The sequence below is a fragment of the Sporomusa sp. KB1 genome (assembly GCF_007830295.1).
GTDB lineage: Bacteria > Bacillota > Negativicutes > Sporomusales > Sporomusaceae > Sporomusa.
Window position 1 is genome coordinate 3979185 of the sequence record NZ_VLKC01000002.1, and the last position, 54353, is coordinate 4033537.

Sequence of the window (54353 nt, forward strand, 5' to 3'; positions counted from 1 at the left end):
GGTGCTTTTTCCCGGCCCAGCAGGTACATGAAATTGACGTCTCGCCGGCAGGATTGTTCCAGTTTGCGGCTGGAATAAATGCCATTCATGTATCCATATACGAGAATTTTAAACAGACGTTTCGGTGACTTCTCGATTCTCCCCAGGCGGGAGTACGCGGCATACAATCTTCTGTAATCCATCCTTTCCATGACCGCGTTGAGTAATCGCACCGAATCATCTGCCGGGATCATTTCGCCGATGTCCATGGGGATAACCAGTTGATATACATTCCCGTTTGTTGTATAATCTGGTTGTAATTTCTTTGTTTTCACAAACTTGATTTTACAACAAAAGACGGCTCCCGGCTACATACCGGGGCCGTCTTTTGTTTTTTTAGGCCTGCTTTAGTGCAACAGCCCCTTTTTTTATTTCCGATTATTACCGTTTACTATTTGCGAACATTTGCTCTATACTAAATAAAAACAAATGTTCTATTGGAGGCTACCTGCTATAAACCATACTATCCTGCACGTTGACCTCAACCACTTTTATGCAAGCGTAGAATGCCTCTATAACCCTGTAATTCGCGATAAACCGGTAATAGTCTGCGGTAATGCTGCAGCCCGGCACGGAATAGTGTCACTAAAAATTATCGTCTTGCTTTATAATTGATAAATTGCTCATATTACACTCATTCGGTTTTCTTTCCCTAATCGCTACAACCTTAATTTCAATGCCTTCACGATCTCCAATGATCTTAGCCAACGTTTCGAAAAATTTTTGCACATTTAAACAATTGCATGTTTTTTTGTCTGGCATTTTAATTTTGGATCACCTCATTCAAACAAGGTCATTTAGTTAAGCCCCTGGCGTGTGCCGGGGGTCATTTTTAGGAAAATTAGTCCATCCGGATATATAGGAGGCAGACCAATGATGATTTAGAAAGCTGCCCACGATTATTTTTTTTGATTGGCAATTAAATCTACAATGCCGGTTTCTTTTACAATTTTCGTAAGCTTAGCATTGTCAGCTATCCACTGATCACCGAATTCATCTGGGCCCATGTAATGGACTGACATTCCCAGTTCCTCCATATTCTTTTTGAAGTCAGGGTCATTAATCATTTCCCTTAGCCCGGCTGCCAGCCTGGCCTTTTCCGCTGGCGGCATACCCTTGGGAGCTGCAATTCCGTTCCAAAAATTGAAAGCAACATCGATTCCCTGTTCTTTGAAGGTTGGCACATTCTCAAAGTCTGAGAGAGTTAATCTATTCTCCTCTGCAACCCCTAGTATTCTGATAGTACCGCTTTTTACATGTTCTTTTAGAACAGCCGGATTATATGCGATCATAAGCTGAATATGTTCACCCAGTAGAGCCGCAATGGATTCGGATTCACCCCTGAAAGGCACTTGTACGATATTAATACCAGCTTCTTTAGCAAATAATTCTCCCGTAATATGCACAGGTGTGCCTAACCCCGAGTGACCAAATTTGATTTCGCCGGGATGCTGCTTAGCATAACTTACTAATTTACTCAGATTTTTCCATGGTCTATCTGCAAGAGTAGCCACTATCGCAGGTGAAGATACAACATTAACTAACGGTTCCAATGCTGTAGGATAATGATATCTTGTCTGCCCATAAAGTGGCTGTAATATGATGCCAGGACCAATCATTCCAATTGTATAGCCATCAGGTTTTGCACCGGCAATTTCATTCATGGCAATGGTGGTTGCACCACCAGGCATATTGACTACCACCAACGGCTGACCCAAATGCTTCTGGGCTGACTTTTCCAGCGCCCTTGCTACCATATCTGTGCTACCACCGGCGGCATACGGCACAATTATCGTAATCGGTTTTGTCGGATATTTTTCAGAAACCGTACTCTCTTTTGCTCCCATGCTACAACCTCCTAGCGTGATTGTCATGCCTAATAGGCTGGTAATTCCAATAAGTAAAACCCGTTTAAAATTCATTATCCGGAATTCCATCTCCTCTCATAATGACATCATGAAATGATGCTTTTTCTTTGGGGTTCGCTCAGTTGGCATCACTCCTTATCGATTGTTGATTTATTGTAAAATTGTGTAATATTATAATTAATACCACAAAATAACATTAAATTCCTGCTTTTGACAAAAAATAAATTAACAGCCGGGATCTATCGGCTGTTTATACTAGACTTACTGTCATTTTTACTTCATTAGGCGTAATTTATGGTACTCTGACTGCTGATGCTTAAACAGTTTTTTATTTATCCTCACTTTTACACCAGTCAGCCAATCTTAGCCGTATCCGTCGGGTACGGCTTTTTGTTTTTGAATGCCTTGATTAGCTGGTTTTGAAATATTACAATAGTATTAAGCCATTATTAGTAGTATAGAATGAGTAAAATTCTTGGTACTTCCGAAACCGATGATAGAAAGGAGCGATTCCATGAAAAAATGGAGGATTTTATTTATTACATTGTTAGGTGCTTTTTGTTTTTGTAGTAGTGCATTTGCATCATCATTTCCCCAGAAGTTCGATGATAGGCCGCTTGAACTTATCCCGGGCAAGATTATAGGATATTTTTTGTGGCAGGATAAAGAAGGCGTGCATTTGCGAATGACAACTGATGGAAGCGCGCATAATTTCAACGGAACTATAAGTACTGATGGTAATTTTGAGGATGTTTTTGGTAAGTACAACAAAGACAATAATGATTGCTTTCAGATTAATAAGAAGGGCAAAGAGATAACCTACAAATTTACGACTTCAGGAGATGAGAGAGCGATTGACTTTCACATATCTAAAGGAAAGTATGTGAATTTTAGGCTATCGATGGATGAGAACAATGTAAATCCTAAATACATAATTATTGGTAAAGACGGATGGAATCCTATCAGTAACGAAGTTGTTTTACGGTATAAAAAGTACAGTGATCACGAGGAGCCGAATGTAGTTATTCTTGAGCAAGATATTTGGTGGCCTGATAGGTATTACAATCATAGGCATTGGCGCGAACCGAGATTCCGTTAAAAAAATAGATGATCATACCTGTATAAGATTTTAAAGGGGCACAAAATGATGTTAGAATTACTAGATCTAATAAAGGACTATCTTATGTGGGCTGCGATTATTTCTGTTGCTGTAATTATTGCTAAATTTATCTATATAATTTAGGACCTTGGCGTGTGCCGGGGGTGCCAAGCGGCGGTAAACGACCAAACGTCGGACGTAAAAGAGGCTCGGCTACCTCAGACCGGACAGCGCAATTCACAAAGCGTATAATCCCGGCAGAAAAGACACTGCTAGAGGAATATTTAAATAAATTAAGGGGTAGTAAAAATGACTAATAAGGAAAAGCAAGATTACCGGGAACAATTAAAATCTATCTGTAAAGATATGCACGAATCTTGCATGATCGATAGTTGTTACCCAGATGAATCAGTCAAACAAGCATTAAGAAATTTACAGCAAGCAATTTTATTGTTAAAAGATTAGTCAGCCTAACCGCTGGGCTTATCTTTAGGAATAAAATTAAAGCCCTCGGCGCTGGTGATATGCTACCCCTAGATAGGACAGTGAAAAAATACATTGTCTTGTCTGGGGGTATTTCTATGTCACATAAAAGCAAAATCCATGCGGAATTGAAGCTACAAGCCTGTAGGGATGTTATTGATGGAAAATGCAGTATCAGGGGAGCAGCCCAGTCCTTACAGGTAGACACCAAAACGCTTCGAGAATGGGTATCTAGCTATCGCAAGGAAGGAATTGACGGACTCATTCCACGAAATCATTGCAAGGTCTATCCGCCAAAGGTAAAACTGGCTGCTGTTCAAGATTATCTCAGCGGCTCTATGACAATGTCGCAGATTTGCGAAAAATACGGAATCCGAAAAGAAGCTCAATTGCATAATTGGGTAAAGAAGTATAATAGTCATGAGAAGTTTCAACTTCGGACAGGAGGAAGCCGTATCATGACTAAGACGAGAAAGACTACGCAGAAAGAACGACTGGAGATTGCCCAGTATTGCATAGCACACGATAACAATTATGGAGAAGCCGCGATTGCCTTCAAAGTATCTTACCAGCAGGTTTTCCAGTGGATGAAAAAATATCGTGAAATGGGAAAAGACGGCCTGGAAGACCGCCGCGGGCACCGAGCGGGTACGTTACCCAGTCGTACCCCGGAGGAAGAGCTTAGGGACCGTGTCGCTCAACTGGAGCGCAAAAACTATTGGCTACAGATGGAAAATGATGCGCTAAAAAAACTGGACGAATTGGAAAGGAGGGATGCCTTGGCTTTACACGCCAAGAAAGAGAATACGAAGCGATAAAACAACTTTCAGAGGCGAATCTAGCACATTATCCAGTTTGGGGACTTTGCCAGATTTTCCATGTAACTCGTTCGGCTTATTACCATTGGCTGGAAGGGGGCAAAAGCCCAAGCGAGCAGGAAAACGAGCGGCTGGCCCGGAGGTCATGGAAATTCACCGGGAACATCCTGACAAGGGATACCGCAGGATTCGTGATGATCTCAACCGCCAATACCATGAGCATGTGAATGACAAACGTGTTCTTCGGATTGATCGTAAGCTGCATATCCAGTCGAGCATTAAGCACCGTCAGAACTGCTGCACGCGCCGGGCATCTGATCCAACTTACACGGCTGAGAACATTCTGAACCGGAAATTCCATGCCGATGCACCAAACGAAAAGTGGTTGACCGATGTGACGGAATTCAAGTATTATGTAGGTCCAGTGATCCACAAGCTCTACCTGAGTGCCATCCTGGATTTATATGATCGCCGGATTGTGTCGTATGTACTAAGCGACCACAACGATAATCGGTTGGTCTTTGATACTTTTGATGAAGCTGTGAAAACCGATCCCGAAGCGCATCCCCTATTTCACAGTGACCGTGGGTTCCAGGTGCGACAAGAAGTCGCATGATATATTGCTACAATGCTACCCTATCCATTCAGGGTAACCCTATTGTGACTAGCGTAAATGGTAACGTTTGGGTTAGAAAGCTCACAAGACAATGCAGAAATCCGAGTAGCCTAAAACTGGGATAACTGCTAGGGTAAGAAAGCTATGGTAACATAAAGTGAATCACCGTAGGAATCGTTACGCTGGAGGAAGCGAAATAGGCTGAGACGCTTCGACCAAAATGGTAAGGAGTCAAGCAAAGGCCAACTGTTAAACCAATGCGAATGGATGAAGAACTCCCGGTTTAAAGGTGGCTCCTAAGGCTTTCACAATTATATATCATGCGGAACTTGGTAAACCCTATATGCTCTCATGCAAATGAGGTATCAAACCGCAAGGAGATGAAACAGCATAGAGGGCAGAAGAAAAGGATAAAAAGCGAACGCTACTTTTTGTAATGAAAGAAGATGAGGGTTCAAACTTTGCCCTAACTCGAAAGAGTGCTGACTTATTCTGTGGTATTTCTTGGCAGGGAAGGACGGTAAACCTATGAACTTTAGTAACTCAACGACGGATAACACCGAGAGGCTAAAGAACACAAGAAAACTAACCCACCAATGGGAAACTATTGACTGGGTACTAGCTGAAAACTATGTTAATAGGCTACAAACCCGAATCGCTAAGGCAACAGTGACAGGTAACAAGAACAAAGCTAAAAGGCTACAATACTTACTAACCCATTCGTTTTATGCCAAAGCCTATGCAGTAAAGAAAGTAACATCGAACAAGGGTAAGAGTACTTCTGGCGTTGACAGAAAGCTCTGGTCGACCTCTGCAGCCAAAATGAAAGCTGTGCTAGCACTTACAGACAAGCACTATAGAGCTAAGTCACTCAGACGAGTTTTCATCGAAAAGAAAGGGAAAAACAAGTTGCGCCCACTGGGCATTCCAACCATGTATGATAGAGCTATGCAGACACTATACGCACTATCATTGGAACCAATAGCTGAAATCTCGGCAGACCAAATATCATTCGGCTTTCGCAGAGGAAGAAGTGCCAAAGACGCCTGTGAACAGCTGTTTTGTGTACTAGCAAGAAAATGTTCACCAACCTGGATATTAGAAGGCGATATCAAAGGCTGTTTTGGTGCGCCAGAATAAGCCTGGTGCTTTCAGCGGGTGAGATTCCCGTCCCGGAAAGGAGCAAAGCCACTCCACCGGGAATTGAGTCTTGGGTTTGTGATTGGCAACAACACGAGCTAAGCGTAGACAGAGCGACAATCGGGCCGTAACGCAAGTGAAGCGATTGAGCCTCGTGAGACATCCGGGGGCCGACATGGTCGAAAACATGGAAGGCTATAGTAGGTAACCGATAGAGGCGATGGTTATCGGAGACCCCGGCGGGGTCTGAGAGCATGGCACGACTGGAAATGGAAGCATTAAGGAACCTGGGAGATCCACCGCGGTCTTTACTAAGTAGAGTACGCCAACTAAAAGGACCATCCATAAGGCGGCGGATGCCGCGGTGGAAGTCGGACTCGCTGATAGTACTCAGAATGTGGGAAAGCCACATACACGGGGAAGCGGCGGGACAGAGTGATTGCCTGACAGGGATACATTTACTACACACAGAGGCAGGAAAAGAATGTCAACACAACTGAGCAGGATAGCAGTAAAAGCAAAACTAGAACCCAAACTACGCTTTACATCTCTGGCACACCTCATTACACCAGAGTTTCTAAAAGAAACATGGCGGCTAATGAACCGTAAAGGAGCAGGCGGAGTTGATGGAGAGACCACGTCTGAGTTTGGAAACGATTTAGATGGTCGAGTTCTGGATATCTGGGAGCGACTTAAAGCTAACCAGTACAAAGCACCGCCGGTACGGCGTGTAGAAATACCAAAAGGTGAGGGAAAGACCAGACCCTTAGGCATACCAACCGTAGAGGATAGACTGGTGCAAAGAGCGGTTGCCCAGATTCTAGAAGCTGTATTCGAAGCCGATTTCGTGGATCAATCATACGGATTCCGGCCCGGTAGAAATCCGCACCAGGCGTTAAGAGCACTAAGGACGCACATAGTGACAAAGAAAGTACGGCACGTGTTCGAAGCGGATATCCGTGGTTATTTCAACCACATTAATCACGAGTGGCTGATGAAAATGATTAGACAACGGATAGCTGACCCCGCGATTAGTAAGCTGATAGGCAAATGGCTTAAGGCTGGTGTAATGCAAAACGGAGTGGTCGTTCGCAACGAAGAAGGTGCACCCCAGGGGGGACCAATCAGTCCAATTTTGGCAAACATATATTTGCACTTGTCCTTGATCTCTGGTTCGAGAAGAAGTGCAAAAAGTGGTTTCAAGGGGAAGCCTACCTAACTCGTTTTGCCGATGACTTTATGGTTTGTTTCCAATACAAACGAGATGCTGAGAACTTCCAAACGCTACTGATTGAACGTATGCGTAAATTTGGACTGGATTTGGCCCCGGAAAAGACACGTCTAATGATCTTTGGCCGTTATGCCAAAGAACGCAGGGCAGAATATGATGAAAAGCCAGATACCTTTGTCTTCCTTGGCTTTAAACACGTATGCGGACTGGACAATAAAGGTAAGTTCACCTTAGTCCGAATCCCAGCGAAAAAGAGCTGTAGGAAATTTCTGGACCGAGTTCATATCTGGTTAAAGAGGCATATGCACTGGAAGCGTAGGGACCAGCAGAAGCAACTTTGTTTGATGCTTAATGGTTTCTATCAATATTTTGCACTTTACCACTGCAAACCTAAGCTGGACTGGATACATCAGGAAGTAGAACGACAATGGGCCAGAAGTCTACGCCGTAGAAGTCAAAGACACAAGATGTACTGGTGCTATCTCAAAAGTCGACAATGGTTTGAACTGCCTTATGCCAAAACTCTCCACCCAACGGTTTAAATTTCTTTACTGTAATGCGCTCTGGGGAGCCCGGTGCGGAAAAACTGCACGCCGGGTTCTGCTTGGGGCTGGCAGTACAAGGGTAAAACCAAGACTGCCTTCTACCAACCACAACATTAATCATGAATGGCTTCAAGAAAATATACCCATGAACGAAAGAATAATGAAGCAATTCCTAAAATCAGGATTTATTTATAAAGGCAATCTATTTCCTACCGACAGAGGTTCCCCACAAGGAGGAGCCATTTCAAGTCTATATGCAAACATGGCACTCGATGGTATTGAAAAGCTAATTCAAGATAAATACCACCGAAATTCCAAAGGAAAAATAGAAAATCACTATCGAGCCAAAACCAAAGTAAACATCATAAGATATGCCGATGATTTTGTTATCACTGCAGACACAAAAGAAATAGCTGAAGAAGTTAAAAACCTTGTCAGTCAATTTCTTGAAACACGCGGACTAACTTTATCTGAAGAGAAAACGGTAATTACTCATATAGACAATGGTTTCGATTTTCTCGGCTGGACATTCCGGAAATTCAAAGGAAAGCTAATTATTAAACCGTCAAAATCCTCAATAAAAGCACTGGTCAGGAAATGTGCCACTATCATTCTGAAAGAAGGAAAAGCAACAAGCCAATCAGATTTAATCCGCTGATTAAATCAAATACTTAGAGGATGGTCAAACTACCACAGACACGTAGTTGCAAGCCAAGCCTTCTCCTACGTCAATAACACAATATATCTCTTACTGCAACGATGGGCAAAACATCGCCATCCTAACAAGAATCAATGGTGGCGGTTGAACAAATACTGGCATGAAAAGAATGGTAAGCCCTGGCTGTTCATGACAGATGAATCTAGTCTTATAAACCTAAGAAGAATAGATATTATCCGACATCCCAAACTGCAGATTTCTAAAAATCCCTTCATAGACGAAACATATTTTACAAAAAGAAAGCTACAGTTGCAATCACTGTTTGCCGCCAGAAATGGTTAAGAAATGCTTGAGCCGTATGAGCGGGAAACTCTCAAGTCCGGTTGTGCGTCCAGATAAGGCTGGCGTGTTCAGCAGGAGTTAGTCCTGCCGGGGTAAAAGTCAGAACCCCGTAGCTTGGATAGCAGGGTGGCGGGAAACCAAGACTCTGAAGCCTATCGACAACCGTTTCCGAGGGAAACGTGCGAGTGATCGGGCCGTAATGAAGATGAACGTAAATGTGGCCTCGAAAGTGAAGAAATCCGAAGGTCGAGCCCGCAACCGTGAGGGCGAAGGCAGTATGGGTAACCGAATTCTGACTGATACGGTTATACCACTTTGGCGGGGTGGAAGCGACGGCACGATAACAAGGACATGCTAAGAAACTGGAGAAGCCCTCCTCGTCCCGGTGCGAAATCACTGGAGCAAGGTAGGCCTTATAACCGGAAAACCCGGGAAGTGGGCTGAAGGCGAGAGGGTGGCGGATGGGTTCGTACTAGCTAAGAAGCCAGGTAATGCTGGTGGAGCGAAGGGGCCCTGCGGTTTGTAAGATTCTCGACAACAAGGGAGGCAAGGACGAGATGATAAAGGCGTCCATCAGTTTGCAGGACCTGAGGAGAGGAATATACGTCAAGGCGAAGGCTGAACCGTCCTGGCGATTCTGGGGGTTGTACGTCCATATATGCAAAAAGGAAACGTTACGCGAAGCGTACAGATTGGCTAAGAATAATAACGGTGCCCCTGGTATTGATGGAGTAACATTTGAGGCTATTGAAGCGCAAAGCGTAGAGGCTTTTCTTGAGGAAATACAGGACGAACTTATTGGGTGCACCTATCGACCACTACGAGCGAGACGGCAGGAAATACCAAAGGACGGAGGAAAAGTGCGCGTCCTATCAATACCCGCAATCCGTGACCGAGTGGTTCAGGGGGCACTCAAGCTTATATTGGAGCCGATCTTCGAGGCGGATTTCCAACCGGGGTCATATGGATATCGACCGAAACGTACTGCTCATGAAGCGGTGCACAGGGTAGCAACAGCGATTATCCAGAGAAAAACTCGGGTTATAGATTTGGATTTACGCGCCTATTTTGATACTGTGCGGCATCAATTGCTGCTTGACAAAATAGCACGCCGGATTAATGACCAGTACGTTATGCATCTAATAAAATTGATGCTGACGGCAGCGGGTGGTAAGCAAGGAGTACCACAAGGCGGGGTGATTTCGCCGTTGTTCAGTAACATCTATCTCACAGAGGTAGATCGGATGCTAGAACGAGCTAAAGAAGTTACACGCAGTGGGCGATACACCTACGTTGAATATGCAAGATTTGCTGACGATCTGGTGGTGCTGATTGATGCATATCCACGCCATGACTGGTTGCTGAAAGCGGTAAGTAAGCGACTCCGGGAAGAGTTTGCCAAACTACAAGTTGAAGTAAATGAAGAGAAGAGTCGCACTGTAGATCTGGGATGCAAGGAAAGTTTTGGCTTTCTAGGATTTGACTTTCGTCAGCTTCGGAGCATCAAGAACAGTGCATGGCGGGCGCACTATACGCCAAAGCTGAAAAAGCGAACGGCGCTGCTACAGAAACTCAAAGATATATTTCGACGATACCAGTCGCAACCGATAGATCGGGTGGTACAGCTAATAAATCCGATACTGCGGGGATGGGTGAATTATTTTGCTGTTGGACACTCCAGTGAGTGCTTCAGCTTTATCAAAGACTGGGTGGAAAAGAAGGTACGTCGCCACATGGGGCGATCCAGGAACCAGCAGGGCTTCGGTTGGAAAAGGTGGAGTAGGCATTGGCTATACAACGAACTCAAGCTATTTAATGGATATCGAGTTCACCGTAGGTCAGAGACGAAAACGTTACCAACTTGATAGGTCTCATAAACCTTAACGAGAAACAAACCGGAGAGCGTAGTGCGGGAAATCCGCACGCTGCGTTCGACGTGGCGGAGGCTGGAAACGTGACTAAGATAGCCGGACTGAGTTTCATCGTGAAAACGATGAAATTTTTCGCTGGAAACTTATGGGATGCGCGCGCCAGTCTTCGACCCTACCTCAGACGAGGAAAAGGGAGTAATCCCTTTTCTTTAGTCGATTATACCAGCCGCGGATTTCACAACAGACTAATAGAACATAAGACGACACAAAGCATGTCCCGCGTTGCTCATTGCATCGACAACGGCCGATGGAAGGAGTCTGGGGAATTTTGAAGCGTGAGATGTATTACGGTCACAAATTTACCAGTCGCCAAGAACTGATGCATGCAGTTCGCAGCTATATCTACTACTACAACTTTGAATGTCTGCAGCGCCACTTAAATGTGATGACGCCGTACGAATACCATGAACAGTACAAAGCTGCATAAGAAAACAGCTCATCATTACGGATGAGTTGCAAAGAAATTCTTATATTTTTTGATTGTCCTCTTGACGGGGTGCACACCACAATGTGCCGGGGGCTTTCTTATTTAGAGAACCGCTCAACAGGGCTCATAAAAGATAATATAATTGCAGATAATAGGACTTCTGTATCTTTATGGGGAGATTCCAGCAATTAGTATTCAAAAACAATAAGTCATAGCTTAAATGTAGTCGTCACTGGGTTCGTCCTGGTAGGCGATTTTTAATTATTTGTGCTGGTCTTAAATATATTTTAAAAAACTTATTGTATATTTAAACACGTCTCCTCTCAGTAATTTGTCACAGCCTCGGGAAACCGGGGCCTTTTTATTTTAGGCAAAGGAACAAGGGATTTAAGCTACCTTTCGCAATTTAGCTGTGAGTCTTGTGGTGAGGCAATGTATCCACGCTATTACAGATAGTTTGGACCGGTGAGGAAGTATCAAAGGGCTCAGTCATGGAACAGATTTGAATATCAACCATGGGTTCTGATCAAGAGGCTATACATTCTATTTGGCCTGTCAAGAATTTATTCTCATATGATTTACAGGAAAATATTTATTTTCATTGAATTCTTTAATTACCAATAATTATAAATTTCTAGAGGAGATGACTATCAATGGTGAATTACGAAAATATTGCTGAAGTAATTTCATTATATTGGCCAGATGAATATGAAATTTGTGGAAAGGAAAATGTTAAAAATATTATTGAAGATGTTTTGTCTGGAAATGCTGCGCCAGAAAACTTTGCTTCGACAGGGCTTGGACATGACTTCGACATTTCGATAGATTTGACAACTGTTTTAGCTGCAGCACAGCTTATTGTGGCCGTAATCCAATGTGTAAAAGAAAATGGATCTGATAAATCCAGAATCGAAGTTATTATCAAAGAGAGTATGGACAAAAATGGTAAATATCTTAGAACTATTGAATATAAACCTAAAGACAACTTTATCGAAACTCTTATAAAAATGGTAATAAAAAAGTGAATCCTTTTAAAACACGTTATCTTGCTCCTGTTTTTTCAAATTTGCAGTATATTTATGAAAAAACAGTAGAGTATCCCATTATTCTTTTTTTCCTTATTCAATTTTTTTATTCGTTTAGTTGGCAAACAGGTTTGGGTGTAATATTATCTATATATGGATCTGGCCTTTGGGTTTATTATTTGAGATCCCAATATAACCTAAAGCAGTATAATAATTTGTTTTCGCATTTGGCCGAATTCTCCCATTGTTCTTACGAAATGTATAAGTTAGAACAAGTAGTAAAAGATTTTCATGTTGATGAATTAGGTTTAAATATATTCGAAGCAGGTTATGCCAGTGTGATATATAATGGGCAATTGCGTACTTCTAATCTTGGATGGTTATGTGTTATAAAACGTGAAGATCGTGTAGGTAAAAGATTTCATGGCTTACAAACTGCATTTTTATTTATGGATAGTCCATCATATATAATAAGCGGAACATCGCCAAGCGATATGACTCCAACACAAAAATTTTGTTTTTTTCATGAACTTGGCCATTTATCGAGAAATCAAGAAAAAATCAAACAAATGGGAGCAAGAAATAAAATATTAAGTATATTATTTATTTTTTTTGCTATCATATTTACAAGCATTAACATAATAGCAATTATTATTTCAATTATTTTCTGCCTGATTTTCATTGTACTAGGAGAATTAATTAGTTTAAGAAAAGTCGAGATGGAACTTGACGCGGATTCTTTTGCTATATTTATGATGTATAAGCATCCTTGTTTTGCGAATGTAGAGAGGTTAATAAAAAAAAATAGAAATAATCATGAGGAATATAAAAAATACAACGATTGGTTTGATAGATTCAAGGATTGGGCAGCAGATCCAGCAATAATCTCATTAAATAGTAGTCGCAATGCTCTTTATAACTATAATGCAAGTACTGAAATAATTAGAAAACCGCATTTTATGTACAATCTTGTACTGGGAGTTTTAATCTATATTATATCGTTATTCAGTATTGAACCGAGTAATCTGGACATGTTGCTTTTACTGATGATACTTTTAGTAATACCCTTTTTTCTAATTATAAGAAATAAAAAATTAGAAATGAAATTTCTTAAGGCCGCGGAAGATTTGTTATTTCCTGAAAACTGACTGGATTTCCTGGAGCCCGGCAGTGCAATCGAGTTTCTTGCCATAAAGATTGTCTGCTGGGACTTAAGCTTTGAGTATAGGTTAGAGAACTTTTATTTTAATGTTCCGTTATTTGTAAAATTTGTTATAATATATACACATTGTGTTTAAAAGCGGAAGGGATTGAGGTAAAAGTGGTAGCAATTTTAGCAAGCATTGAGCATTTACGCCAAAAAATGCATGAACTTGTGGAGGTTTACGGAATAGGTAGCCATCAGGCTTTGATTGCAAGCCAACAGTTAGATGCTGAATTAAACGCATACTATACACTACAAAGAAATGTTGAAAAAATTGCATCATGACTAATGGTATCTGATTACCGCTCTGTCCTTCGGGGTACGGCTTTTTAGATAATGTCAAAGGGGTTGAATTCGGCATTGAGTACACTGTATTCCGTAATGGGATTTTTACTTTCCAATACAACGACTTAGAGCTCAAAAGTGATTGTGGGTGGTATTCTGGTGACAAAGACAAGAAAAACTTCTTTGCTCAGTTAGAGTATAGTTTCTAATATCCAGGCGGATTTTGTAGTCATTTATAGCTAGCTGGGTACTCCTTCAAACTTTCATAACTTTGCCCACGCATACTATAGACAGCGGTGTACGGAAAATGAATGTAGGGGTATTTTTGTGGCAGCAACATTCAGAAAGTGAAATGACTAACAATTGTTAGCCATTTCACTTTTTCCTTTAAATAGGCAGGATTTGCAGTCAATTATCCAGAATAACTAAAACATCTCAATGTAATCACATAATAAATTGCGTTTGGTAGTTGAATGGCGGTGAAGGTAACTTGTGTTTGCGCAAACATTTGGTTCAACAACATTAGGATTAAATGGGATATTAATAAATGTTGAAGTGGATATTGCCAACGGTATTCCAGCCTTTGATATTGTGGGCTTGCCGGACACTGCTGTACGTGAATCGCGGGAACGCGTACGGGCTGCGATTAAAAATAGTGGTTTCGAATTTCCTGCCCGGCGCATTACCGTAAATTTAGCACCAGCTGATATTAAGAAAGATAGTTCAGGCCTTGATTTGCCTATTGCCGTAGGCATTTTAGCTGCAAGCGGTCAGCTTAAACCAACGAATTGCCGCAGTCAGGTGTTCGCAGGGGAATTGTCTTTAGAAGGCCGTTTGCGAGCGGTAGCAGGTATATTATCGATGGCGGCTAACTGCCAAAATAATAATATCGCCGAAATGATTGTAGCTCCAGAAAACGTGCAAGAAGCGCTATTGGCTGGAAATTTGACAGTTTATGCACCGGAAACACTGACAGCGGTTGTTGAGCATCTTAAGGGTGTAAGGATTCTGCCTGCAGCGCTTCCAAACTTACACGAAAGCCAAAACCTTGATGCTGAACTTGATTTTGCCGATGTACAAGGTCAAATCGTTGCCAAGCGGGCACTGGAGATAGCTGCAGCGGGTTTTCACAATGTCATGATGGTTGGACCGCCAGGTTCAGGGAAAACAATGCTTGCAAGACGGATTCCATCGATACTTCCTGATATGACAGCGCAAGAGGCACTTGAAGTAACAAAAATTTATAGCGTTGCCGGAATGCTTAAGAATAATATTGGGTTAGTCCGCAATCGACCATTTCGCAGTCCACACCATACAGTGTCAACCGCAGGCATGATTGGCGGCGGAAGTGTGCCAAGACCAGGGGAGGTTACCTTAAGCCATAATGGCGTGCTATTTTTAGACGAACTACCTGAGTTTCCCCGAACCGTACTAGAAGTCCTGCGTCAGCCGCTTGAGGATGGCGAAGTAACTATTTCGCGAGTTAATGCTACCTTATCCTATCCCGCTAAGCTCATGCTCATTGCCGCATTAAATCCGTGTCCGTGTGTAGAACAATGGAACTAAACATATAATGAACGGTTACTGATGCCTGAGGATTTCCATCCTGGGGTTTTTCTGTTTCTATGACCACTTTTCTGACCATGGACTTCACGATCTCACGCTTAACCTCATACGGTGGCTCTGTATCACCAAGACGTGTCCTTAAGTCGGCCAGAAGTTGTTCAGCGGTGTCGTGTTGTACTGAAATATTCGCTTCCTGCTCAATGAGCTTACTCAATTCTTTGATTCGCATGTCTAATGCCAGCTTTTCAGAGGCTATCTTACCTAGTTGCTGTTCTAAGTCTTGGGCGTCAATGAGCTTTTTACGGTACAGGTCGATGATACTCTGCTTTTCGGAATTCTTCCCAGCAACTGTGTCTACTACTAGCCGTTTCTCGGACTCAAGAGATTCCTTCTTTGACTTGATTTCCTGCATGCTGCTATCGAGTGTTGCCAGTGCTTCACCTGGAGACATGATAAAATTTATGCAATCTTGCCATACCATCTGTTCTAGCCAATCGGCCGGTACATTCTTTGCTTGACATTTTCCCTGGTATTTTCCACGGTATGTTGTTTTCCCGTTACAAATGTAAAAAGCTTTGCCAGTATTATGAAGTTTTCCGCTGAAATTAAGGCCGCAATGACTGCATTTGACTAAACTGCGTAAGAGATAATGCCTTTTAGCATGTCGAGTCGCTTCCAGCCTGTTGTCGCTTAATACATTCTGAGCCTGGTTCCATGTTTCGACTGAAACAATAGCGGGTACTTCTCGTGTAATGATTTCACGAGCTTTTTTAGAGTGTTTTCCATAGTGGTGGACACCCATGTAGGTAGAGTTGACTATCATGTTCCTGATGCGCCCCGGATTCCACTTTCCCGAAGTATTTTCTTTTCGCTTCCCCTTCTTTAACTGGCGCCCATGAATGACATAGGATGGGGGAATCGCAAGTGCATTCAAGTAGTCAGCAATTTTGATAGTAGACATTTTTTGTTCGGTCATAAGTTGGTATATTAGGCGGATTACTCCTACCTCAGACATATCAAATCCCGGAATAAGATTCTCGTTTATTTCAAGGTAACCTTCCTCATTGACGTAGTAGCCATAGGGCACTATACCGCCAAGCCATTTGCCTTCCCGTGCCCAGCGGTTGGCTCCGAGCCAAAGTCGCTCAAGAGTAGTTGTTCTATCTAAATCCGCGACACCAGCCAAAATGGTAAGCGCAAATCGACCGGCCGGAGAGGAAGTATCAAAGGGCTCCGTCATAGAACGGATTTGAACGCCGTACTGTTCCAAGTCATAAATAGCATTGAGTATTATTCGGGCTGTTCGGCCAAGGCGGTCAAGTTTATACACAAGCACTGTTTTGATTTTACCGGCTTTGGCATCTTCGATAAGGCGGCCACCTTCTGGACGCTCATGAAGGGAGATAGTGCCGCTGATGCCATCATCTTTATATATATCTGTGAGCGGTATTTCGTGAAGGTCGCAATATTTGGTTCCAAACTGAATTTGTGTTTCAATGGTCCCGCGATCTGCCTGGTCGTCGGTGGATACTCTTGCTAAAAGGACTGTGGACATGGGAACACCTCCTAAGTTACAAACAGTGGTTTATTTATTACCCGTACTGGTTTTAAAAAGTTTAAGAGAAGTTTTCTTACCTTTAGGAGAATGACGATCCAGTATTATTTTTGTATGCTCTGGGTTGCCCAGATCATACACAGGCAACCCATCGAGGCGAGGTATGGGGGTATTGTACTGTATGTAGTCCTGTAGCATAGCCTGTATATCAGCTAGTGTCGAATCTGGCAATTGATCTATGATTTTATAAATCTGGCAGCGTGTAATCAATGTAATCTCTCCTCGTTTTTACTCTTTTTAGCTCTTTTGCTTTAAGCAGGTTTCTTTGCCTGTTGCCGTGAGGATGGAGTTTAAAATCTGCAAGGGCTATTTCATGTGAGTGCTTTAAACTTTGCAGTAAGAGCTTAATAGATTCGGTGTCAGATTCTGCTGACCCCAAAATAGATATAAAGCCAGGTTGCCTAAGTCGCACATAACTCCAGAGTTTTTTAATTTCTGGGTCATTTTGAGCCGCTTGCTCAATTTGCTGGCTTAGTGGCGTTTCTACATTTTTAATTAGGTAAGAGTGGTCCATATTAATTAATCCTTTCATAGTACATATGTTCGGCATTGCAATGAAAAAAAATCCCCTAGTCAGGGGGGCTAGATATTTACAATAATCTTCTTGTTTGCGATCTTGCATGGTTCGTCTTCGGATAGTTTATTAGAAATACCTATTTGATATTTATAAAGGCAGGTGTTATTTCTCACTTTTATAATTAAAGCGCTAATATGTTGCCTGCAGTTTCTTGCTTTTTAGTATCTATAATGGGAACTTCATCCCAGATACGTCCATCTAAAAGACGACCAGCCTTTTTCTTATTTATGCCGCCCCATTGTTTAAAAAAGAATGGAACATTGTATTCTAGACATACATCTTTTATGTCTGTAACCCATTGTTTTTCCATAGGACGTGCACTTGGACCACTTTCTCCACCAACAATTACCCAGTCAATTCCCGAGAGGTCAAGATCAGGTAAAGGACCAATAAGCGGTTCGACTGATAAAAATTTAACATTAGCATTGGTTTGGCGTAAATGGTTAATTCTGTACATTACATCCGCATTCTCCACAGTAACGCCCATCCAAATGTTCGATGTCCAATTTAAAATAGGGGATAGTTCTGATAGACGATCAGCACGTTTAGTGAGTACTTGAAATCTATGCCAATGTGCTCGTTTCATTACGTCAAAAACTTTGAGAATATATTCAATAGGTATTTTTTCATGAAACAAATCGCTCATTGAATTAACAAAAATAATTTGTGGAGTCTTTAATTTTAATGGATAATCGAGCATACGCTCATGCAAAGTTAGCTCAAATCCATTCTGATAGTTTCGTTGACCCATAGCTTTTAAGCGTATTGCTAGTCTTTCGGCATAACAATTTAGGCAACCTGCACTGATTTTTGTGCAACCAGTTACCGGATTCCATGTGGATTCAGTCCACTCAATTTTAGATTTTCCAGCCATTGAAATCACCTCCTACTGTAAGTATAGCATAAAGGCACAATAAGAACAAATGTTCTAAAAAATGACTAATGTTTTATCAGCCATGGTTTTTACTCCATTTCTGATTTGTCTTACGGCAGGATTGCATCTGATACGGCCTTCACTTTCCAATTGCCGCAAAGCCTCCTTATAATTTGATATTATGAATGGAGTACCATAATTGTGTTCATCAAATATGTTTTTAACAGTAATTGTTCTGCCGCGATACCTGGTGCATAAATCTGTTTTAAGTTGTTCCAGTGTTAGACCATATCTGAATAATAAAGTTAATTGCGGATTTTGTACAGGAACAAACTCAAAGGTTCCTATACCTTCATCATCTGAACCTCCAGTCGAATGCATAATTTCTTTCATTATTTTATAGCCTAATGGATGTTTAGAAAGAAAAATAAGGTAATGACTAGTGCGTGAACCACGACTGCCTTTCGGTCTGAGAAAACGAAACGGAAGTACATAAGCTCTTTGATTGTTTATTCGTTCGAAAGATTTTGATAGCAAGTCAAGAATGGTCACTTCTCTGTCTGCCGGACGAAGATTCTGAATTGATGATCTTAGAGTTTCGATATTTTGTCCAAAGAGTGCCTCCATATGATGAACGACAAGAGGATTATTTATACCAGCATTTATACGGGAATAGTTTAAAAAGAAAATACAGTCACAGCCTTTGTCCTTCGTTAAAGAAGTAATTAGTTCTTTAGTAATACCTACGTATCCAAATGGATCAATAAAGGAAAATACAGGAATAAGGTTGATACTATTAAATTGCTGTGCTACAGCATTACCGACTGGACTATTTGAAAACTCAATTCTGGGTAAAATCAGTTCAATATGGGGTATTCGATTAATACATTCTTGTAGACGGGATATATTTCCTGAATCAATATCATTGAAGTATACATGTAATTTTCTTGCAATTTCAGGTTTTCTAAGTGCTGCTCTTAATAATTCCATTGGTGTTGACTCAGTGCCATCATCATAGCATCCCGGACCAGAAAACAAATCTACATATCCAATATTGTCGTGTGTTGCACTTACAATTCTAGACCATGCACTAAAATACTTTCTAACAATTTCGGTTTTTACTGCAGAAGCTTCTCGTTGCTGATCAAAAAATTCCATTATGTATAGCCTCTCCTTTAGAGTATTTGATTTACCGCTTACACTCCTTATACGTCCCATACTCTGCATTAATCTCACTGGTACCCAAACCCATCGACTCCGCACCTTGGCCGCCAAGTTTATTGCTGTTAAATCTACAGTATCATCTGTGCCACCAGCCTTGAGTAGCAGCTGATATATTCGCATGTCAGGCGTTGCACTTAAGAAGCGTTGGCGTCCAGACATTTCGTCATCCTGTCAGAAACTGATAAGCAATGAAAGCTAATAACAAGACTCCACTCGCAGCAATTATCGCTTGTTTTTGTGAGAGCGGTTCTGTTTGTTTTATGCCGTCCTTTTCCCTGCGCAATGCCTCTTTAATATCATCAAAAGTAGGCTGCGTGTCTCTGACTGTCTTAATAATCGGCTTACCACAGTTAGGGCATATATTAGCAGTATCAGGGCATTCATATCCGCAATATAGACATTTAATCATAGAACCGACATCCTTTTACAATTGAATTATACCTATACCAGCTGGCCAATTCTGAACTCTGTTAAGTAGGCTAAGCCATTCCGCTGTTGTTAGAATAACTTGACCAGGTTCTAATACAGTAGCCGGTATACGAAAGTTTTCAGCACTACCTAGGCCTGTTCCAGACAAATCGCCACCATAGGCTGAAATCGCTATACGATCAATTTTTTTGATAGGGAGAGTTTGATTTAGGAAAAAGTCCTTACTCACGATAGCTCTCATGAAAGCTAACTCCTTCAATTCTGCTTATTTTACAATACAATATCCCCGTACTGCAAAGAGTACTTCCGGTGGTATGTTTTACTCAATAGCTTCTCGCTTAACAGGAACAGCTGTGACTTTCCATCTTTAGAAATTTGTCTTTCACCTGCATCCTAATCCTCAGTAGCCCTGCCATCGCCATTAACTGGTATCTCATCACCTAAAAACTTTGGTTCCGGTTGGATGAATGTTGCCAAAAAGAAATCCTTGTTTCTTGCGGCTATCTCTCTCACTAAGTAAGAGTTCATTACAATGCCATAATCATGCATATCTGCTTTCAATCCATATGCCTCAATACCTAATTCTCTAGCATCGAAAACGGCTCTTAATAAATGGTACTCCTGGGTTACAATAATAAGCTTCTTAACTTTAAAGATATCCCTGGCCCTGTAAACACTCTGATAAGTATTGAATCCGGCATGATCCATAAAAATATCTTTAGCCGGTATATTTTTATTAACAAGATATTGTTTCATGGCATGTACTTCGTCATAATCTTTCTGCCCATGATCGCCACTAACAATTATTTTATCGGCTTTGCCTTCTTTGTAAAGATCATAGGCAACGCTCAACCGGTCATCAAGCATATATGAAACCGTGCCATCTGGAAAAACATATGCGCCCAAGACAAGAATTGCGTCAGCCTTAGGTATAAACTGCTCATCCATTATATAACGCGCCCCAACTTGTGAGACATACTTGTTAATACCATAGACTGATATTCCTAGTACCACCACAGCTATGAACAATCGAGTAACCATCGTTTTCAATATTTTTCCTCCCAGTCTACTAGCGCCTGCTAAGGGAACAAGTAGGGATAACTTTCAACTACTCCGTTAAAGTTCGATATCCACCATACTACCAGGCGATTCCTGAATCTTGGTAACCAGACTACGCCATTCATCCACAGTGAGGAAGGCTTGTCCAGGATCAACAACATAAGCTGGCACTCGAAAATTAACCGTATTGCCAAAGCTGGCAACAGCAAGAAGACCACCATATGCTGCTAAAGAGATGCGATCAAAGTCAATAATAGGGAGGGCCTGGTCCAAGAAAAAACGCTTATTGACTGAAATTTTCATGTATACGACCTCCTGTGGGGAATTATAAATTCTTGTTGGAGCGATCCCTGTACTATTTACCACCCAATACAATATTCATAGCCCGTGAAGATTTCGGCTGCTGAGCTCCTATGGCACTAACTAAGGAAAAAGAATCTATGAGAAAGAACTCGAACGCGTAAAAACCGAGAGCGCATCCAAGCCGCACCACCCTTTAAGGAAAAATCATAAATTCCGTGTTTATGATTTCATTTCACTTGGATAAATGCGGGTATAGAAGCGATAGAGCGGGGTACCATAGTAGCCCCCACTATTTCTCATTAAGGTGGTTACACTTGTAAGTCTTAGCCCACCATGCCACGCCCCAATACGAAAACAAGATGAATACTCAGTTTTATTTATCCCTTCAATTTTAGTAGTCGATTTAGAAGAATATTCTACCATGATGTAATCATAGTCTCCATATTTTTTACTAGGGTCTATTAAATTGGATTTGATAACTATTTGCGGTTTCCAATCATCGTTCAGCCAAATCCCTTCAATTGTATCTAGCTGCCTCCCCTCAAAATACTTTTGAATAACCTGCTCTTGCGTTAACCCCTGAAACGGGTTGTCCTCCGCATAAGCTGTTCCCGTAAAAATAAGGACTAACATTATAACTAACTTAATGATAAGAATTCTTTTGTTCATTGCTTTCTCTCCTGATATTTAATTTAATTGACTACAACTTTTTATCCACTCTATATAAAATGCGTCAATATAAAGCATAACTCCAAAACCAAAGATAATAGCCCAATTCATAGCCCGTGAAGATTTCGGTTGAGTACGTTCAGCCTGGATGCGCTCGCGGGTTTTTATACGTTCGAGTTCTTCCTCATAGATTTTTTGTTTCTCCCTTCGTGTAAGCGGCACGGGATATCACCTCTATGAAAAGATGCTTTTCACTTTTACCCCCACCCCTCGACAGAGGAACTCCTTTGGATTCAACAATTATTGATAGTTGCTGGAGTATTAGATTGTGGTATCATTTCATCGACAAAATAGGTATTTTCTGTTTCCCAACGCTTTAACTGGCAGTAGGCCCAGGGGGCGTATAGCCCCAAAGTAATAAAGGTTAAAATCATAATCAGAAGCCAGTGGCCCAAAAACTGAAATCCGGAACCGGTGAATACTAACTGGCGATTGTTCACATAAGTATTCTCTGCAATCCATCTTTGTAAGGCGGAATAAGCCCATGGGAAATATAGACCTAAAGTTATTATTGATATGACGGAAGTCCAAATTAGTAACCAGAGATAACCGAACCCAGTGCCACGGAATTCAAAAGTTTTTGACATGGTAATTCCTCCATAAATTTAGATTAAAATAATAGTGCTTACGGCCTACAAACCTTGCACGGCACATAACCCGCATCTATAGCCTCGTCTCGACTCTCAAAATAAACTTTATTGTCCTCATTCATTCGCCCGACATACCGACAATCGGAGTAATGAAACTTATGCGTCCGCGCATTGCCGATGTAGCTACTAGACAACGGGCAGACATCACCAGTGCAGTCAAGTGTAGCTGCACCAACAGCGGCTGTCAGGCCGAGGAGTAAAACAAGGGTAAGGATAAGAGCGGTTATTCGTTTGGTCATTTGATAAACCTCCTTAATTAATTTTTTGATTGGTACTTATTAGAGAGAACTTCATGATTAGGAGCGTAGTGACTGAGTTGCTTCTGCCACTTCCACAATGCGACGGGCCATAATTCGTGCTCGGTCTATGGCATTGATGTCTTTCATGGACGGCTGCTGCGCGCATACCCCATGATGCCCGCAGTCAAAATCTCGATGCCCGTCTCCAACAATGATCATCCCCTGAATTAGCATCAAGTCATGGATCGCCTTCACGGTAGTTTCCTGGCCGCCGAATCGGGCCATGGCAACAGACACTGCTCCACCCACTACGTTTAGTAAAGATCTGCTTCCCCAAAGTGTATTGGTTTTGTCCCAGAAAGCTGCCAGTTGCCCACTAATGGTGCCATAGTAGACTGGACTACCGATAATTAGGCCATCTGTCTGTCTGAGTGTTTCGAGTGCGTCGCCAAGCTTATTGCCTTCAGCACAAGCACCGATGCATGGATATGTACAGTTATTACAGAAAGGCAGGTCTAGATCAGCCAACACCTCAGCCGCATTGATTAATTTTGTTTTTGCTCCCGATTTTTCAGCCTCTGACAAAGCCTCACGGAGTAGGAGGGACGTGTTACCATCCCGGTTAGGGCTGCCGTTTATTGCCGTAATTAACAATGATGTCACCTCCAAATATTTTTCTGTTATGAAAATACAAAATACAGCCTGTCCAATCAGTGCTTGTTTTTGCTGAAATAAGCAAAATTTGAAATGGAATTATTAATATTTCATTATATCGACAATTGTAATGCTAATGTTATATAAAAACATGTCGATTTAACATGCTGCATAATGGGGAATTTTGTAGAAAAAACACAGGCTACTTGGCACAGCGCTGTGTTTTTTGATAAGAATCTACGATTGAATTTTTGATTTAAAAGAAGCATGAATATCCAATAAATTAGCAATATGCTTCGGCGACAAACCGTAAGTGATAACTAAACGGCTTTTCCGGCTTCGTATGCTCTTAATAGGAGATCTTTATTATTTGCTGCGGTGCTGGGATCGCTGCCGCCCGTTAGTAAAATGGTATCAACAACATTTAGGCCAAGCATTTTAAGCACTGCTTCATTGCTTTGAAAGGATGCCTTAAAAGCTTCTGGGGTTGGGTTTCCCTGGGAGTATACCATGATCGTGCTTTTAGTGGGATACCTAAGCTTGAAATTTTCGTCGAACAATCCACAGAGTCTATCCCATAGCAGTTTCATTTGAGCAGTGATCTGCCAAACGTAGACAGGTGAGCCGAAAACCACGACGTCAGCCTCGATAATATGTTCAAAGATATTTTGGAAATCGTCTTGCAAGGTACAGTAACCAGTTTTACGGCAAACAAGGCATCCCTGACAGGGTTTAATTTTCGCATCATATAGGTTAAAAAGAGTTGTTTTCGTACCAGCATCTTGTGCTCCCCGAATGACTTCGTCAACAAGGGTCGCCGTGTTGCCATTTTTTCGTGGACTTCCTACAAAAGCGACTAATTTTTTCATCCTCGTAATTCCCCCTTAAAATTAATAGTTTATAGATTAATAGTTTATAGAGTATAACCTGTTTTAGTAGGTGCTATGTTTCTGTTTTGTTCTTAATATTTAAAGATTTTTTTGATCTGCAATAATTTGTTTAGCTTCCCTAAGATCAATTTTTGCCTTATGTCCATGTTTTTGTAATAAATGCAGCAAATTGCTCCCGTCAAGCAGAGTTATTGGCTTGTCTTTCGAAAAATTATAGGCATCTGGCCCATAATCTGCAGTAGAAACAAGAATGCCTTTAATTGCCCCTTCATTAACAACGGTGCCATACAAATCACGGACAGCAGAAAGTCCGACTGTGTTTGTGTATCTTTTTGCTTGAATAACAATTTTTCCTCCACGAATTGGGTCAGGATCAAAAACCACTGCATCTACGCCGCCATCTTTACTTGCTTGTGTTATTTTTACTTCTCCACCGGAAACACTGAATTCTTTTTCAAACAATTCCCTGATTAAATGTTCAAAATCTTGCCAGTCCATTGCCGCTAGATTGGTTGTATCGTCAAGTGTGTCCGCTACATCATAAGATGAAATAAATCTTGAGTCTTCACGATTTATCCGTAAAATTGGGGCTATTGGAGAGAGGCTATGCAATTTACTACTTCCAATACCTTTTAGTTTTTTGAAACATATTTTAGGGTCGACCAATTCCAAGTTTATACCGGCAAATTCGTCCCTATTAGCTTGTATAGATAAAACGCAAGCCTTTACATCATTGCCGGTAGCTCTATCAACCGAGTTAACCCATCCATTGAATGCAATGGATAGAATATATTTTGATTTGTCGGCTGAATAAATTCCAAAAATTGTTCTAAGGGTTATTTTGTATAAAACTTCGTCATATATTTTTGCAATAGCAGACTCGGAAAGATGAGTTTCTTTAAATTCATCTTTAGATTGAATATACTTTACTTCTTTTAAGGTTGGCAGATGATTTGGAGCAGGAAGGATATAATCAATAACTAGCATCTTTGTAGCGAGATTATATTCATAATCATATTCTTGAGGAAAAGAATCAGGATAATCGGATTCAGATAGCACAATGTCAATTAAATCATTAACGCCTGACTCAAGTCCTTGAACATAGGTGTTTTTACGTTGATCCACATCGGCATTGAATTTGCTTTGGGTATTGTCATAATCCTCTTTTTGTTTATTCCAGGATTCTATTTGCCGATTATATTTAGCTTCGCATTCTATAAGTTCTTTTTGGTATTGATCTTCTTTTTCCTGGTTTCGTTTTTCAATAGATTCTTTTAGATTTTTCCATGTTTCGTGTTCTGTTTCATATAATAATTTTGCGGCATCTTCTTTTTCTTTTCGTCTTTTAGAAAATATTTGATCAATAAATCCTAATCTCGGAGTATATTTCGCATCACTTGGCATTGGTTCAGGATCATAAGATTCTTTTTCTTCCAGTGTAGGCATAACCTTTTTGGGTAAATCTACAGAGAATGAAGAATGATTCTTAAATTTGTCCCAATAAACAGTAGGGGGATTTTCTAAGCATGACAATAGAAGATTGTCCAACTTTTTTAGGCTTTCTTCAGCATCCAAAGTAAGGTCGATAGCATTCTGTTTTTTATCTGCTATTTCTTGCGCAGCTCTACGACGGTCATTATCTAACGCTATACGATCAAGTTTCTTTTGCCACATTTCTTCCCAAGCAGCCATTTGGACAGCAGCTTTTTGCTCCACGACATACTTGTCGGCCCCTTTTATTTCTCTATACTTATTGAGCCCAGCGTGACGAACTTCAATTCTCCAAGTTTGGTTTGCCATAAGTACATCTCCTCCTTGACATCAAAAACAAATTATTTGTAATATTTTACGGCATAAAAATAAGAACACGACTCCCTTTATTGAAAGTGCCGTGTTTTATGCTGCGTAATAAACCATTATAGGTGAAATTTTATATTCTATTTTGCAGTTCTTTTGCCTATCGCTTCTTAGTCAAGGTCAAAGCAGCTTGCATATTAATTTGTAGTAAGTTTTTGACCTGTTCCGGCTCTAATCCGTAACTTGCTGCTACGCTTACCACATCAGACCAGCGTTCGTCTGAATCTTCTTTGATTCGTAGCATGCGAGAATAGTCAGGTAACCCAGGAGCTTGTTTTACTAAATTGGTTAACACACCTACAATATGATGATTATTAGTAAAGACAATGTCTTCATATTCTGGATTAGCCGAACGCAGCGCATAGTGGCCATTGTCTTTTACAAAAAACTTTAGATTTGCTTCCCAGTCGTAGTTCTCAACAGAAGCTACGACTATTTGATTTATCGGTAAATCACCATTGGGCTTTTTAAACATTGCTAAGTCGCCGCTATGAATACCAACATACATCATGCTATCGCCAACAACATAAGCGCCAAAATCGGCTTTGATGTTGTTGGGAATATCTATATATTCTTCGACATTGCCATCTACTAGAATCGGTAGACCAGCACGAACTTTGGAAGCGTAAATTGGTATTGAGTGGGAGGTTCCACCTGTATTGTCAAGGCCAAGAAGATGGTCGCTGGTACAATTAAATTTTTGTGCTAGTTGCGCAATTATAGTAGCGTGTGGCAATCTTCCGCTTTCCCACTGGGAGACTGTGGATTTTTGCATTTTAAACCATTCACCCACATCTTCTTGATATAATCCGTGATTTTCTCGCAATTTACGTAATCGTTGTCCAAATACAATACTTATATTGGAACTATCCATTGAATCAACCTCCGTTGAGTTTACCTTATCACAATTTGTGAACCATAGAAATATAAGTTCACAAATTAAAAACTATTCTCATAAAAAGTATTGACAGTTCACAAACAATAAACTATACTTTAGTTAACGGAACGTGAACCGTAAGGAGGTGAGAGAATTGAGTATTTTAACTAATCTTGAAATTAAATACAATCTAAAACCAATTGAAATGGCAAAAGAGCTTGGTATTTCTAAAAGTTACTATAGTATGTTACGAAGTGGTGATCGTCCTATATCTAAAAATATAGCCATTCAATTGAAAAATCAGTTTGGCGTAAAATTTGATGATTCTTTATGCCCTGCGGTTCACGTAGGGAAAACTGAAAAATCAGACCAACAACCAACGCTGCCGAGAACTGGGTGAGGGGAGGTGAGGAAATGTCCAGTTACGCAAAGAACCTGCAAAAACTGCAGCAAGCAAACCGAATGATAGCGCTGTATGCCAGTTTTATTCCCCGATCAAGGGACAAATATGAGAGCGCCTATTTTTACCGGCTGCGCTGTAAGTGGCTCCGAAAAGCGGATGCCTTGACAGCCAGGCTCAATGCCATGAAACGTAAAAGGCACGGGAGGAGGGGAGCATGAAGCCAACATTTAAACATCGTCACCAAATGAACAATATCCGCTGGCGGGGTGAGCTTGATACCGAACCATTGGAATGGAGTCCTATACAACGTTGGTTGTTAGTAGTGTTGTTTATTATAGCCTTGATGGTGTGAAAGGATGTGAAAGCAAAATGCCAGCAATTAAAATTACAGCAGCATTGCTTGTTTCAATGTTGCAAGATGCACTTAAGCCAGGCGAGGTACTGATGGTATTGAGTGTGGCCAAAGCGATGGTAGAAAAAAGGCCTGCCGATGTAGGCAGGCAAGCGGGGTGAGAGATTCAAAGAGACTCCCGATTTACAAGTTTATTATCTCATTGAAAGGAGGTAAAGTCGATGCTCGCAGATGCCCGAAATGAGGCTGGTTTGAGCCTAGAATGCGTATCTGAAATAACAAATGTTCCAAGAAAGGCCATATCAAAATATGAGGTTGCTCCAGAGGAGGCACCACCTGAAAGAATCCTGAAATTAGCGGAAGCTTACCATAACAAAGATGTACTGGAATGGTACTGCACAGATGTATGCCCGATAGGTAAGGAGCAACACTGCAAAGTTGTAGTGAATGGCCTAACAAGTGCAGCAATGACATTTTTAACCGAGCTGGATGATGTACAGTCAATACAAAAATTGCTTATGCGGGTTACTTGTGATGGCAAAATTGATGCTTCAGAAATTGAAGATACTGAAAAGTTTATGACTGAAATAGAGCATATTGAAAGAGCCATTCACGCTCTTAAATCTAAGGTTGCGCAAGAAATGGACCGTCTAGAAAAAGAGAAGTCGCCTGTGCACCAACACAGACGAGTCAGTTAACCAGGATAAAGAGCTCGGTACGCTGACCGGGCAGAGGGAGAGGAAATATGCCAAGAAAACCGTTTGAAGCAAAGGTGACTAGGGTATTTGAACCAGATATGGAGGCGCAATTGAAGGGGTTAAAAATTGCTGTTGATTATGCCCGGCGCGTAAAGGCAGGTGTTGTCAGTGCTAACGACACTAAAAAATCCAGTTAGATTTATTGCTGGAAGCCATGAATACACATTAACTGGCAGTAAGGCTGAGATTAATCAACAAGTCAAAGAGATTGTTTTAAGCATAAAAAAAGCTGCTTCCATAGAGAAAGCAGATAAAGAATTTGACTATATCCAGTATACCACGATTCAAGCACAGCCTGCAAGGCTGTTCGATAAGTACAAAGACCGGTTGCAGCACATATTGTTGGGTTATGAATGTGCTGCAGCCCTAGAATGGGACAAGCCCCCCGTGGAAGTGGCAATTCATCGAATAAACCAGTACCGGCAGTATGCGAAAGAGCGCAAGAACCCGTTTTTCCTGGGCGTGGCCCTGTATGGGATGCAGGTGGTTCGCCAGCGCAGGATGGTAGCATGAAAGGAGATGTAAAAACCGTCTTGGATTGCCCGATATGTTCGGCTCGTGGCCGGATACTTGCCCAGAGACGCAGGCTGTTAGTCTGCAAGTGCCCAAAATGCGGTTATGAGTGGAACACGCTGAGAGTCGGGAAAGTTGGAGAATTGGAGTGATTGAGTATGTTCGGCAGAACTGAGCTTTATTTATCGGAAGCAAAGAAATTAGAGTGGTCGTTTCGGCGGCTAGGGGGAAAAATTGTAATTTCAATTACTGCCGATTCTTATACCGAAGAACTGATTTTGGATCAGGACGACTTTGATAAGTTTATTGAGAGTGGGCAGCCTTTGGTTACTCAAAAACTGGAAGGGGTGGCATAGATGAGTGAAGTTACAGTATTAAATCAGAGTGCCGGTAATGGCTCACTAGTAGATATGGCAAGTTTTAGTAGTGCAACTGATATGCAGCGCAATCTTATAGAAATGAAATCGAAGATAGGGGCCGTTCAGCAATTTGTTAAAGAAGTAATGGTCGAGGGCTTGGACTATGGTGTCATTCCTTATACCGAGAATAGGACACTATTTCAACCTGGCGCCGACAAATTAAATGCTTTATATGGATTTGCTCGTTATATCACGGCCAAAGAGGAAAGTAAAGATTTTAAATCTGGTCACTATGACGTTACGGTTAGAATTCAATTGCGACATCGTGACACTGGGCTAGTAGTCGGTGAGGGCGAAGGGTTTTGCGCAACCTACGAATCTAAGTACCGGTATCGCTGGGTATTTGAAAGTGACCTTCCTAAGGGTATAGACAAAGATTCCGTTTTAAGCAAGAACTTTAAAAGTAAGAGATCTGGAAAAGAATACCTGAAATATCGTTTAGAAAATCAGGATTTATTTGATGTTTGGAACACTGTCTTAAAAATGGCCATAAAAAGGGCTTATGTATCAGCAACATTGGCAGCCACTGGCCTGTCCGGTATATTTCAAATGGATGAAGATGAATTTGAGGCCTGGGTGGAAGGTCAGGAAGCAAGCGGTAAGGAGAAGTTGGACAAGCAGCGCAGTGCTCCACAATCCACTGATGAAAAAGCAACATTTGAGCCTCCATCTGGAGATGCAAATAAAATCTCACAAAGTCAGTATGGCAAGATCATGGGCGATGCCAAACGCAAGGGCGTGGATGAAGACAGTATTAAGTCCATCATTCTGTACGTAAAGAAAAAGCCTATTAATGAGTTGAGCAAGGCCGAGGCCAGCGCCGTTATTAAATTTATTGCCGACACAGACGAGGAAGGCCTACAAGAATTGATCCTGCAGGCGGCGGTTCCAGGGGTAGCATCATGAAAGGACGTGGCTATTCCTGGTCAGATCATGAAGTAATAATTTTAAGAAACAATGCTGGAACACTTTCATCTTCTAAAATTGCTGAGTTAATAGGTAGATCAAAACAGGCAGTTCAAATTAAAGCGATTCGCCTTGGGATAAGTCTTGACGGGTACTGCAGGAAAGTTACTTGCATGGATTGCGGGACATTAACTGAAGTTCCTTGGCAGGCCAATGGCGACGTTAGGTGTCCGATATGTCGTGAACGGTACAATCGCGAAGGCAAGAAGATTTACGACCATAATCACAGGGTTGAATATTTTAACAAGAACGCTTATGACAATATGAGACATGACATCATCGAAAGAGATGGTTATAAATGCCGGCTTTGTGGTTCAATAACAAATCTGATTATCCATCACATCAACGAAAAAAGTTACCATAATTCACAAGAGGCAGATAATGACAATCAGAATTTAACTACACTTTGCAATTCATGCCATGCATGGTACCACGCAACAAAATCCTCAAGACAAAAGAAAGTGGTGAGTTAATATGCTTCGTATTGCACATTTAGCAGATATTCACTGGGGCCTGGGTTATGCCGGGCCCACTCCTTCGGCCCGGTTTGAAGACATTTGCCGGGTTATGGATTGGGTGGCTGACCGGATAATCGCGGAAGGTTGCGATTTGGTTATTGTCGCCGGCGACATGTTCCGGAAAGCTGATATTAGCCTGGATAAGGCAAGTCACGAAATTCGGTCAGCGGCTGCTTGGTTGCGGAAACTGACTGCAGCCGGCTTAGAGGTGATGGTTATATCCGGAACGCCTAGTCATGATCCGATTAGCGCCTATGACTTGCTGAAAGATTACCAAATGCCGCATGTCAGCATTATTACTCAGCCAGCGCAGCTTGACATTGATTGTTTTGATGAAGGATTTTCACTAGCGCTGCTGCCGGGTATGGACCGGTCAAACTTTGTTACTGAGGATGATTATCGGGGGCAGTCGGCGCATGTGGTCCATCAGATGATGACGGAGCATATCACAGCAACCTGCCAGAACCTGCTTAATGATTGTAATTACAGCCCAGCTATCCTAGTCGGCCATCTAACCTATGACCTGGCTGACACCGGCTTTGAAGATGTACTGATGCAAAACGAGGCCATTCTCACAACTGAAGCTGTGCAAGGATATGACCTAGTTGCCCTGGGGCACATCCACCGGCCACAGCAAAATGGTAATGTATTTTATTCCGGCAGCCCTGAGCGGCTCAGTTTCAACGACGAAAAAGTGGACGCTGGCTTTTGGATTCACGAGCTCAACGAAGGAAAATTCGAATCGCAGTTCATACACACTCCTGCCCGTAAATTTATCACTTTACAGCTTAATGATAACGGAATCGCCGATTTTGTGAACGGAAACATAGATTTTGAGGACGTTTTTGACGATATCAGTAACGCTATCGTCCGAATTCGGTACACCTGCAGCGAGGAACTTAATAGAGCACTGAACCGTAAAACCTTGGAAAAAGCTTTGTACGACGCCGGTGCTTTTTTTGTTACCGAAATTAAGGGGGACATCGCCCGGAGTGACCGGGCCCGGGATGAAGAGGTTACAGAAGCAATTGGTCCGGTTGAGGCGGTCCGGAAGTGGGCTGAAAATCAGGAGATCGACCCGGCAGAGATAAGCGAATTAGCGGCCATGACATCGCAATTGATGGAGGTGGCGTAAATGCCAATGATCAGGGGGGGAAGGAAAGGTAAATCCATTGAAATAGAGGAAGTTCAGGCATCATCAATGATGCTGTTACCGCCAAGGCCGGATGTTTGTCAGGAATGCGCAAGGGATCATGCTCCGGAGCTGCCGCATGATACACAATCTTTATATTATCAAACAAAGTTTTATATGGAGAATGGACGCAGTGCCACATGGACGGATGCTATGGCGCATTGTTCAGATGAAGTTAAGGCTATCTGGACTACTGAACTTAAGAAACTAGGCGTGGAGGTATCGAGATGATCGATTTAAATAAATTGGTTAACCAGAGCCTGGTCAATATTAAGGAAAGCGGCTTTGTACAAGAAACCATACAAAACCGAATCGAGAAAACGATAGAAAGCATTGTTGATGATTTGTTTAGATCATATGGTACTTTCGGAAAGTCATTACAAGCAGAAATTGAGTCTAAGTTGCAGATTAATTTCAAAGAACTTGATATCGCATCTTACAACCATGTTGTGCTCAATGCAGTAAAAGAAAAGCTGGATCAGGCCGTTTATATTCAAGGTGTGGAGCAGATAAAGGCTAGTATGGACAAAATACTGACTGATATAAAACCGGAATATAAACTATCTGAAATAATTGAAGAACTGAAAGAATATGCCGAAGACGATGCGCGTGATAATGATTGGAGAGAAATTAGTTTTTATATCGATCCTGATCGAAGAGTGCTGACGTTTATTTACTTCGACGAAGAGCCAGAAAAAGAAAAATACGGGTGCAAATATCGGTTGTCTATCTGTGAGGATGGCAGATTAAACACAGTCGATATTAGAGATCGCAAGTTTGATAATAGGCTTGTGATGGGCGGACTCCGCGGCGTCGAGGAATTGCTTTTCAAGATCTACGTTCATAAGCCGGTAATAATTATTGACGATAAGCATGTCGACATCGAGTACAGCAATTCTGAGGAGGATTACTAATATGAAGCCTCTAAGAATTGAGATTCACAACCTTGGTGCCATCCCCTACGCGAATATTGACCTGACCAATACCACGCTGGCCGCCATATGTGGAGTAAACGGTGCCGGCAAGAGTACCGCCTTTACAGTAGCGCCCCGGTTTGCACTTTATGGTGCCACTAAGCCAGGCACCAGCATTGATGATATGATTCGCACCGGCGCGACGGAGGCGGCCGTAAATTTTTACTTTGATCATCAAGGCGGCACATATCGCGTCATTCGCACCCGGTCGAAAAAAGGCAAAGGTAAGACTACCTTGGAATTGCAGAAGGCCAAGAATACTCTTCTCCTAGACGGTTCCCTGGATTGGGAATCCCTATCCGGTGCCAGTATCTCCGAAACTCAGAAGAAGATTATTGACCTATTAGGCCTGGATGATGAAACGTTCGTAGCCTCAAGTATGATTCTTCAGGGAGATTCTGGAAATTTTACCAAGCGTCCGGCAGGTCAGCGTAAAGCTATTCTGAGTCAGGTGTTGCAGCTTGATCAATACGAAACACTGCAGGATAAGGCTAAAGCCAAGGCAGGAGAGGTCAATCTAACTTTAGAGAAGTCAAAAGCTAAAGTTGCAGATATCGACACTCGCCTGGCTGAAAAGCCTATCTTAGAGAGTGATAAACTGGCTGCTGAAGTCAAGTTAGCTAAAACTGAAACGGATATACAATCCCTTGAGGAAAATGTCCAGACGCTTCAAGTTGCATACAGCGCCCTGGTCGCTAAGATTCAGCAGGCAGAAGATATTAATCGGCAAGCTAAAGAGAAATGGGCTGATGTCGGCAGCAAAACCTCGGAGCGTGATCGGCAGCAAGGCCGAATGGACAATGCCCAAAAGCTCCTGGACCGTGAAGCAGATATTTTGACCAAAGTGGCTGCATATGACACAACAAAGGATACTGTTACGGCCCTTAGGGTTAAACGTGACCAGCAGGCCGCCTTGAAAAACGAAGCAGACCGGCTGAAAAACGAACAATTGACTGTCGAAGCCGGACTTGCTAAGGTCATTGCGGATATTAACAGGATTGCTGGCCAAATTGCTGACCGGCCCCGCTTGGAAGCAGCCAAAGCGGAATATGACACGGCGGTTGCTCGGCTGCCCGAGTGTCAGAAAGAGCTCGAAGAGGATAAACGGCTTCTTAGTGCCGTTAAAGATTGCCAAGATAAACTGTTTCAAACTGAGGACCGTTATATTGGCCAAGAGCAGATCCATAAACAAAATATTGAGTCGCTGGAAGCCAATACTGCCATGTTAGCTGATGCAAATTGCGTTGACCTAGATAATGCTCAATGCAAATTCTTGGCTAATGCTATCAAAGACAAAGATAAGTTAGTGAATGCCCGGGAGCAGTATAGTGTGTGGAAGGTTAGGGCAGATCAAGAGATTTCTGACCTTCAGACTGCGGTAAAAGCCGCCAAGAATAAACGGGCTGAATATTGGGCCGCTGCCAATATCAACCCTCTCGAACCCCATGAGCTGCAGGAAAAAATTAATCAATTGAAAACGGACGTTGAATTACTGGCTAAACTAGCAGCGATGGAGCCACTACTGGACAATCTGAAGTTACAACGTACGGATCTTGAGACCCGGCAGGCCGATATCAATGTCCGGCTTGAGAATATGAGAAACCAGTATCGGGAACTGTCTGATGGCCTGAAAGAATTGCCGGCAATGGAAATCAAGCTCACGGAGCTTGAACCCTGGCTGAGATCAAAAGAGCAGCTGCCGGCAGCAAAGGAAATTGCTAACACGGCGAGGGAGACTATTGATCGCCTGAAGACTGAAATTAACGATCTTACGATTCAGGTCGTCAACCTAGAAACCGAATATAAAACCCTAATGGGTGACTCTGAAACATTGAAGCAAGATGCTGAGAAACGGCTGAAAGAAGCCCAGGATAGCCTTAAACAGTGCCGGGATGAGCATCTATCCCTAACAGGTCGGTTAGGCGGCATCAGAGCAAAATTGGTGCTGATGGAAGATGACGAAAAGACACGCCAGTCGCTGATGGGTGAAATGGAGCCGCTGGCAAAAGAATTAGTCCGGTGGCAGACGTTGGTTAAGGCCTTCGGTAAGGATGGCATTCCTGCACTCATTATTGAAAACGCGGTACCCGAGTTGGAGCGGATTGCCAATGATATTCTGGGCCAGATGTCCGGCGGCAAAAACTATTTGCGGTTCGAAACACAGCGCGAACTTAAGAGCGGAAAGGGAATGACCGAAACCCTAGATATTATTGTTGGTGATTGGGCCGGTGAACGGATTTATGAGACCTTCTCAGGCGGCGAGCAGCTGCGTATTGACTTTGCGATTCGGTTTGCACTGGCTGAGTTGCTGGCCAGGAGGGCCGGTTCTAAGATCGATTGGATTGTTGTGGACGAGGGCATAGGATCACAAGATGCTCATCACCGTGAATTGGTACTTCAGGCGATCAAAGGGGTTTCTGACCGGTTTAGTATGATTCTAGTCATCACTCATATTGAGGAAGCTCAAAAGTTCTTTGAGCAAACCATTCACTTTGACGTATCGGGTGAAGATGAGCGAATAATTCAGGTGGCGTGATGCCATGGCAATCGATTGGTCAAATCTCGAAAAAGATTACCTTGAGTTAGGTTCTCAGGCTGCCGTCGCAAGAAAGTATGGATGTAGCTCTACCCGCGTCAAGCAAACAATGAAAAAACTAGGCATCAAAGCTCATTATGATAAGCATGGCAGTAATAACCCCAAATGGCGTGGTGGTAGGCGTAAAGATAGCGACGGGTATATCCAAGCCTATTGCCCTAACCACCCTAATCGGACTGTCCGAAATGAAGTTCCAGAACATCGGTTGGTTATGGAGCAAATACTGGGCAGGTATTTGCTTCCTCATGAAATCGTCCATCACAAAAATGAAGTAAAGGACGATAATGATCCCGATAACTTGGAGCTTGTCATCGATACTGGTACCCATGTTTATAAAAATCATCGAAAATACCGGGATGTCTGGGGAAGGTTTTATCCTACTCAAGAACAGTGTGATGATGCAAATATAAAAATTGCGGCTATGAAAAGAATGCCAACGGAAAGGCAACAACAGATTCTTAATTTTTTGGCTGATGGATTAACCTATGATGAAATCTCTCAAAAACTTGGTTTGTCGGTTTTTACAATCAAATGGCATTACTTCCGAATGAAAAGTAAGGGCTTACTAGCCTAAAAATTGGAGGTGCAAGAAGCGTGAGAAATTACGACTCGTTAAATAAATGCAGTAATTGTGGTAAGGAAGTCGCCCAAGGAGAACAGTATCGATTGTTTTCCGTGGATGAAAGCAAACTTCAATCAGAGGGCATTGCATTTGCCAAGTGCCAAGAGTGTGGACACATAGAACAAATAGCCACAACAAAAAGAAGCTGTTTTAAGTGCCGGAAGCCATACTACGAGGTGAATTGGTATATACCTTCGGGCTGCCATAACTGCTACAGGTCTTTTGTTGATTAGCTATGTCACGATGCAAGCGGTGCAACAGAACCCTTAAAGATCCATTATCTATTGAACGCGGTTACGGACCGGTATGCTGGGCCGAAAGTCAGGCTCACGGCCCAGCACCGTCCCGGCCGGTATCCATGCAAATGGAACTGGAGTTTGAACTGCCAAGCAGGTTGTTTACTCCCGGATTAAGCCTTACGGAACAGCATAAGATCGTGAAACGGTTACTTGATATGAAATGATAGGGAGGAATTTACAGTGTATACAGGAGTTCTTCAAAAGGATTGCACGGAAGAGCAAATTATGTCGGCTAAGAAAACGGTACAGGTTATCACGGAAGTGGATGGTCAAAAGTATGTGTCAGAGTTTGGTGGCACTAGTGTTATAGCTCTTACTCATGAAGCCGATGGAGAAGGATGCCGCATAGAAGGAAGATCCCTCTGTGATAGCCATGCAATGATGCATTTTGTTGAGATTTTATTTAAAGAGTTATCAGTTAAAGATCGAATACTGATACTTCTTAAGTTGAATTTAGAGTTAAGTAATAAATCCGGAGGGAAGCAGCATGAATGATACTCCGAAGCTTTGTCCAGACTGCGGCGAAGTGCATCCGGACATAACTTTTAGCCTGTTTGAAATGGAGGATGATGCGGGTGAAAGCATTGATCAGTCAAAAAGAATTGGACAAGGCTATCCAGATTGTCAATCGAGCTGCAGCGGCTAAGTCAATGATACCTGCATTGGCGGGAATTCTAATTCATGCCGAAACCGGCAAACTTGTGTTAACGGCCAACAATCATGAAATTGCGATTCAACATACAGTCGCAGCCGAGGTAGAGACACCAGGTAAAGTCCTCGTCTCTGGCCGGTTGTTAGGTGATCTGGTCAAGAAAATGCCAGCCGACGATGTAATGCTTAAACTCGACCCCAGTGGTAACTCTTTAAACGTTAGCAGTGCCGGTACATCTTACAACATTTTAACTATGAAAACCTACGAATTTCCTGCGATTGAGATGATTAATGGCGATACCGAAGTATTTAGCCTACTAGCATCAGAACTCCGAGATATTTTTAAACAGACGGCCTTTGCTGTAGGAAACGATGAAATTGGCAGGCCCGTATTCACGGGAATACATTTACTGCTAAAGAATCAGCAATTAAGTGCTTTTGCTACAGATACACACCGGTTTGCACTAAAACGACTTACCGGACGCAGTAACGAAATTGAGACAAACTTAATTATTCCAAACAAGATATTGGCAGATGTGACCATGGTTTTGGATCCTGATGATACCGTTAATATCACTTGGAATGCCAATAAAATTGCCTTTTCTACCGCCGAAACATATTTGATATCTCGTTTAATTAGCGGTAAGTCACCAGATTTTGAGCGGATCATTCCAAAGAATCCTAGCACGGTTGTTACCGTTAACCGCGATCAATTACTTATAGCCTTAGAACGGTTGTCCATCGTGAATCTGCAGCGATTTAAAGACTATATCCTTAATGACACATCCATAAGCATTAAAGATGATTCTTTAATTATCAGCGGCACTTCCCGTGAAAAGGGGCATGCGGTGGAAGAAATGACGGCACAAGTGGACGGGGAACCTATGGAAATCATGTTTAATGGAACCAACATTGCCGAATGCTTGAAAGTTCTTAGTTCTGATAAAGTGATAATCTCCCTTACGGCACCCAATGCTCCCGCGATGCTGGTCGCCGATAACGATGACAGTTTTCTCTATGTGTTCTCGCCGGTAATAAGGGCAGCGCCCAATATGGAGGCGGCTAGTTAATGTCTTACCAAGATTTTTTACGGAGTAAGATCGAACTGGCGCCGGATTCCGGTTTTGATATCGTCGACACTGATATTCATCCAATATTAAAGCCTCACCAGCGGGATGGCGTAAAATGGGCCATCAAGGGTGGAAGGCGGGCGTTATTTGAAAGCTTTGGCCTAGGGAAGACACTTCAAGAGTTAGAATGGTGCCGGATAATTATTCAGTATTGCGGAGGTAATGCGCTCATAGTTTTGCCGCTTGGCGTAAAACAGGAATTTACTCAGGATGCCATTAAACTGCTCGGCATGGAAAAACCGGAATACTGCCGGACCATGGCCGAAGTTCGGGCAGCCAAAACCGATATTATCATCACCAACTATGAGCGGGTGCGTGATGGCGATATCGATCCAACATACTTCAAAGCCGCCACGCTGGACGAAGCCTCTTGCCTTCGAAGCTACGGAAGTAAAACCTTTCAGACCTTTATAGACCTATTTAAAGGCGTTCCCTATAAGCTTGTAGCTACCGCAACGCCTAGCCCGAACCGATATAAAGAACTTATTCACTATGCAGGTTTCCTTGAAATCATGGATACCGGGCAGGCTCTTACCCGCTTCTTCCAGCGTGACAGCAGCAAGGCCAATAATCTGACGTTGTATCCGCATAAAGAAACAGAGTTCTGGTTGTGGCTGTCGAGTTGGGCGCTCTTTATAACAAAACCGTCAGACTTAGGGTATGATGACACGGGCTATATTTTGCCTCCCCTGAAGATCAACTATCACGAAATTTCAACCGAGCAGCTTTCGGCCGGTGTTGATCGTGACGGCCGTCTTAACCTTATCCGGAGCGATGCCATATCCCTTAAGGATGCTGCTCGGGAAAAGAGAGAAAGCATTGGATTGCGCGTAGCCAAGATGGTTGAAATCGTCAACAGTAACCCGGACGATCATTTCATTATCTGGCATGACCTTGAGGCCGAACGGTACGCGATTAAAAAGGCGTTACCTGATGTAGTGGATATATACGGCAGTCAGGATTATGACCTCAGAGAACAACGTATTATTGACTTTTCTGAGGGGCGTATCAAATTATTTGGCACGAAAAAAGAACTTTCCGGCCAGGGCTGCAACTTCCAGCATCATTGCCATCGGGCCATATTTATAGGAATCGACTATGAATTTAATGATTTTATACAAGCAGTTCACCGGGTTTACCGATTTCTACAAACCAAACAGGTTGTTATCGACATAATTTACACCAAACACGAACAGCAGATATTAAGAGTTCTCCTAGAAAAGTGGCAGCAGCATGATTATATGGTAGAAAAAATGACCGGAATCATAAAGAAATATGGCCTGAACCAAACCGGACTGCAGGATAAAATGACCAGAAGTATCGGGGTGAAGCGCGTGAAAGTAGAAGGTCCAAACTATACGATTATTAACAATGATTGCATCCTGGAGACAGAACAGATACCGAAAAACAGCGTGGGCCTGATTTTTACATCAATCCCATTCGGCAACCATTATGAGTATTGTGCATCATATAACGACCTTGGACATAACAAGGATACTGAACAGTTTTTCGGACAGATGGACTACCTGTCTCCAAACCTGCTCAGGATTCTACAGCCGGGACGGATATTTGCCTGCCATGTGAAAGACCGGGTGTTGTTCGGCAATGCCACCGGTAAAGGGATGCCAACCATTGAGCCCTTCCACATGTATACGACGCTCCACTATATGAAACACGGCTTTGAGTATATGGGCATGATCACAGTGGTGACTGATGTGGTACGGGAAAACTCGCAGACCTACCGACTGGGCTGGACGGAAAAATGCAGGGACGGCACAAAGATGGGCGTAGGCTGCCCGGAGTACATCTTGCTTTTTCGGAAACTGCCGACTGATACCAGCAAATCATATGCAGACATACCCGTAGTAAGGGATAAAAAAGATTATCCCCGGTCCCAGTGGCAGATTGATGCTCACGCCTTCTGGCGGTCATCTGGCGACAGGCTGGTTTCCAAAGAAGAATTAGCTACGGTACCGATCGACAAGATGCAGGCCGCTTACAGGAAATATTCAAGGGACACAGTCTATAGCTATAGTGAACATGTCGAACTGGCTAAGCAATTGGATATGAATGGACGACTGCCGGCATCTTTCATGGTGGTTGCTCCCGGATCCTGGCATGATGAGGTTTGGGACGACATCAACCGCATGAAAACACTCAATACCAATCAAGCGCAACAATGTCGGGAAAAGCATGTATGCCCTTTGCAGATTGATATTGTAGAGCGAATTATTAATCTGTTCAGCAATCCCGGTGATGTGGCATTTGACCCGTTTGGCGGTCTCATGACGGTACCGCTGGTAGCCGTACAAAACGGGCGTTATGGCTATGGAATTGAGCTTAACACCGACTATTTCAGGGATGGACTTGGGTACCTCAAGCTGACGGAAGACCGTCGCGCTGAACCAACACTGTTTGATTTTTTGGATATGGAGGCGGGGTGATGACTCCGCCAAGAATGCTTTCGCTGTTTAGCGGAATTGGCGGGATTGACATTGCTGCTAAATGGGCTGGCGTACAGACCGTAGCACTATGCGAGATAGAGCCCTATGCAATACAGGTACTAAAAAGGAGGTTCCCAGGTGTCCCTATTTACCGAGATGTGCGAGACATTACCGCAGACAGATTGCGAAGAGATGGGATCGGAAAAATCGACATACTCGCCGGAGGATTCCCTTGTCAACCTCACAGCCTTGCTGGCAAACGCCTTGCGTCAAATGATGACCGGGATTTGTGGGGAGAGTGTGCAAGGTTGCTTCGCGACATTTACCCGCGATGGGCGGTGTTTGAAAACGTACCGGGGTTATTGTCAAGTGAATCTAGACGGTTCTTTCGACGAGTTCTCAGGGAAATGGCCGAGGCACGGTATGATGCTGTCTGGACAACTTATGGAGCTGCCGATGTTGGGGCGCCGCACCAAAGGGACAGGATATTCATCATCGGGCACAGGCAGGATGTGGATGACACCTCAGGCCGGGCAATGTGGAATGACGGCAAAAACATCCGGGCGACCACTTGATAAATCGACACATCTGCAAGCACAGGTATATGTGGTGCAGAATTGGCCTACACCCCGCGCCAATGACGCGGAAAAGCGCGGAGAAATCGCTAATGACATTCGAAATGGTCTACCGGCAGCAGTAAAACATTGGCCTACTGCTACAGCAAGAGACTGGAAAAGCGGCAAAGGTAAGAAACAGGCAGAAAGAGGGCGTAAAAGTGGTGCGACATTGAGTGAAGTTTTAGGGGGAACACTTAATGCCGATTGGGTTGAATGCTTAATGAATTTCCCTATCGGATGGACGGATATAGACTACGATTCACCAAGGAAATGGCCTGGTTGGCCTGCACCACTAGGTATAAACGGTAGTAATGATATTTGGCCTACTCCTCAGGCTAGCACTGGTACAGCAGATCTAAACTGGAAAGCCACTGATGTACGAAATAGGCCTAATAAAATAGGGCGGGCAGTTAATATTACTGAAACAGGTCAGTATTCATACGAACCACCCCGGGTAATAACCGGCCAGAAGAATCGAGCTAAACGGCTGAAGTGCTGCGGCAATGCGGTTGTTCCGAGGCAAACTTATCCGGTATTTGCGGCGATAGTTGAGATTGAGTATTTAGGAGGTTTTGACGATGTTGACATCGACAGTGAAAGCGTCCCAATGCGCGCGATGCGGCCGGATACTGCGGTCTAAGAAGGCCATGGAAGATGGCATGGGCCGGGTGTGTAAGAGTAAGGCGGCAGTAGAAAAGGCCAAATCAGAAGAGAAGTAGGCTGAGAGTAAATAAGTATGTTCGGGTGGAGAGGCGGTTAACTGTGGCTGCCTCTTGGGAGGGGTGAACGGAGAGGCATGGCCAGGCCAAACAAAGAAGGACTTGACTATTTTTCCTTAGATACAGATATTACAGGCGATGACAAAATCAAACTGATTAAAGCCAAACATGGTCTTGTTGGTTTTGCCATCGTTATATTACTCCTAACCAAAATTTATAAAGAAGGCTACTATTATCACTGGTCTGAGGATGAACAGTATCTGTTTGCTGATGACGCAAGAGTTGACATTAACACTGTCATAACGATAGTTAATGATTGCATTAACCGGGGTTTTTTCAATCAAAAACTATATGACAAGTATGGTATTTTAACTTCAAGAGGTATTCAGAAAAGATTCTTACAGGGATGCGCTAGGCGTAAAAAGTTAGTTCTGATTCGTGAATACTTCATAGCAGATGATCATTTAGAGGTAGTTTTTGAGAATAAGAAAATTAATGTAACATTTAAGTCTATTAATGTTAGCAATAACCCGGTTAATGCAGAGTTAATGTCAGCAGAAATACCACAAATAGAAATAGAAATAGAAAGAGAAAAAGAAATAGAAAGTAACGCGCGCGAAGGTGAACTTGTGGATAACTTTTCCCCTAATGACTTCTTGGAAGGGATTGCGCTAGCGGAAGGTAGTGTGCGTAACGCACCGGATACGGACGTTAACGGAGAAGTTGCCGCAGCCTTGGAAAGAGAACCGGATTTTGTTAACTTTTGGAATGTTTATCCCAAGCATGGTAATGAATCAATAGCGATTGAAGCATGGAATACTTTGCTTTCTCAGGGTGTAGAGGCAAAGCACCTTATTCTGGCCGCCAATAAGTATGCTGCAAAGGTAAGGCTTGAAAAAACGGAAGCTCAATTTATAAAGTATGCTCATAACTTTCTATTGCAGGGAGTTTACAGAGACTATTTGCCCTTACAGGTTACTCGTTGCCCCAAATGCAAGGATTACCACCGATGCAAAGGGCAAGAATGGTTTTGGCAGGATGAACCTGACGGGCGTGGTGGAACAAAGCAGGTTACGGTTATTTGCCCGTATAAGGCAGGTGTTCAGAATGCGTCTATCGGAGCGTGAATTTGCCCAGCTGGCTGCCGACAAGAAATCGGCCAAGCCTAAGGCGCCAAAAGAGACGGATACTCAGAATGCTATCCGGGAATATCTCTGCTGGCACGGCTGGTATGTTATCCGGCATCAGCAGAGCCTGGGCAGTCTAAAAGGGCTTACTGATCTGACAGCGTTGAAAGAGGGCTGGACGGTGTATATCGAGGTCAAGACGCTGACTGGCCGGCTGTCGGAGGACCAGGAGAAGTTCAGGGACAATGTTGTGGCTCATGGCGGTACCTACGTTGTGGCCAGGAGTGTGGAGGACGTGCAGTTTCTGTGCGGGGTACCGGTGATGGAATTGCAGTCACGTTGGCTGGGTAAAGTTGTGGGAGAGTAGATTCTGATTTTGGGAGGGGTAGAGGATGAATCCTTTTAAAACTGCGGTAATTAACCATGCAATACAGCGTGAAAGTAATAAGTTTGCTACTGAACTGCAGCAACTACCGGAAGAACAGTGGCCTGAATACAGACCTGCTAACTTAAAAGAAGTGTGGCGTTCGAGGGAGTTTCTAGTCATGGTCTATGCTGCCACCAGCGGGATAGAACGGCTAAGTATTATTCGTTCTCAGTTTACTAATAACGACAATTGGAAGGATGGAATTACCTGGGACGAGCTGCAACAACTTAAGCACGAATGCGGACGAGGGGATAAATTTGCAGTAGAAATATACCCGGCAGATTGCGATATGATGAATGTGGCTAATATGCGGCATTTATGGGTGCTACCAGAGCCGCCGGAATATGCATGGAGGGCCGATAATTATGACTGAAACAGAACATTTACTGGTTTGCTTGGCTGAGGAGTGTGCCGAGATCCAGCAGGCGGTGGGCAAAGCCCTGCGGTTTGGGCTTCAGGATAATTACAAAGACTCAACGCCAGCGGAAGATATTGCCCGGGAGTGTTGTGATCTGATAGCCGTTATTGAGATGCTAGAGGAAGCCGGTATTATTAAAAAGACAGGAACAATTCAGGCGATTGAACAGAAAAAATTCAAGGTCAGGTACTATATGGAGTATGCTCGGGAACACGGAACATTAAGTTAACATAATATTAAGCGTGTCAGATACGGTTAATGAAAGTTAAGGTTTCCACGCGCATACGGGAAACCGACACAAATAATGAGGGGGAGAGGGACATGGAAATCACGATCAAAGTTTCAAGGACAAAGACCAACCTGCCGGCGGTATCGGAAACTGGCGGTGCCAGCGGCAAAACCAAGGGTGAGGCAAGAATATTTTGCCGGGATAATGGTAGTAAAAAAATAGCCACTCATATTCCTAAGCCAGATAATTTTGAGGTCGACGGTCATGCGGTATTCATTCTGCAAAAATACGACTATGTTATCCTGATTGAGCGCAGTCGTACAACGGTCTATAAGGTAACTATTGCTCAGTTTACTGGCGACATCGATGCCGAGGACAATGCGGTATTTGCAGTTCGGCATATTAAGCAGGCTAAGCGATGGGATGTTCAGCCTCCGGAATATCTGCAGCCGGCCATCGATGCGGCGGTGGCAAAGAGTAGCCAGGAGGATATCGCGGAGGCTATTTGGTTCGAGCGGAAACAACCGCCGGTGATAGGAACGCCTGTACCACTATCAGCAATTAAAAATCAAGCCCCGGTGCAGGCATTTGCCCAACAGTATGTACCTGGGTTCGTGGTAATTCAGGATGTCAGGCAGAAAGCTGATGATGAGATTTCGGTTTGTCTGACCAATGGGGTGCAGCTTTGCGTTTATATTAAGGCGTGCACTCCGAGAGATTATAAGTCGGCAGGTGAGTAGGGAGATGGATAAAATAAATGCAACGGAATCTGATTTAATCAGGGCACTTTTTCTTTGCCATAAAGAGCGCGGCGATCTGTTTTTTGCTCACGTAAAGACTGGTGCCAGCTGGGTGAGAAAAGGGTGCCTACATATTCTTGATGGCCTTGGGGTTAAGGTGAGCTGGAGCAATCCAGTTTTCCATGGCTATGAAATCAAGATCAGTCGCGGTGATTTCAAACGGGATAACAAGTACAAGGAATACCTGCCGTATTGCACCGCGTTCTCCTTTGTCTGCCCAGATAAGATGATTGCTAAGGATGAGATTTCGGACACCATTGGCCTAATATATTATCGTGAGAATGGCAGCCTGCGAACTGTGAGAAAAGCCGCAGAAACAAAACCGGATACCGATCTTTTTAACAGCATGTTGCGGTATCTGGTTTATTATCGCACGGGGAGCGACCGTCAACAGATTGCAGCTGCCATAAGTAGAGTGGAGCGGGAACGGTTGTTGCGGACTAAAGCAGAAGATGATGCGGAATATCTGCGAAAGACGTTATATAAACTGCAGGATGATTATTACGAGTTAAAGCATGGCAAGGAGGCATAATCACATGATGGGATGCAAATCAGCAATATCATACGACCCAGATACTAACAGATATCAATGTGCTGTTAGTGGTGACGATTGCATGTTTCTTTTGCCGGATTCTAAAGTATGTGCGGTACTGTACGGCGAAGGGCCGGACGCCGACCTGCTCGGGGACGGGGAGGCTAAACCATGAAAGCCATAACAATCCTGCAACCGTGGGCAAGCCTCATTGCCCGCGGCGCGAAGAAGATAGAGACACGGGGATGGGCGACAAAGTACCGGGGGCCAATTGCGATTCACGCAGCTAAAGATCAGGATAAGAATGGTGAACGAATCCGGCATATAGTAGCCAGGGCAGAACAGTACGGCATTGTACTCCCAGACATGCAATTTGGAGCCGTGATAGCTATAGCTGAGTTAGTAGACTGTATTGAAATGACCGATGATTGGATAGGCTATCTTCCCCAGCAGGAATTGGTCTTTGGTTGGTACGATATTGATCGTGTTGCATGGAAGTTAGCCAACGTTCGGCCAATCGATCCAGTACAAGCAAGAGGCAAGCAGCGGCTTTGGGAGTGGGAGGCGCCAGGATGGTTAGATCTGTAACTACCTATTACTGCAGTAAATGCGGCCAAGAATTTAAGAGCCGGAAAGAAGCTAAAGAATGCGAAGATAGCCATTACAAATTCGTCAAGGTATTTGAAAAGATTTATCGCCCAGGGCCGAGAGCACCGAAATTATTGCATGTAGAAATTGACATTGGTGGAGACCGAAAAGAGGTTTATTACAAATTAGTGGAAGAGGGGTGGGGATCTAGATAATGGGCAAAGCGACAGATAGGATGATTAGCTATGCGGAGCAGTTACTTGGCCAGCTAGGGTATGACCGGGATAATTACGATTTTGACAGCATGACCTATGAGGAAGTGCGGGATTTGATCGACGAGCTTAAGGACGAGCGGGGGTATTAATCATGCCTGAATGCCCATGCTGCGGGGAACAACTCCATTACGACGAATATTTCGGCCGCATAGCTGCTCACCAGGACGGCAAGGTTCTAGGCGACATATACAAGTGCCGCAACGATGAGTGCGAGGCTTACCAGCAGAGTTTTTACACCTGGCGGAATAACCCCAATGAGTTGCATGAGGGGTATCCAGTATGACTCGCAGAGGCTACGCGGCAACGTGCATACCGGATCGGAGAGAGCGCCAGAGGATGAGACGATGGGATAGACAGTGCGGTAAAACAATATCGATCCAGCATGATAAGTCCGCTTATGAAATGTCGCTTAGACGGGCGGTAATGGCAGAGATAAGAGAGTTTGCGAGGTAATAAGGGGAGGGATAGATTATGAATATTGACAATGGACATTTAATTCGATTCGAAGAAGAATTTTTCCAAGACTTACCAAAGATTAGGAGCTCTTTTCTTGCAGTGCCGCCAGAGCTGGAAGCTGAAGCAGTATGCGAACTAGCAGGCAGGAATGAAACCTATGTGGACTTGAAAGCGGCTACTCCGCTAGCTAGTTGGGCAGCTAAGAAGAGGGCAGAGCGGGACAAAAAGAAAGATAAGCGCCAAATGATAAAGAAGTCCAAAAGGCGCAATAGGGCATAAATAAAGGGCAGCTGGTCTGCCCTATTGGCTTTTAAATTATTTGGGGGGTGGGGTAAGGGTGGCAAATACAAATATACTCCAGGAACTTGACCAAGACTTCGATACAGCTGAAGAATGGCTGCTTTACTATCCCGAGAGACTTAAGTTATATTACCAGGATTTGAATTACATATCAGGTGGAACGGCGGCGGTACCTGAGGTATTTGTTCAAACTGGACCAGGAGACATTGTGTTGCATAGGGTTGTTAGCCTGTCGGAACTAGACAAGACTGAGAAATGGCTAATTACGGTTGAGATGGTCCAGGATATGCTAGGGCCAAAGAAGAAACTGTTTCTAGACCTTAGGCGTAAAGCTGCTGATCGGAAAAAGACGGTCAATGGGCGTGAGGTTTGGCGCAGTTATGTGCAGAAGCAGTTTGCGGATGAGATGGCGCGGCAGTACAACGGGGTACCGGAGAAGTTTTGGTTATCTGATCAGTCCCTTTCAGCATGGTGGAAAAATATTGTTGAGTTGATGCGCCTCGTGGCTTTAAAAAGGGGTTGTTTCTAATTTTTTAAGTAGTCAAGTACTCCATTGCGGTTTCTCCGTGGTAATATGGTAACATGTAGTACATATGAGAAAGGCCGCCGGTGAGGGCGGTCTTTCATTAGGTGCAATTACAAGAACTACGTATTGATCCACTCCTACCTCCGAGATCAATAACGATATTCCATCGATCGGCGTGGGGGATTTGTAGACGAACTGGAGATTGTTTTTGCAAACCGCCCCAATACTTAAATTGACGTCTTTGTTTATAATTCGAAAAATTAATGTTGTCTAATAGAAGTACGTTTGATTGAGCGTCAATTGTTACAGTCACAATTTCTCCGCCAGATTTATGACCGAGATCATAATGAACAAAATCCATGATAGTTTTCACCTCCTATATTGACATATTTCGTCACTATAGGCAAATTTCCTTTTAATGGCAGAGAAACATGCCAAAAAAGTAACTAATCTCTTTTTGTGGGAGTGTATGAATTTACGAAAACAGAGTTGAGTTTTTTGCAGGAATTTATTCCCTTTTATCGAAGATTGGTATAAGGGGGGAAATAATATGATTCCTGCGTGGGTATCAATCCTATGGGATTTGAGAGATTACTTTTTTTCAATCGAGAGATTTTTAAATGACCCATCTTTTCAACAAGAAGCATGTACTAAAGCGCTTGAGATAGCTCCAATTATTGTTGGTGAACCTGGAATTTTTTTAATATATACTATTTTTACTTTGTATTGCGGAATAATATTATTACATATTCCTTATCCGGAACTCAATATAAGTTCCGGCAATTCACTAGTTGAGAATACTTTGATTTTTATTATGAAAAAAATATATATAGTCGCCTACGTCTTTATCTACTCACGAGCTCTTGATTTATTTATATTTTTACTTGCTATTGAATCTTCAGAAATCGTAATGACAACAGAAATTATGAAATAAATTAAGTGATTCCAATATTATTTCTTTCTGTATTACACAGTGGACGAATTTACCCGGAATGGTACGAATTTAGTCCGCTTACAAATTCAATAAAATCAAGCCTTTACGGCATCGCTGGACGAACCTGTCCGGTTGATGCCGTTTTTTAATACAGCCAAGAGGTGATCGCCATGCCCCACTGCAACCAAACCGACTGTCGTTTTTGTGATACTGACAATCTGCTCTGCCAGACGGAAGCCTATCTGGTTGACAGACGGTGCATAACCTTCAAACGGCGGCCACGAGGCGAGAACTACCATGAACTGATGCGCAAGGAAAGCGCCAACTGTCACAAAGACGGCGGCGGTAAATATCGGTCTAATCGAGTGAGTCTGCTGAAATGAGGTGAAGTAATGACTACAGAAAACATTTTTATCCACTGCGCATATGACGAATTAGTTGACATCACAATATTGGTACCGAATCCACGCAATCCCAATCAGCACCCGCAAAAACAAATCGAACTCTTGGCAAAGATGATAAAAAACCAGGGCTGGCGTGCTCCAATTACAGTGAGCAACCGCTCTGGTTTTGTTGTACGCGGCCATGGCAGGCTGCTGGCAGCTCAATTGTTGGGCGTGGGGCGAGTACCTGTGGATCGTCAAGACTATGCCACAGAGGCCGAGGAATGGGCGGATCTGATCGCAGATAACCGAATCGCGGAGCTGTCTGCAATTGATCCAACCATGTTAACTGAATTACTTGAGGAGTTAAATGTCGGTGCCATTGATATGGATTTGACCGGTTTTGATGAATCTGAATTGGATAAACTCATGACGCGCTTTTCTATCCCAGATAAGGAGTTTCCTGAGTATGATGAAAGCGTTGAAAAGAGTGTGAAAAAGGTGGTGTGTCCTCATTGCGGTGAAGAATTCCCGGTTTAAAGTAGTTTCTACTTTTGCTGGCTGTGGCGGTAGCTCGCTAGGGTATAAATTGGCCGGAGGCAAAGTGCTTATGGCTGTAGAGTGGGACGATAATGCAGCCGAAACATATCGAATTAATCACCCTGGAACATATGTATACCATGGCGATATTGCCAACCTGTCGGTTCAAGAGATACTGAACATTATCGGCCTTATGTCTGGAGAACTTGATATATTCGATGGAAGCCCACCATGTCAGGGCTTTAGTATGTCTGGTAAAAGGGAAATGCATGACGGGCGCAATCAGTTATTCCGTGAGTATGTGCGATTGCTCAGGGGTTTACAGCCTAAGGTGTTTGTCATGGAAAACGTGGCTGGCATGGTTAAGGGGAAGATGAAAATAATCTTTGCAGCGATCATGCGGGAGCTTAAAGCAAGCGGTTATAACGTTTCGGCCAGACTGATGAACGCCATGTATTTCGGAGTGCCGCAGTCGCGACCCAGGATGATCTTTATTGGCGTTCGCAAGGACCTTGGAATACTGCCAAGCCATCCCAAAGCGCAATGTCGGCCAATCACTTTTAGGCAAGCTTGCTATGACTTGCGCGGCAATAATCCTGACGACAGAATGTTGGGCGAAATGCTGCTGAAGGTTGCCAGGCTGCAGCCGGATAGTTGGAGTACTGATCCTGTTATCTATAAAGCAATAAAAGGTAATTTTGCTAGCTCTATTTCTACACAATGGATAGGCTGGGATAGGGTGTGCGGTACCTTGACTAAATCAGAAATAAGTACATCCGGGCTGGTGCATCCGGACCGTGAACGCTACATATCGTTGGCTGAAGCCAAGCGCATATCAAGCTTCCCTGACGAATTTAAATTTACTGACCGTAAATCAGGCATTGTTAGAATGGGGAATTGCGTCCCACCGTTACTGATGAAGGCAATCGCTGAGCACATTCGCGATAATATTTTAATAGTAGCATAAATGACAAAGGCCGGATGCGCTAACATCCGGCCTAACCCGGGCACTCCCGGCAGGAGATAGTAGGCTGCACTGTGGCCACAGATTCCCAAGGACTACTATCTCACAATCATTGTACACGATGGTTGGGGGTGTCGGCAATAAACAAAACAAACAAATGTTCGGTAAATACTAATAATAGCTTGTTGTTACAGCATCAGGCTGCAGTTATCGAAGGAATAACCGAATCTAAAGCAAAGTATCGCAAAATTGTCCAAGCTGGCATTGCCAAATGGGTTAACGACTTTCAAAAAGGCAATATAGAGATTAACAGCGTTGATGATTTAAAGAAGCTGATTGAGCTTGATATTGAGCTCCAGCGTGATGACTTGTAGTGGAGGTGGGTGATATGTAGCATGGCGGGAAGACCAAGAAACCCTGATCGAGATAAAGCGTTTCAAATCTGGAGCGACAGTGGCGGTACTGCCAAGTTAAAAGATATTGCAAATGAAATAGGTGTACCTGATTCGCGAATTCGAAAGTGGAAAACAGAAGATAATTGGGATGAAAGAATACAGGAGCGCTCCGATATTAATAAAGGAGCGCTCCTAAATGCAAAAGGGAGCGCTCCGAAACACGGCGCTCCTAAAGGTAACCATAATGCGGCCGGCCATGGCGCGCCAAAGGGCAATAAAAATGCCGTAGGAAATCGCGGTGGACCAGGAGGCCCCTTCGGCAATAAGAAGGCAGTTACTACTGGTGAGTATGAAACCATCTGGTGGGACTGCCTGACTGAAGAAGAACAGGTGCTATGCAGTGCTATTAACACCGATACTCTTGCGCAAGTTGAAGAGGACATTCGCTTGATCACGGTCCGGGAACGCCGGATGATGGAGCGGATTCGGCGATTAATGAATGGGTTAACTGAAAAAGAGCGCAAGGTGCTTCAAGAGCTTGTCAAAGAGAAAGTTGCTATCCCGGTTACCCATGAAGTTACCGGTGAGACTAAAATTGTAACAGTTGATCAATCCAAAATGGTTATCACCGAAATTACTGAAACCGAATGCCGGGCTATCGATGATATCTTGAAGCTGGAGGAAGCTCTTACTCGGATTCAAGATAAGAAAACAAGACAACTCGCTCTCAAACATAGTGTTGAATCAGCCAATAAAGGCGACGAGGGTGATGCAGCAGCTAAAGACCATGCTAAACGTGTACAGGAAGCGTGGGCTAACCGATGATGTCTGTAGCCCCTATTTTATTTGAGCCCCATGTAATTCGTTACTATGCTGATCACCCCATTGATTATGTCAAAGAAGTTATTGGCGCTACTCCGGATAACCACCAGGGTCCAATTCTAGATAGTTGTGCAAGCAGACCGCTTACATCTGTTCGCAGCGGCCATGGCATTGGCAAGTCAGCTGTAGAGTCTTGGGTGATCAAATGGTTCATGTATTCCCGACCATTTCCGAAGGTACCGTGTACAGCACCGACAAAGCACCAACTGCATGATATTCTTTGGGCTGAACTCAACAAATGGAATAGGCAGTCTGCGGATGGTGACCTATTCGAGTGGACGGATGAAAGGTTTTACCACAAGGCTCACCGCGAAGAATGGTTTGCGGTACCGCGGACCGCTGTCAAAGCTGATGCACTGCAAGGTTTCCATGCTGAGCATGTTTTTTATGTACTTGATGAAGCATCTGGCGTATCAGATAAGATTTTTGAACCGGTATTAGGTGCACTATCTACCGAAGGTGCAGGATTGCTGGCCTGCGGAAACCCAACACAGTTAGCAGGCTGGTTTTTCGACAGTCATAATAAGAACCGCGGCATGTATTCTGTTTTTCATGTGGACGGCCGCAATTCACCGCGCGTATCCAAAGAATTCGTCAAGATGATTATCGACATGTATGGAGAGGACAGCGATGTTTTCCGCGTGCGTGTCGCCGGCGATTTCCCGAAGGCTATGCCGGATAGCTTTGTGCCGCTTGACTGGATAGAGCGTAATAGCCTCAAGGTGCCAACGATAATTTATCCCAAGTTTATCGATATTGGTGTCGACGTAGCCCGCTATGGCGATGATGAGTCCGTGCTTTGCCCGGTCTTTGATAAGAAATACCAGCAGAAATCCGAGATATATAATCACAATGACACCATGGAGCTTACTGGCCGCAGTGTTCAAATGATTGAACGCTATAACGAAAAGTATAACAACCGGCCGACAAGGGTCAAAATCGACTGTGACGGCCTGGGCGTTGGTGTTCACGATCGGTTGAAGGAAATTATTGACCAACGCCGTTGGAAACATGTCAGGGTGTATGAAGGACACTTCGGCGGCAGTGGTGGCAGGCTCAAGACCGATGATCCCGTTAGTTTTGCCAATAGTACCGGTCTCATGTGGGGTACACTTCGCGAAGGCCTGCGGCATAATAACATATCCCTATGGTATGACGATCAGCAAATTAGTCAGATCAGCAACCGGAAATACCGGGTTAACTCCGACGGCGAAATCGAACTTGAAAGAAAAGAAGATATGAAAAAGCGTGGGCTCAAGTCTCCGGACCGGGCCGACGCTTTAGTTTTGGCCTTATGGGAACCGCGCAGCAAAGGATTCTCCATGCAAGTTTAAGGAGGTGATAGGTTGGAAAAAGATAATTTCTTTGCAATTGATGATTATACGTTCCTAAGCGATGCTTATCACGGGGAAGGCGGTTTCAAAAACGGTGACTATCTCATAAAGCATCCCCGCGAGCCTGCTGAAAAGTTCACCAAAAGGAAGGAACTCAGTTATTACTTAAACTATGTCGCACCGGTGGTCAACTCGCATGTGGACCCTGTTTTCCGGGTAGAAGCGGCCAGGGACTGGGGGTCTGAAATAGGCGGTAAACGGCGCCGGCGGCGAAAGGATACTGACTTGTTTTCCGGCTTTTACAAAGATGTTACGACGACCGGTACACCACTGCCGAAATTCATGAAAAGTGCAGCCCGAATAGCTAAGCTGCAGGCTGTGGTCTTTATTATTGTCGATAATGCTGCCGAGCAGCAGGGGAACATGGCTGCTGTATTAAAAAGTCGCGCCTACCCCTATGCATATGTGGTAAAGCCCAAGCAAGTTACCGCCTATCAAGTTAACAAGGCCGGGAAGTTAATCAGTATTACTTACACTGTGGCAGCTGATAATTCCGGTAGTACTGGGCAAAAAACCGAAACATGGACATGGACTGAAACGACTTGGAAGTGTGTAGGGGCAGACGGAAGTGATAAATCAGGGGAGCACAAACTTAACCGGGTACCGGTTGTACCTCTCTTCGGTAAAGATCGTGATCCGGGTGATATGAAACCGCAAAGCGAGTTTTATAACATCGCGAGAGTTAATAAAAGAATTTTTAACCTTTGCTCCGAGATAGATGAGCTTATCAGGAATCAGTCATTTAGCATCTTTACT

Annotated in this window: 80 protein-coding genes and 1 pseudogene (1 of these 81 only partly in view); 60 read left to right on the top strand and 21 right to left on the bottom strand. The window is 43.3% G+C overall.

Annotation, left to right across the window (positions count from 1 at the left end):
- On the bottom strand, positions 1-314 hold a 314-nt coding region (locus tag SALPA_RS22185; protein WP_145102187.1), incomplete at its 3' end, for a transposase.
- A 154-nt stretch (positions 315-468) separates the two neighbouring features.
- Here SALPA_RS22185 and SALPA_RS22190 point away from each other — a divergent pair.
- Positions 469-654, top strand: a complete 186-nt coding sequence (locus SALPA_RS22190; protein WP_255451306.1) for a hypothetical protein — start codon at positions 469-471, stop codon at positions 652-654.
- On the opposite strand, the gene SALPA_RS31670 is transcribed toward SALPA_RS22190, so the two are convergent.
- Both SALPA_RS31670 and SALPA_RS22195 read right to left on the bottom strand, forming a co-directional pair.
- Positions 625-747 (bottom strand): hypothetical protein, encoded by a 123-nt coding sequence (locus tag SALPA_RS31670; protein WP_255451464.1) that lies wholly within the window; start codon positions 745-747, stop codon positions 625-627. The two genes, SALPA_RS22190 and SALPA_RS31670, sit on opposite strands and share 30 nt — an antisense overlap.
- 191 nt (positions 748-938) lie before the next feature.
- On the bottom strand, positions 939-1886 hold the full coding sequence (locus SALPA_RS22195) for a tripartite tricarboxylate transporter substrate binding protein (protein WP_145099089.1): 948 nt from the start codon (positions 1884-1886) through the stop codon (positions 939-941).
- A 535-nt stretch (positions 1887-2421) separates the two neighbouring features.
- Between SALPA_RS22195 and SALPA_RS22200 the strand changes: the two genes are divergently transcribed.
- The 16 genes and pseudogenes from SALPA_RS22200 to SALPA_RS22260 form a co-directional block, all read left to right on the top strand.
- Positions 2422-3006, top strand: coding sequence for a hypothetical protein (locus SALPA_RS22200; protein ID WP_186451179.1), 585 nt, complete (start codon positions 2422-2424; stop codon positions 3004-3006).
- 309 nt (positions 3007-3315) lie between these two features.
- Positions 3316-3471, top strand: coding sequence for a hypothetical protein (locus tag SALPA_RS29215; protein ID WP_186451180.1), 156 nt, complete (start codon positions 3316-3318; stop codon positions 3469-3471).
- Between the two features lie 116 nt (positions 3472-3587).
- Complete coding sequence (locus SALPA_RS22205) at positions 3588-4307, top strand: helix-turn-helix domain-containing protein (protein WP_145099092.1); 720 nt, start codon at positions 3588-3590, stop codon at positions 4305-4307.
- Positions 4308-4452: 145 nt separating this feature from the next.
- Positions 4453-4923 carry a DDE-type integrase/transposase/recombinase gene (locus tag SALPA_RS22210; protein ID WP_186451181.1) on the top strand — a complete coding sequence of 157 codons (471 nt, stop codon included), beginning with the start codon at positions 4453-4455 and terminating at the stop codon, positions 4921-4923.
- A gap of 528 nt (positions 4924-5451) precedes the next feature.
- The gene (locus SALPA_RS22215; RefSeq protein ID WP_222428084.1) at positions 5452-6063 is read left to right on the top strand and encodes a reverse transcriptase N-terminal domain-containing protein; all 612 of its coding nucleotides are present in this window, start codon (positions 5452-5454) and stop codon (positions 6061-6063) included.
- A 484-nt stretch (positions 6064-6547) separates the two neighbouring features.
- Positions 6548-7282: a reverse transcriptase domain-containing protein gene (locus tag SALPA_RS22220; protein WP_145099098.1), complete on the top strand. Its 735-nt coding sequence runs from the start codon at positions 6548-6550 to the stop codon at positions 7280-7282.
- A complete protein-coding gene (locus SALPA_RS33320; RefSeq protein WP_145102190.1) occupies positions 7210-7836 on the top strand; it encodes a reverse transcriptase domain-containing protein in 627 nt (208 codons plus the stop codon). Before SALPA_RS22220 ends, SALPA_RS33320 begins: the two co-directional genes overlap by 73 nt.
- Positions 7808-8497 (top strand): reverse transcriptase domain-containing protein, encoded by a 690-nt coding sequence (locus SALPA_RS30550; protein ID WP_222428085.1) that lies wholly within the window; start codon positions 7808-7810, stop codon positions 8495-8497. The genes SALPA_RS33320 and SALPA_RS30550 overlap by 29 nt, the downstream gene beginning before the upstream one ends.
- Before the next feature lie 9 nt (positions 8498-8506).
- Positions 8507-8839, top strand: coding sequence for a group II intron maturase-specific domain-containing protein (locus SALPA_RS33325; RefSeq protein ID WP_222428198.1), 333 nt, complete (start codon positions 8507-8509; stop codon positions 8837-8839).
- A gap of 199 nt (positions 8840-9038) precedes the next feature.
- Positions 9039-9197, top strand: a complete 159-nt coding sequence (locus tag SALPA_RS30560; RefSeq protein ID WP_222427942.1) for a hypothetical protein — start codon at positions 9039-9041, stop codon at positions 9195-9197.
- Positions 9198-9396: 199 nt separating this feature from the next.
- Entirely contained in the window at positions 9397-10704 is a 1308-nt protein-coding gene (gene ltrA / locus SALPA_RS22235; RefSeq protein WP_145099101.1) for a group II intron reverse transcriptase/maturase, read from the top strand.
- A gap of 313 nt (positions 10705-11017) precedes the next feature.
- A complete protein-coding gene (locus tag SALPA_RS22240; RefSeq protein WP_255451443.1) occupies positions 11018-11197 on the top strand; it encodes an IS3 family transposase in 180 nt (59 codons plus the stop codon).
- A 653-nt stretch (positions 11198-11850) separates the two neighbouring features.
- Positions 11851-12222, top strand: coding sequence for a hypothetical protein (locus SALPA_RS22245; protein WP_145099107.1), 372 nt, complete (start codon positions 11851-11853; stop codon positions 12220-12222).
- Positions 12223-12479: 257 nt separating this feature from the next.
- The gene (locus SALPA_RS22250) at positions 12480-13370 is read left to right on the top strand and encodes a hypothetical protein (RefSeq protein WP_222428086.1); all 891 of its coding nucleotides are present in this window, start codon (positions 12480-12482) and stop codon (positions 13368-13370) included.
- A 140-nt stretch (positions 13371-13510) separates the two neighbouring features.
- Entirely contained in the window at positions 13511-13711 is a 201-nt protein-coding gene (locus tag SALPA_RS30565) for an aspartyl-phosphate phosphatase Spo0E family protein (protein ID WP_222428087.1), read from the top strand.
- Between the two features lie 492 nt (positions 13712-14203).
- Positions 14204-15259, top strand: a pseudogene (locus SALPA_RS22260) (YifB family Mg chelatase-like AAA ATPase); the annotation flags it as partial.
- Here SALPA_RS22260 and SALPA_RS22265 read toward each other — a convergent pair.
- The 16 genes from SALPA_RS22265 to SALPA_RS22340 form a co-directional block, all read right to left on the bottom strand.
- Complete coding sequence (locus tag SALPA_RS22265) at positions 15231-16832, bottom strand: recombinase family protein (RefSeq protein ID WP_145099117.1); 1602 nt, start codon at positions 16830-16832, stop codon at positions 15231-15233. The pseudogene SALPA_RS22260 and the gene SALPA_RS22265 sit on opposite strands and share 29 nt — an antisense overlap.
- A gap of 244 nt (positions 16833-17076) precedes the next feature.
- Positions 17077-17424, bottom strand: a complete 348-nt coding sequence (locus SALPA_RS22270; RefSeq protein WP_222428088.1) for a hypothetical protein — start codon at positions 17422-17424, stop codon at positions 17077-17079.
- A 166-nt stretch (positions 17425-17590) separates the two neighbouring features.
- On the bottom strand, positions 17591-18343 hold the full coding sequence (locus SALPA_RS22275; protein WP_145099123.1) for a DUF5131 family protein: 753 nt from the start codon (positions 18341-18343) through the stop codon (positions 17591-17593).
- A gap of 54 nt (positions 18344-18397) precedes the next feature.
- On the bottom strand, positions 18398-19726 hold the full coding sequence (locus tag SALPA_RS22280; protein ID WP_145099126.1) for a three-Cys-motif partner protein TcmP: 1329 nt from the start codon (positions 19724-19726) through the stop codon (positions 18398-18400).
- Positions 19727-19730: 4 nt separating this feature from the next.
- Positions 19731-19976, bottom strand: a complete 246-nt coding sequence (locus SALPA_RS22285) for a zinc-ribbon domain-containing protein (RefSeq protein WP_145099129.1) — start codon at positions 19974-19976, stop codon at positions 19731-19733.
- A 15-nt stretch (positions 19977-19991) separates the two neighbouring features.
- Positions 19992-20237, bottom strand: a complete 246-nt coding sequence (locus tag SALPA_RS22290; RefSeq protein WP_145099132.1) for a hypothetical protein — start codon at positions 20235-20237, stop codon at positions 19992-19994.
- Between the two features lie 152 nt (positions 20238-20389).
- Positions 20390-21037: a vancomycin high temperature exclusion protein gene (locus SALPA_RS22295; protein WP_145102192.1), complete on the bottom strand. Its 648-nt coding sequence runs from the start codon at positions 21035-21037 to the stop codon at positions 20390-20392.
- A 75-nt stretch (positions 21038-21112) separates the two neighbouring features.
- The gene (locus tag SALPA_RS22300; RefSeq protein WP_145099135.1) at positions 21113-21358 is read right to left on the bottom strand and encodes a hypothetical protein; all 246 of its coding nucleotides are present in this window, start codon (positions 21356-21358) and stop codon (positions 21113-21115) included.
- Between the two features lie 219 nt (positions 21359-21577).
- Positions 21578-22027, bottom strand: coding sequence for a hypothetical protein (locus tag SALPA_RS22305; protein ID WP_145099138.1), 450 nt, complete (start codon positions 22025-22027; stop codon positions 21578-21580).
- Between the two features lie 18 nt (positions 22028-22045).
- Positions 22046-22249 (bottom strand): hypothetical protein, encoded by a 204-nt coding sequence (locus SALPA_RS22310; protein ID WP_145099141.1) that lies wholly within the window; start codon positions 22247-22249, stop codon positions 22046-22048.
- 71 nt (positions 22250-22320) lie between these two features.
- A complete protein-coding gene (locus tag SALPA_RS22315) occupies positions 22321-22674 on the bottom strand; it encodes a DUF898 family protein (protein ID WP_145099144.1) in 354 nt (117 codons plus the stop codon).
- Between the two features lie 38 nt (positions 22675-22712).
- Positions 22713-22976, bottom strand: a complete 264-nt coding sequence (locus SALPA_RS22320; protein ID WP_145099147.1) for an Ada metal-binding domain-containing protein — start codon at positions 22974-22976, stop codon at positions 22713-22715.
- A 57-nt stretch (positions 22977-23033) separates the two neighbouring features.
- On the bottom strand, positions 23034-23630 hold the full coding sequence (locus SALPA_RS22325; RefSeq protein ID WP_145099150.1) for a flavodoxin family protein: 597 nt from the start codon (positions 23628-23630) through the stop codon (positions 23034-23036).
- Positions 23631-23950: 320 nt separating this feature from the next.
- On the bottom strand, positions 23951-24499 hold the full coding sequence (locus tag SALPA_RS22330) for a flavodoxin family protein (protein WP_145099154.1): 549 nt from the start codon (positions 24497-24499) through the stop codon (positions 23951-23953).
- A 99-nt stretch (positions 24500-24598) separates the two neighbouring features.
- Positions 24599-26320, bottom strand: a complete 1722-nt coding sequence (locus SALPA_RS22335) for a restriction endonuclease (protein ID WP_145099157.1) — start codon at positions 26318-26320, stop codon at positions 24599-24601.
- A gap of 157 nt (positions 26321-26477) precedes the next feature.
- Positions 26478-27251, bottom strand: a complete 774-nt coding sequence (locus tag SALPA_RS22340; RefSeq protein ID WP_145099160.1) for a LexA family transcriptional regulator — start codon at positions 27249-27251, stop codon at positions 26478-26480.
- A 157-nt stretch (positions 27252-27408) separates the two neighbouring features.
- On the opposite strand from SALPA_RS22340, the gene SALPA_RS22345 reads away from it, so the two are divergent.
- The 36 genes from SALPA_RS22345 to SALPA_RS22485 all read left to right on the top strand — a co-directional run bounded on the left by SALPA_RS22345 (position 27409) and on the right by SALPA_RS22485 (position 48108).
- Positions 27409-27654 (top strand): helix-turn-helix transcriptional regulator, encoded by a 246-nt coding sequence (locus SALPA_RS22345; RefSeq protein ID WP_145099163.1) that lies wholly within the window; start codon positions 27409-27411, stop codon positions 27652-27654.
- A 14-nt stretch (positions 27655-27668) separates the two neighbouring features.
- Entirely contained in the window at positions 27669-27875 is a 207-nt protein-coding gene (locus SALPA_RS22350) for a hypothetical protein (RefSeq protein ID WP_145099166.1), read from the top strand.
- A complete protein-coding gene (locus SALPA_RS29220) occupies positions 27872-28009 on the top strand; it encodes a hypothetical protein (protein WP_186451183.1) in 138 nt (45 codons plus the stop codon). Before SALPA_RS22350 ends, SALPA_RS29220 begins: the two co-directional genes overlap by 4 nt.
- A 17-nt stretch (positions 28010-28026) precedes the next feature.
- Complete coding sequence (locus SALPA_RS29225) at positions 28027-28170, top strand: hypothetical protein (RefSeq protein ID WP_186451184.1); 144 nt, start codon at positions 28027-28029, stop codon at positions 28168-28170.
- Positions 28171-28230: 60 nt separating this feature from the next.
- Complete coding sequence (locus tag SALPA_RS22355; RefSeq protein WP_145099168.1) at positions 28231-28707, top strand: helix-turn-helix transcriptional regulator; 477 nt, start codon at positions 28231-28233, stop codon at positions 28705-28707.
- 47 nt (positions 28708-28754) lie between these two features.
- Positions 28755-28904: a hypothetical protein gene (locus tag SALPA_RS29230; RefSeq protein ID WP_186451185.1), complete on the top strand. Its 150-nt coding sequence runs from the start codon at positions 28755-28757 to the stop codon at positions 28902-28904.
- Positions 28876-29280 carry a hypothetical protein gene (locus SALPA_RS22360; RefSeq protein ID WP_145099172.1) on the top strand — a complete coding sequence of 135 codons (405 nt, stop codon included), beginning with the start codon at positions 28876-28878 and terminating at the stop codon, positions 29278-29280. Before SALPA_RS29230 ends, SALPA_RS22360 begins: the two co-directional genes overlap by 29 nt.
- A 158-nt stretch (positions 29281-29438) precedes the next feature.
- Complete coding sequence (locus SALPA_RS22365; RefSeq protein ID WP_145099175.1) at positions 29439-29636, top strand: hypothetical protein; 198 nt, start codon at positions 29439-29441, stop codon at positions 29634-29636.
- Positions 29637-30605: a hypothetical protein gene (locus tag SALPA_RS22370; RefSeq protein ID WP_145099178.1), complete on the top strand. Its 969-nt coding sequence runs from the start codon at positions 29637-29639 to the stop codon at positions 30603-30605.
- A complete protein-coding gene (locus SALPA_RS22375; RefSeq protein ID WP_145099181.1) occupies positions 30602-31138 on the top strand; it encodes an HNH endonuclease in 537 nt (178 codons plus the stop codon). Before SALPA_RS22370 ends, SALPA_RS22375 begins: the two co-directional genes overlap by 4 nt.
- A 1-nt stretch (position 31139) precedes the next feature.
- Positions 31140-32318 (top strand): metallophosphoesterase, encoded by a 1179-nt coding sequence (locus tag SALPA_RS22380; RefSeq protein WP_145099184.1) that lies wholly within the window; start codon positions 31140-31142, stop codon positions 32316-32318.
- The gene (locus SALPA_RS22385) at positions 32319-32606 is read left to right on the top strand and encodes a hypothetical protein (protein ID WP_222428090.1); all 288 of its coding nucleotides are present in this window, start codon (positions 32319-32321) and stop codon (positions 32604-32606) included.
- Entirely contained in the window at positions 32603-33289 is a 687-nt protein-coding gene (locus tag SALPA_RS22390; RefSeq protein ID WP_145099187.1) for a hypothetical protein, read from the top strand. Before SALPA_RS22385 ends, SALPA_RS22390 begins: the two co-directional genes overlap by 4 nt.
- Before the next feature lies 1 nt (position 33290).
- Positions 33291-35885 (top strand): AAA family ATPase, encoded by a 2595-nt coding sequence (locus tag SALPA_RS22395; RefSeq protein WP_186451186.1) that lies wholly within the window; start codon positions 33291-33293, stop codon positions 35883-35885.
- A 4-nt stretch (positions 35886-35889) separates the two neighbouring features.
- The gene (locus tag SALPA_RS29235) at positions 35890-36519 is read left to right on the top strand and encodes an HNH endonuclease (RefSeq protein ID WP_186451187.1); all 630 of its coding nucleotides are present in this window, start codon (positions 35890-35892) and stop codon (positions 36517-36519) included.
- A gap of 283 nt (positions 36520-36802) precedes the next feature.
- The gene (locus tag SALPA_RS22405) at positions 36803-37030 is read left to right on the top strand and encodes a DUF6011 domain-containing protein (RefSeq protein WP_145099193.1); all 228 of its coding nucleotides are present in this window, start codon (positions 36803-36805) and stop codon (positions 37028-37030) included.
- Between the two features lie 16 nt (positions 37031-37046).
- A complete protein-coding gene (locus SALPA_RS22410; RefSeq protein WP_145099196.1) occupies positions 37047-37361 on the top strand; it encodes a hypothetical protein in 315 nt (104 codons plus the stop codon).
- The gene (locus SALPA_RS29240; RefSeq protein ID WP_186451188.1) at positions 37354-37512 is read left to right on the top strand and encodes a hypothetical protein; all 159 of its coding nucleotides are present in this window, start codon (positions 37354-37356) and stop codon (positions 37510-37512) included. The genes SALPA_RS22410 and SALPA_RS29240 overlap by 8 nt, the downstream gene beginning before the upstream one ends.
- Positions 37442-38587: a DNA polymerase III subunit beta gene (gene dnaN, locus SALPA_RS22415; RefSeq protein WP_186451189.1), complete on the top strand. Its 1146-nt coding sequence runs from the start codon at positions 37442-37444 to the stop codon at positions 38585-38587. Before SALPA_RS29240 ends, dnaN begins: the two co-directional genes overlap by 71 nt.
- Positions 38587-41091, top strand: coding sequence for a DNA methyltransferase (locus SALPA_RS22420; RefSeq protein ID WP_145099202.1), 2505 nt, complete (start codon positions 38587-38589; stop codon positions 41089-41091). Before dnaN ends, SALPA_RS22420 begins: the two co-directional genes overlap by 1 nt.
- On the top strand, positions 41091-41666 hold the full coding sequence (locus SALPA_RS22425) for a DNA cytosine methyltransferase (RefSeq protein ID WP_145099205.1): 576 nt from the start codon (positions 41091-41093) through the stop codon (positions 41664-41666). Before SALPA_RS22420 ends, SALPA_RS22425 begins: the two co-directional genes overlap by 1 nt.
- Positions 41635-42348: a hypothetical protein gene (locus SALPA_RS22430; protein WP_222428091.1), complete on the top strand. Its 714-nt coding sequence runs from the start codon at positions 41635-41637 to the stop codon at positions 42346-42348. The genes SALPA_RS22425 and SALPA_RS22430 overlap by 32 nt, the downstream gene beginning before the upstream one ends.
- The gene (locus SALPA_RS33330) at positions 42287-42427 is read left to right on the top strand and encodes a DUF6011 domain-containing protein (RefSeq protein ID WP_222428092.1); all 141 of its coding nucleotides are present in this window, start codon (positions 42287-42289) and stop codon (positions 42425-42427) included. The genes SALPA_RS22430 and SALPA_RS33330 overlap by 62 nt, the downstream gene beginning before the upstream one ends.
- 77 nt (positions 42428-42504) lie before the next feature.
- Positions 42505-43554, top strand: coding sequence for a DUF4373 domain-containing protein (locus tag SALPA_RS22435; RefSeq protein WP_145099211.1), 1050 nt, complete (start codon positions 42505-42507; stop codon positions 43552-43554).
- A complete protein-coding gene (locus SALPA_RS22440) occupies positions 43535-43921 on the top strand; it encodes a VRR-NUC domain-containing protein (RefSeq protein ID WP_186451190.1) in 387 nt (128 codons plus the stop codon). Before SALPA_RS22435 ends, SALPA_RS22440 begins: the two co-directional genes overlap by 20 nt.
- Positions 43922-43946: 25 nt before the next feature.
- The gene (locus tag SALPA_RS22445) at positions 43947-44354 is read left to right on the top strand and encodes a hypothetical protein (protein ID WP_145099217.1); all 408 of its coding nucleotides are present in this window, start codon (positions 43947-43949) and stop codon (positions 44352-44354) included.
- Entirely contained in the window at positions 44347-44628 is a 282-nt protein-coding gene (locus SALPA_RS22450; RefSeq protein WP_145099220.1) for a hypothetical protein, read from the top strand. Before SALPA_RS22445 ends, SALPA_RS22450 begins: the two co-directional genes overlap by 8 nt.
- A 92-nt stretch (positions 44629-44720) precedes the next feature.
- Positions 44721-45368, top strand: a complete 648-nt coding sequence (locus SALPA_RS22455) for a hypothetical protein (RefSeq protein ID WP_145099223.1) — start codon at positions 44721-44723, stop codon at positions 45366-45368.
- Positions 45369-45372: 4 nt separating this feature from the next.
- Positions 45373-45960: a hypothetical protein gene (locus SALPA_RS22460; protein ID WP_145099225.1), complete on the top strand. Its 588-nt coding sequence runs from the start codon at positions 45373-45375 to the stop codon at positions 45958-45960.
- Between the two features lie 4 nt (positions 45961-45964).
- Positions 45965-46135 carry a hypothetical protein gene (locus tag SALPA_RS29245; protein WP_186451191.1) on the top strand — a complete coding sequence of 57 codons (171 nt, stop codon included), beginning with the start codon at positions 45965-45967 and terminating at the stop codon, positions 46133-46135.
- Positions 46132-46548 (top strand): ASCH domain-containing protein, encoded by a 417-nt coding sequence (locus SALPA_RS22465; protein ID WP_145099228.1) that lies wholly within the window; start codon positions 46132-46134, stop codon positions 46546-46548. The genes SALPA_RS29245 and SALPA_RS22465 overlap by 4 nt, the downstream gene beginning before the upstream one ends.
- Positions 46533-46763: a hypothetical protein gene (locus SALPA_RS22470; RefSeq protein ID WP_145099230.1), complete on the top strand. Its 231-nt coding sequence runs from the start codon at positions 46533-46535 to the stop codon at positions 46761-46763. Before SALPA_RS22465 ends, SALPA_RS22470 begins: the two co-directional genes overlap by 16 nt.
- Entirely contained in the window at positions 46763-46912 is a 150-nt protein-coding gene (locus tag SALPA_RS29250; protein ID WP_186451192.1) for a hypothetical protein, read from the top strand. The genes SALPA_RS22470 and SALPA_RS29250 overlap by 1 nt, the downstream gene beginning before the upstream one ends.
- Before the next feature lie 2 nt (positions 46913-46914).
- Positions 46915-47106, top strand: coding sequence for a hypothetical protein (locus SALPA_RS22475; protein WP_145099233.1), 192 nt, complete (start codon positions 46915-46917; stop codon positions 47104-47106).
- A gap of 188 nt (positions 47107-47294) precedes the next feature.
- On the top strand, positions 47295-47558 hold the full coding sequence (locus SALPA_RS22480) for a hypothetical protein (RefSeq protein WP_145099236.1): 264 nt from the start codon (positions 47295-47297) through the stop codon (positions 47556-47558).
- A gap of 58 nt (positions 47559-47616) precedes the next feature.
- Positions 47617-48108 carry a hypothetical protein gene (locus SALPA_RS22485; protein WP_145099239.1) on the top strand — a complete coding sequence of 164 codons (492 nt, stop codon included), beginning with the start codon at positions 47617-47619 and terminating at the stop codon, positions 48106-48108.
- A gap of 97 nt (positions 48109-48205) precedes the next feature.
- On the opposite strand, the gene SALPA_RS22490 is transcribed toward SALPA_RS22485, so the two are convergent.
- Positions 48206-48466, bottom strand: coding sequence for a DUF1883 domain-containing protein (locus SALPA_RS22490; protein ID WP_145099242.1), 261 nt, complete (start codon positions 48464-48466; stop codon positions 48206-48208).
- A 189-nt stretch (positions 48467-48655) separates the two neighbouring features.
- Between SALPA_RS22490 and SALPA_RS22495 the strand changes: the two genes are divergently transcribed.
- Positions 48656-49039 (top strand): hypothetical protein, encoded by a 384-nt coding sequence (locus SALPA_RS22495; protein ID WP_145099245.1) that lies wholly within the window; start codon positions 48656-48658, stop codon positions 49037-49039.
- 95 nt (positions 49040-49134) lie between these two features.
- On the opposite strand, the gene SALPA_RS22500 is transcribed toward SALPA_RS22495, so the two are convergent.
- Positions 49135-49338, bottom strand: coding sequence for a hypothetical protein (locus tag SALPA_RS22500; RefSeq protein ID WP_222428093.1), 204 nt, complete (start codon positions 49336-49338; stop codon positions 49135-49137).
- A 93-nt stretch (positions 49339-49431) separates the two neighbouring features.
- Here SALPA_RS22500 and SALPA_RS22505 point away from each other — a divergent pair, with 93 nt between their 5' ends.
- The 6 genes from SALPA_RS22505 to SALPA_RS22530 all read left to right on the top strand — a co-directional run.
- Positions 49432-49962 carry a ParB/Srx family N-terminal domain-containing protein gene (locus tag SALPA_RS22505; protein ID WP_145099251.1) on the top strand — a complete coding sequence of 177 codons (531 nt, stop codon included), beginning with the start codon at positions 49432-49434 and terminating at the stop codon, positions 49960-49962.
- On the top strand, positions 49943-50929 hold the full coding sequence (locus SALPA_RS22510) for a DNA cytosine methyltransferase (RefSeq protein WP_186451193.1): 987 nt from the start codon (positions 49943-49945) through the stop codon (positions 50927-50929). Before SALPA_RS22505 ends, SALPA_RS22510 begins: the two co-directional genes overlap by 20 nt.
- Before the next feature lie 71 nt (positions 50930-51000).
- Positions 51001-51300 carry a hypothetical protein gene (locus SALPA_RS22515; RefSeq protein ID WP_222428094.1) on the top strand — a complete coding sequence of 100 codons (300 nt, stop codon included), beginning with the start codon at positions 51001-51003 and terminating at the stop codon, positions 51298-51300.
- 21 nt (positions 51301-51321) lie between these two features.
- Positions 51322-52146 (top strand): phage terminase small subunit-related protein, encoded by an 825-nt coding sequence (locus SALPA_RS22520; RefSeq protein WP_145099257.1) that lies wholly within the window; start codon positions 51322-51324, stop codon positions 52144-52146.
- Positions 52143-53537, top strand: coding sequence for a terminase (locus tag SALPA_RS22525; RefSeq protein ID WP_145099260.1), 1395 nt, complete (start codon positions 52143-52145; stop codon positions 53535-53537). The genes SALPA_RS22520 and SALPA_RS22525 overlap by 4 nt, the downstream gene beginning before the upstream one ends.
- Before the next feature lie 12 nt (positions 53538-53549).
- A protein-coding gene (locus SALPA_RS22530; protein ID WP_145099263.1) for a hypothetical protein crosses the window boundary here: on the top strand, positions 53550-54353 show its 5' portion. 771 nt of this gene lie beyond the right edge of the window; only the first 804 of its 1575 coding nucleotides appear in the window; it begins with the start codon at positions 53550-53552; the stop codon falls past the right edge of the window.

Bases quoted from the DNA above. Each gene is read 5' to 3' on its own strand.
- SALPA_RS22190 (WP_255451306.1), top strand. From the start codon at position 469: ATGTTCTATTGGAGGCTACCTGCTATAAACCATACTATCCTGCACGTT.
- SALPA_RS22195 (WP_145099089.1), bottom strand. From the start codon at position 1,886: ATGGGAGCAAAAGAGAGTACGGTTTCTGAAAAATATCCGACAAAACCG.
- SALPA_RS22200 (WP_186451179.1), top strand. From the start codon at position 2,422: ATGAAAAAATGGAGGATTTTATTTATTACATTGTTAGGTGCTTTTTGT.
- SALPA_RS29215 (WP_186451180.1), top strand. From the start codon at position 3,316: ATGACTAATAAGGAAAAGCAAGATTACCGGGAACAATTAAAATCTATC.
- SALPA_RS22205 (WP_145099092.1), top strand. From the start codon at position 3,588: ATGTCACATAAAAGCAAAATCCATGCGGAATTGAAGCTACAAGCCTGT.
- SALPA_RS22210 (WP_186451181.1), top strand. From the start codon at position 4,453: ATGGAAATTCACCGGGAACATCCTGACAAGGGATACCGCAGGATTCGT.
- SALPA_RS22215 (WP_222428084.1), top strand. From the start codon at position 5,452: ATGAACTTTAGTAACTCAACGACGGATAACACCGAGAGGCTAAAGAAC.
- SALPA_RS22220 (WP_145099098.1), top strand. From the start codon at position 6,548: ATGTCAACACAACTGAGCAGGATAGCAGTAAAAGCAAAACTAGAACCC.
- SALPA_RS30550 (WP_222428085.1), top strand. From the start codon at position 7,808: ATGCCAAAACTCTCCACCCAACGGTTTAAATTTCTTTACTGTAATGCG.
- SALPA_RS30560 (WP_222427942.1), top strand. From the start codon at position 9,039: ATGAAGATGAACGTAAATGTGGCCTCGAAAGTGAAGAAATCCGAAGGT.
- ltrA (WP_145099101.1), top strand. From the start codon at position 9,397: ATGATAAAGGCGTCCATCAGTTTGCAGGACCTGAGGAGAGGAATATAC.
- SALPA_RS22240 (WP_255451443.1), top strand. From the start codon at position 11,018: ATGGAAGGAGTCTGGGGAATTTTGAAGCGTGAGATGTATTACGGTCAC.
- SALPA_RS22245 (WP_145099107.1), top strand. From the start codon at position 11,851: ATGGTGAATTACGAAAATATTGCTGAAGTAATTTCATTATATTGGCCA.
- SALPA_RS22250 (WP_222428086.1), top strand. From the start codon at position 12,480: ATGTATAAGTTAGAACAAGTAGTAAAAGATTTTCATGTTGATGAATTA.
- SALPA_RS22265 (WP_145099117.1), bottom strand. From the start codon at position 16,832: ATGTCCACAGTCCTTTTAGCAAGAGTATCCACCGACGACCAGGCAGAT.
- SALPA_RS22270 (WP_222428088.1), bottom strand. From the start codon at position 17,424: ATGAAAGGATTAATTAATATGGACCACTCTTACCTAATTAAAAATGTA.
- SALPA_RS22275 (WP_145099123.1), bottom strand. From the start codon at position 18,343: ATGGCTGGAAAATCTAAAATTGAGTGGACTGAATCCACATGGAATCCG.
- SALPA_RS22280 (WP_145099126.1), bottom strand. From the start codon at position 19,726: ATGTCTGGACGCCAACGCTTCTTAAGTGCAACGCCTGACATGCGAATA.
- SALPA_RS22285 (WP_145099129.1), bottom strand. From the start codon at position 19,976: ATGATTAAATGTCTATATTGCGGATATGAATGCCCTGATACTGCTAAT.
- SALPA_RS22290 (WP_145099132.1), bottom strand. From the start codon at position 20,237: ATGAGAGCTATCGTGAGTAAGGACTTTTTCCTAAATCAAACTCTCCCT.
- SALPA_RS22295 (WP_145102192.1), bottom strand. From the start codon at position 21,037: ATGGTTACTCGATTGTTCATAGCTGTGGTGGTACTAGGAATATCAGTC.
- SALPA_RS22300 (WP_145099135.1), bottom strand. From the start codon at position 21,358: ATGAAAATTTCAGTCAATAAGCGTTTTTTCTTGGACCAGGCCCTCCCT.
- SALPA_RS22305 (WP_145099138.1), bottom strand. From the start codon at position 22,027: ATGAACAAAAGAATTCTTATCATTAAGTTAGTTATAATGTTAGTCCTT.
- SALPA_RS22315 (WP_145099144.1), bottom strand. From the start codon at position 22,674: ATGTCAAAAACTTTTGAATTCCGTGGCACTGGGTTCGGTTATCTCTGG.
- SALPA_RS22320 (WP_145099147.1), bottom strand. From the start codon at position 22,976: ATGACCAAACGAATAACCGCTCTTATCCTTACCCTTGTTTTACTCCTC.
- SALPA_RS22330 (WP_145099154.1), bottom strand. From the start codon at position 24,499: ATGAAAAAATTAGTCGCTTTTGTAGGAAGTCCACGAAAAAATGGCAAC.
- SALPA_RS22335 (WP_145099157.1), bottom strand. From the start codon at position 26,320: ATGGCAAACCAAACTTGGAGAATTGAAGTTCGTCACGCTGGGCTCAAT.
- SALPA_RS22340 (WP_145099160.1), bottom strand. From the start codon at position 27,251: ATGGATAGTTCCAATATAAGTATTGTATTTGGACAACGATTACGTAAA.
- SALPA_RS22350 (WP_145099166.1), top strand. From the start codon at position 27,669: ATGTCCAGTTACGCAAAGAACCTGCAAAAACTGCAGCAAGCAAACCGA.
- SALPA_RS29220 (WP_186451183.1), top strand. From the start codon at position 27,872: ATGAAGCCAACATTTAAACATCGTCACCAAATGAACAATATCCGCTGG.
- SALPA_RS29225 (WP_186451184.1), top strand. From the start codon at position 28,027: ATGCCAGCAATTAAAATTACAGCAGCATTGCTTGTTTCAATGTTGCAA.
- SALPA_RS22355 (WP_145099168.1), top strand. From the start codon at position 28,231: ATGCTCGCAGATGCCCGAAATGAGGCTGGTTTGAGCCTAGAATGCGTA.
- SALPA_RS29230 (WP_186451185.1), top strand. From the start codon at position 28,755: ATGCCAAGAAAACCGTTTGAAGCAAAGGTGACTAGGGTATTTGAACCA.
- SALPA_RS22365 (WP_145099175.1), top strand. From the start codon at position 29,439: ATGTTCGGCAGAACTGAGCTTTATTTATCGGAAGCAAAGAAATTAGAG.
- SALPA_RS22370 (WP_145099178.1), top strand. From the start codon at position 29,637: ATGAGTGAAGTTACAGTATTAAATCAGAGTGCCGGTAATGGCTCACTA.
- SALPA_RS22375 (WP_145099181.1), top strand. From the start codon at position 30,602: ATGAAAGGACGTGGCTATTCCTGGTCAGATCATGAAGTAATAATTTTA.
- SALPA_RS22380 (WP_145099184.1), top strand. From the start codon at position 31,140: ATGCTTCGTATTGCACATTTAGCAGATATTCACTGGGGCCTGGGTTAT.
- SALPA_RS22385 (WP_222428090.1), top strand. From the start codon at position 32,319: ATGCCAATGATCAGGGGGGGAAGGAAAGGTAAATCCATTGAAATAGAG.
- SALPA_RS22390 (WP_145099187.1), top strand. From the start codon at position 32,603: ATGATCGATTTAAATAAATTGGTTAACCAGAGCCTGGTCAATATTAAG.
- SALPA_RS22395 (WP_186451186.1), top strand. From the start codon at position 33,291: ATGAAGCCTCTAAGAATTGAGATTCACAACCTTGGTGCCATCCCCTAC.
- SALPA_RS29235 (WP_186451187.1), top strand. From the start codon at position 35,890: ATGGCAATCGATTGGTCAAATCTCGAAAAAGATTACCTTGAGTTAGGT.
- SALPA_RS22405 (WP_145099193.1), top strand. From the start codon at position 36,803: ATGTCACGATGCAAGCGGTGCAACAGAACCCTTAAAGATCCATTATCT.
- SALPA_RS29240 (WP_186451188.1), top strand. From the start codon at position 37,354: ATGAATGATACTCCGAAGCTTTGTCCAGACTGCGGCGAAGTGCATCCG.
- SALPA_RS22420 (WP_145099202.1), top strand. From the start codon at position 38,587: ATGTCTTACCAAGATTTTTTACGGAGTAAGATCGAACTGGCGCCGGAT.
- SALPA_RS22425 (WP_145099205.1), top strand. From the start codon at position 41,091: ATGACTCCGCCAAGAATGCTTTCGCTGTTTAGCGGAATTGGCGGGATT.
- SALPA_RS22430 (WP_222428091.1), top strand. From the start codon at position 41,635: ATGACGGCAAAAACATCCGGGCGACCACTTGATAAATCGACACATCTG.
- SALPA_RS33330 (WP_222428092.1), top strand. From the start codon at position 42,287: ATGTTGACATCGACAGTGAAAGCGTCCCAATGCGCGCGATGCGGCCGG.
- SALPA_RS22435 (WP_145099211.1), top strand. From the start codon at position 42,505: ATGGCCAGGCCAAACAAAGAAGGACTTGACTATTTTTCCTTAGATACA.
- SALPA_RS22440 (WP_186451190.1), top strand. From the start codon at position 43,535: ATGCGTCTATCGGAGCGTGAATTTGCCCAGCTGGCTGCCGACAAGAAA.
- SALPA_RS22445 (WP_145099217.1), top strand. From the start codon at position 43,947: ATGAATCCTTTTAAAACTGCGGTAATTAACCATGCAATACAGCGTGAA.
- SALPA_RS22450 (WP_145099220.1), top strand. From the start codon at position 44,347: ATGACTGAAACAGAACATTTACTGGTTTGCTTGGCTGAGGAGTGTGCC.
- SALPA_RS22455 (WP_145099223.1), top strand. From the start codon at position 44,721: ATGGAAATCACGATCAAAGTTTCAAGGACAAAGACCAACCTGCCGGCG.
- SALPA_RS22460 (WP_145099225.1), top strand. From the start codon at position 45,373: ATGGATAAAATAAATGCAACGGAATCTGATTTAATCAGGGCACTTTTT.
- SALPA_RS29245 (WP_186451191.1), top strand. From the start codon at position 45,965: ATGATGGGATGCAAATCAGCAATATCATACGACCCAGATACTAACAGA.
- SALPA_RS22465 (WP_145099228.1), top strand. From the start codon at position 46,132: ATGAAAGCCATAACAATCCTGCAACCGTGGGCAAGCCTCATTGCCCGC.
- SALPA_RS22470 (WP_145099230.1), top strand. From the start codon at position 46,533: ATGGTTAGATCTGTAACTACCTATTACTGCAGTAAATGCGGCCAAGAA.
- SALPA_RS29250 (WP_186451192.1), top strand. From the start codon at position 46,763: ATGGGCAAAGCGACAGATAGGATGATTAGCTATGCGGAGCAGTTACTT.
- SALPA_RS22475 (WP_145099233.1), top strand. From the start codon at position 46,915: ATGCCTGAATGCCCATGCTGCGGGGAACAACTCCATTACGACGAATAT.
- SALPA_RS22480 (WP_145099236.1), top strand. From the start codon at position 47,295: ATGAATATTGACAATGGACATTTAATTCGATTCGAAGAAGAATTTTTC.
- SALPA_RS22490 (WP_145099242.1), bottom strand. From the start codon at position 48,466: ATGGATTTTGTTCATTATGATCTCGGTCATAAATCTGGCGGAGAAATT.
- SALPA_RS22495 (WP_145099245.1), top strand. From the start codon at position 48,656: ATGATTCCTGCGTGGGTATCAATCCTATGGGATTTGAGAGATTACTTT.
- SALPA_RS22500 (WP_222428093.1), bottom strand. From the start codon at position 49,338: ATGGTAGTTCTCGCCTCGTGGCCGCCGTTTGAAGGTTATGCACCGTCT.
- SALPA_RS22505 (WP_145099251.1), top strand. From the start codon at position 49,432: ATGACTACAGAAAACATTTTTATCCACTGCGCATATGACGAATTAGTT.
- SALPA_RS22520 (WP_145099257.1), top strand. From the start codon at position 51,322: ATGGCGGGAAGACCAAGAAACCCTGATCGAGATAAAGCGTTTCAAATC.
- SALPA_RS22525 (WP_145099260.1), top strand. From the start codon at position 52,143: ATGATGTCTGTAGCCCCTATTTTATTTGAGCCCCATGTAATTCGTTAC.